Raw genomic sequence first — 57,671 nt, 5'->3', positions numbered from 1 at the left:
CTAGCGACAGCTTTTCGCCCGAGAGCGGATAGTCGCGGCCGATGCCGGTTTCCTCGACGAGAAGGAATTTTGACTTCGATGCCTCAGCCGGAAGACCGAACGCTTCCGCCAGGATCGGCATGTCACGCGCAATCAGGTGACGGTTCAGCTTGCCGTTCTTCCACAGCTCGCTGACAACCTTGTCCTTGGAGGATGGATCGACGAGGAAAGCGCCTGCCTTCTTCAACGCGGCAATCGCCTTGTCGTAGCAAGCGTCGACGATCACCACCGCGTTCTCCGACGAACACGAGGTCGCATTGTCGAATGTCTTGGAGGCGCAGATCTTCTGCGCGGCGGAATCGAAATCGGCGGTCTCGTCGATGATGACCGGCACGTTGCCCGCGCCGACACCGATCGCCGGCGTTCCGCTCGAATAGCCGCGGCGCACGTTGTCCTGCGAACCGGTGATGACGACGAGGTCCACCGCCTCCATCAGCGCCTGAGTCGTGTCCTTGGTAACCGGCGACGGCAGGATCTGCACCAGATCCTTCGGCAGGCCGATCTGCTCCAGCGCATCGCGCATGAAGTTCACGACCATCTCGGTGGTACGGAAGCCGAGCGGCGACGGCGCGATGATAATCGCGTTGCGGCCCTTGATCGCCATCAGCGCCTTGTTGACCGGCGTGGCGCCGGGATTGGTCGACGGCGTGATCGCACCGACGACACCGATCGGCTTGGCGAACTTCACGATGCCGCGCTTCACGTCACGCTCGATTTCGCCGACCGTCTTGGCGCGCAGCATATCGCGCAGCGTGCCGAACGTCTTGCGCTGCTTCTTGATGATCTTGTCCGGGACGTTTCCGAGGCCGGTGTCCTCCACCGCCAACTCGGCCAGGGCCTTGGCGTGCTCCAGCTTGTAAAGCGACCATGCTACCGCGCGCACCGCTTCATCGGTCCGCGCCTGATCGGCCTGCGCAAAGATTTCCTGCGCCGCGCGGGCTCTCTTCATCAGATCGGCCGCAATCTGCTGCGCATCCGAATTCCGGTTTTGCATTTCGACGACAACACTCATGACTTTCTCCATTCATCAAAATTCGCGGGTCGTATCCTTCATCGGAAAGCCACGACCATTCGGGTTGTTTAGGCCGGCGTGGGGCGCGGCACCGTAGGCTCGCTGCGTACATCGACGAAGCGTTCACCCGGCTTGCATGTGAACGCCAGCATCGCACCAATCAGAAGGAACGCGAGCGATCCAATGAACGGCACGTCCCAGCGTCCCGTCAGATCGATCGCATATCCGAACACCACCGGAGATATAATCCCGGCCATGCCGAAACCAAAGTTCATAAAGCCGGACGCGGAGCCGGAAAATTCAGGCGCGATATCCATGGGAATTGCCCAGATCGGGGCAACGATCAATTCCACGAAGAAGAACGCGAGACTGAGGCAGGTCGCCACGATGTTGAGATCGTGGAAGAACACGATCGGCAGCATGAAGCAGAACGATCCGAGGAAGCCGACAACAATGACGCTGACGCGCGCCTTGTTCACATCGCCGGTCTTCTTCAGGATGCGATCGCTGAGGAAACCGCCAACCGTGTCGCCGACCACACCGGCCAGGAACACGCCCGCCGCGAACAGCGCTGACTTCTTGATGTTCAGATTGAACTCGTGAAGGAAGAAGGATGGCAGCCAGTTCAGGTACAGCCACAGGATCCAGCCGTAGCAGAAGTCGGTCAGCGTCACCGGCATGATGCGCTTGAGGAGCGGTCCCCACGGCACCGATTTCCGCGTGGCCACCACGGTGGCGGGAGGCAGGCCCGTCAATTCCTCAGGCGTGATCTGCGAATGCGTGCGCGGATCGTCGCGGAAGTAGGTGAACCACACGGCGGCCCAGATCAGCGCCGCTACGCCGAGGAAGATAAACGAATCGCGCCATGAGAACGACACGACGATCAGCGCAATCAGCGGCGGCGTCAGCGCGTTTCCTGCGCGCGAGAAAGCATGGGTGATGCCCTGCGCGAAGGCGCGCTGATCGGGCCGCAGCCAGTTCGCAAGCGCTCGCGTGGCGGTCGGGAACGCAGGCCCCTCGCCGATGCCGAGCGCAAGACGCGACAGAAACAGTGCAGCCAGCCCGCCGACAAAACCGGTCCAGATCGTCGCGAGGCCGACCAGAGCCGCACACAGCGCGAGCGTCACGCGCGGTCCGAGCCGGTCGCCCAGCCAGCCGCCTGCGATTTGAAAGAAAGCGTAGGGATATGCGAAGGCGGAAAATGCGAGCCCGAGCTGGGTCGCGGTTAATCCAAGATCCTTCTGCATGAAGGGCGCCGCGGTCGAGATATTCACGCGGTCGACGTAGAAGATGAGATACATCAGGCAAGTGATGAGCAGAACGAAGCGGCTCGCCTTGTTGCGCATAGCCATTAAGACCTCCCGGTATTTTTCTTTTCCGCGGTCTGCCGGGTTCGGTGCCCAGCTTCAAAGTGACGCGGCTTTATCGGGACATGCTACAGGAGACCAAATCCCATAAGGAAATTGATAATTTGCATCGCAGCCATTCGCGGGATTTATCAGCAAAAAGGCCGGCGCAACCTCATCGCGCCGGCCTCATTTTTCTCGGTAGCTGATTTTAGGCGCTCGGCGCCTGCCCTTCCGTTGCTGGAACTGCTTTCCGGCTCGACAAAGCGCGCTGGAGGAACGGCAGCGCCAGGATAAGCGCTGTACACACCATAACGAAGCCAGAGATTGGGCGCGTAAAAAATACGGTCCAGTCATTGCCGAAACTGATCATGGAGTTCATGAAGGCAGCCTCCGTCAAAGGCCCAAGGATCACGCCAAGAACCAGTGGAGCGACCGGGAATTTGAACCGTTCGAACAGATAGCCGATGACGCCGAACGCAATCATGAGCCACAGGTCCGTGACGCTGTTGCGGATCGACAGCGCGCCGACGAAACAGAGTGTCATCACATAGGCAGAGACCACGGCTTCCGGCAGATCGAGAATCTTTACCAGCGGGCGGATTGCGAAGTAGCCGACGACGCACATCAGCGCGAGGCCGAGGAAAACCGATGCAAACACGGTGTAGATGATCGGCGCCGAGGTCACCATGACCTGCGGTCCCGGCTGGATGCCATGCAGCATGAACGCGCCAAGAATGATGGCGGTCGCGCCCGAGCCTGGAATGCCGAGTGCAAGAAGCGGCACCAGCGCGCCACCCACGGAAGCTGTGGCCGCCGCCTGGGGCGCGACGATGCCTTCGGCGATGCCGGTGCCCATCTCTGCCCGGCGCTTGCCGAACTGGGATTCCATGCCATAGCTCACGAACGATGCGATGGTCGCGCCTGCTCCGGGAATCAGGCCGATGACGTTGCCGAGCACACTCGCGCGCGCGAACATCCATTTCAGCGCACTGATTTCGCGCCAGCTCGGCAGCTCCGTCCGGGCGTTGCTGATTTTCTCGATTGGCCTCGTCGAAAATCCGGTCTCGAGCCGCGACAGCACTTCGCCGATGCCATAGGCGCCGACCATCACCACGAGAAACTCGATGCCGTCGGCGAGGATTGGCGAGCCGAAGGTGAAACGATAGGCGCCGTAGGTTTCATCGGTGCCGACGGATGCGATCAGGATGCCGACGCAGAGACTGATAAGGGCATTGGCGAGCGATCCGCTGCCGAGCGCGACGACGCTGGACAGACCGAACACCAGAACCGCGAAATATTCGGGCGTCGAGAAACGCAGCGCGAAATGTGCAAGCGGCTGCGTCAGGAACACCATAATGACTGCCGACAGCAGGCCACCGCCCAGCGCCGCCACCAGCGTCCAGCCAAGCGCCTTCGCCGGCTTGCCCTTGCGACCCATCGTATAGCCGTCCCACAGCATCGGAACGTCGATCGGCTCTCCCGGTATCTTGAACAGAATCGCGGTAAATGCGCCACCATAGGTGCCCGAGACATACATCGCCGTCAGCAGCACGATCGAGGCGGTGACATCCATGTGATACGTGAAAGGCAGCGTCAACGCGACGCCCATCACCAGAGTAAGGCCCGGCAACACGCCCACCAGAAGTCCGACCACGATGCCCAGCAGAAGCATCAGCATGTGGCTCACGGTGAAGCAATTCAGGAAGCCGTGACCTAACAGAATCAAAACATCGCTCATGACTGTGTCCCTGCCTCAGGCGCCAATGATGAGGCGAATGAAATCGGTGAAAGCGTCGAACGGCGGCTCGCCGCGCGGAAGTGAGACGTAGGCAAAGCGCATGAAAAGCAGCGCGGCTCCCAGCGTAATGCCTGTCGCGGTCAGCCAGATCGCAAGATGGTTGCGATAACGGCCGAGATACATGAACGACACGAGGAACATGAAAGTCGAAAGCAGGAAGCCCAGCGTCGTCACGACGACTGCATAGACCAGAACCAGAGCGATGCCGCCGACCAGCATCCAGGGATGCTTCGCAGCCACCTCCTCCTCTTCTTCTTCCTTCTCGAAAGTCTCGGCGATGCCGTGGGTTTCCTGTCCCACGCCCATCAGCCGGCGGGCGATCTCGATCAGGCAGACCAACGCCATCATACCGATCGTGACTTTCGGCCAGAAATCCGGACCGAGGTCACCTGGACGCGGCGAGTAATCGATCTGCTGCGCGTAATGATAGAGAATGCCGGATATGATCAGGCCGGCGACATACGGAAGAGTCTGACGGAGTGCGGTTTTTCCCATAACGTCGCCGGCCTGTCCTGTTAGGTGATGATCTTCAGCGATTGACGGTTATTTTCCCGCCGTCGCCTTCTTCATGTCTTCGAGCTGGTCCGCGACGAATGTGCCAGCCTTCGTCGAAGGCTCGAAGCTCGTCGGTTCGGCGAACTGATCGGCCAGAAACTTCTTGTATTCCGGCGATTCAGCCACCTTGGCGAGCGCGTCCGACAGCTTCTTGACGATCTCCGGCGGCGTACCGGAACGGACGACGATCGAACGGAACTGCGGCAGCGCAATCTTGTAGCCAAGCTCATAGGATGCCGGCACATCCTTGAAAGCATCGAGACGCTTTTCGCCGAACAACAGAATCGGCCGCATCTGTTTGCTGGTCAGGAATTGTGCAACGTCGCCAGCCTGCTCGTAGAGAGCATCCGCGTGGCCGCCGAGGATCGAGACGTAGCGCTCGCTCGGTTTGGAAAACGGCACCTGCACGACCTTGATGCCGGCCCGATCGAGGACACTCAGAGAGAAGTCATCGACGCTGCCGAAACCAAGCGTCGCCACTTTAAGCTTGCCCGGATTGGCCTTGGCATCCTTCTCGAAATCAGCCCAGTTCTTGTACTTGCTGTCTTCCTTCACGAAGATGAAAGACGGACCCTTCATCATCACCGCGACGGGCGTGATGTCCTTCATGGTCCAGCGCGGCGTCTTGCCTGCCAGAAGCGCGTGGCTGTCGGCGATGTAAATCGCCATCGAATAGCCGTCGGCCGGTGTCGACATCAGCTTGGCCATGCCGGTCGCACCCGTGCCGCCCGGCACGTTCACCACCGGAATGCTCTGCCCGATGATCGGTTCCATGAGCTTGCTGATGAGACGTGCAAGCTGGTCGGCACCACCACCCGGTCCCCACGGAACAACCAATTCAATTGGACGTTCAGGATAGCCCGCAGCCGCAGCGCTGCCACTCAATGGCATGCTGCAGAGAAAAGCCGCGGATAGAACAGCAAAAGCCTTCGCAGCCCAGCGGGCTGGATATCGTATCGCCTCCATAGTCACCTCCCAGCGACGGTTTTATCGACCTTATTGGCGGGCTTGTTTGCCCACTTCACATGAAGTCACTTTTTCGTATGGTGCACGAGGCAGCACTCGTGACAAAATTGATTAGCTGCATGAGCATCATTCGCGGAATTTATCAGTGAATCAAGACCTCGACATCTCGCTACTGCGAACGTTCGTTGCCATTGTCGACACCGGCGGCCTGACATCCGCAGGAAAGAAGGTTGGCCGCACGCAACCTGCGATCACGCATCAGATCAAACGCCTCGAAGGCGTCGTCGGCCGGACGCTGTTCGGAGAAAACCGGCGGCAACTTGTGCTGACACCCGACGGGGAAGTGCTGCTCGAATTTGCACGCTCGATGTTGCGTCTCAATGACGAAGCGCGCGGGCGATTCTCGATGCCGGGCATCGCAGGCCACGTCACGCTCGGTACGCCGGACCTGTATGCGGCCTACCTGCTGCCCGAAGTTCTCGACAACTTTTCGCGCTCGCATCCGAATGTGGAAATCCATCTGCGCTGCACCCGCAGCGTCTATCTCAGCGCGGCGCTGGAGCGCGAGGAAATCGATATCGCACTGATGACCAATCAGCCGGGCTTCCGGCGCGGCGAATTGATTCGCCACGAGCCCGTGGTGTGGGCGGCAAGCCCGAACGGAACACAGGAATTGCGGCGCCCCTTGCCCCTCGCGCTGCTGCCGCAGGGCAGCGTCTATCGGCAGATTGCCATCGACGCGCTCAACACCGCCGAACTGCCTTGGACGCTGCGTTCCATCTGCGACAGCTTCGCCGGGCTGCAGGCCGCCGTACTCTCAGGGATCGCGGTGTCGGTGTTTCCACGCTGCACAATCACGCCGAACATTCGCATTCTGAGTAAAGGTGACGGATTGCCGGAATTGCCGTCCATCGAGATGGTCCTGCACCGCAAGGAGCAAGGCATCTCGGAAGCCGCCGAACAATTGGCCCGCTATATTGCACGCGAGCTTGGCAACCTGCCGGCCTCCGGCGAGGGATAGACTCGAATACGTCTAACAAAAAACCCGGCCGCGAGGCCGGGTTTTCATTTCAAGTCGAATTGCCTTGAAGGTTAGGCAACCTGCTGCGGACGCATGTCTTCACGGTTGATACCCGCAACCTTGACAGGCTTCTTCATCGCGTCGCGGCGGAACGGCTCGCCCAGTTCCTGATTGAGCAGCACCTCGATGAAGGTGGTGATGCCCTTCTTCTGGTCCTCGCAGGACTGACGCAGCGCGTTGGTCAGTTCTTCCTGGGTCTTGACCTGAACCCCCTTCAGCCCGCACGCGACCGCAACCTTGGCGTAGCTCAGGTGCCGGTCGAGTTCGGTGCCGACGAAGTTGTTGTCGTACCACAGCGTCGTGTTGCGCTTCTCCGCGCCCCACTGGTAGTTGCGGAAGATCACCATGGTGATGCCCGGCCATTCCTCGCGGCCGACCGAGCTCATTTCGTTCATGGAGATGCCGAACGCGCCGTCACCGGCGAAGCCGACGCACGGCGTATCGGGGTTGCCGATCTTGGCGCCGATGATCGCCGGGAAGCCGTAGCCGCACGGACCGAACAGGCCCGGCGCCAGATACTTCCGGCCTTCGTCGAACATCGGATAGGCGTTGCCGATCGCACAGTTGTTGCCGATGTCGCTGGAGATGATGGCATCGCGCGGCAGGCCGGCCTGAATGGCGCGCCATGCCTGACGCGGCGACATCAAATCCTTGTCGCGCACGCGGGCGTCCTTGTTCCAGCTGGTGCCCGGATCGTCGTCTTCGTGGTCCATGCTCGACAGCGTCTGCAGCCACTTCGACTTGGTGGTGTGGATCAGCGCCTTGCGCTCCTCACGTCCGGCATTGCCGGCGCTCGGCGAAAGCTGCGCGAGGATGCCGCGCGCCACCTGCTTGGCATCACCGCAGATGCCGACGGCGACAGGCTTGGTCAGGCCGATGCGGTCGGGGTTGATGTCGACCTGGATGATCTTCGCATCCTTCGGCCAGTAGTCGATGCCATAACCCGGCAACGTCGAGAACGGATTGAGACGAGTGCCGAGCGCCAGCACGACGTCGGCCTTTGCAACCAGTTCCATCGCGGCCTTCGAGCCGTTGTAACCGAGCGGGCCGACCGCCAGACGATGACTGCCGGGGAAGGAATCGTTGTGCTGATAGTTGTTGCACACCGGAGCGTCGAGCTTTTCAGCCAGCGCGACGCAATCGGGGATCGCACCGCCGATCACCACACCCGCGCCGGAGAGGATAACGGGGAACTTGGCGTTCGACAGAAGTTTTGCTGCTTCGGCAATCGCATGTTCGCCGCCCGCCGGGCGCTCGAAATCGACGATCGCAGGCAGGTTGACATCGATCACCTGCGTCCAGAAGTCGCGCGGAATGTTGAGTTGGGCCGGCGCGGAGAGGCGCTTCGCCTTCATGATCACGCGGTTCAGCGTCTCGGCGACGCGCGACGGATCGCGCACTTCTTCCTGATAGCAGACCATGTCGCGGAACATCGCCATCTGCTCGACTTCCTGGAAGCCGCCCTGCCCGATGGTCTTGTTCGCCGCCTGCGGCGTCACCAGCAGCATCGGCGTGTGGTTCCAGTACGCGGTCTTGATCGGCGTCACGAAGCCGGTGATGCCCGGACCGTTCTGCGCGATCGCCATCGCCATCTTGCCGGTCGAACGGGTGTAACCGTCGCAGATCAGGCCGCCATTGGTTTCATGGGCGACGTCCCAGAAGGTGATGCCCGCCTTCGGAAACAGGTCCGAAATCGGCATGAAAGCCGAGCCGATAATGCCGAAGGCATGCTCGATGCCGTGCATCTGGAGCACTTTCACAAAGGCTTCTTCCGTTGTCATTTTCATAGGCGAACCCTCTCTTTTTCACAGTGTCTGGTGGAAAAGTCGCTGTCCTGAGTTTCAGGATTTCCAGCCGTATGTGCCATGCGGCTTGACGAGACGCAACGAATATCTCAATTTCAATTTTAAGACGTTTCATTTACCGGAATTATGGTGTATAGCATGGGTATGAACGAGCTTTTTGGTGCCCTCAAACCGTTGGCCCTGCTGGAGGCCATCGCCGGGCTGCAACATCCAGCAAGCCTTGCCGAACTCGCCGTGAACGTCGGCGTGCCGAAACCAACGATGCACCGCTGGCTCGGTTCACTTGAGCAGGCGGGTCTCATCCAGCGCACGCCGGACGGGCGGCGCTATGAACTCGCCATGCGCGCGACCCAGCTTGCGTTCTCAATTCTGTCGAACCGCCCCGGCGGCGCGCTCCGCCACGAAATCTTGCGGCGCGTGGTGCAGGAGGTCGGTGAATCCTGCAATCTCACGGTACTCGACGGCACGCAGGTCACCTATCTCGACCGCGTCGAATCCAAATGGCCGCTGCGCATCACCTTCCAGCAGGGCTCGAAGGTCCCCGCCTATTGCTCCGCCAGCGGCAAACTGTTTCTCGCCCTGATGCAACCGGCGAAACGCGACCTCGTTATTTCCGAGATGAATTTCGAGCGCATGACGGAGCATACCGTCGTTGAAAAATCCGCCCTGCTGAATGAACTGTCAGACATTCGTCGTGACGGCTACGCACTCGACCGCGAAGAATTCCTCGCGGGCCTCGTCTGTCTCGCCGTCCCGATCATTCACCAGAAGGGCCGCAATCGCGTCTGCGCCGCGGCGCTGGCGATCCAGGCCCCGGTGACACGCATGTCGCAGGCCGAAATGCTCAAGAAAATCCCAATTCTGCAAAATGCCGCCAAGGCCATGAGCGCAACGATCAGCGCCGACGTCGGAGCCGCCTGATGCCATCCACTTCCTCGCACCCGAAACTCGACGCTCTCGAACAGGCCGCGCGCGGCAAGGGCCGCCTGAGCGTCGCCGTTGCCTACCCCTGCTCGACCGACGCACTCGCCGCCGCGCTGGCCGCCTACGAGGAAGGCATCATCGATCCTATTCTCGTCGGCCCGCGCCGCCGCATCGAAGCCTGCGCGGCAGAATTGAAAGCCAGCCTCGACGGCCTGCGCCTTGTCGATGCCGAAGACGATCCGGTTCTCTCCTCCAGGGCTGCGGTGGCGCTGGTCAGCGCGGGCGAAGCCAAGTCGCTGATGAAAGGCTCTCAGCACACCGACGAACTTCTCGGCGCGGTGGTCTCGCGCGAAGCCAACCTGCGCACCTCGCGCCGCATGAGCCATGTGTTCTGGTTCGATTGCCCCGCCTATCACAAGCCGCTCATGATCACTGATGCGGTAGTCAATATCCAGCCGGGCCTGAAGGAAAAAGTTGACATCCTCGCCAACGCGGTCGATTTTGCGCACCGCATCGGCTTTGAGACACCGAAGGTCGCGATCCTGTCGTCGGTCGAAACCGTCAATCCGGATCTGCCGTCCAGCCTGGATGCCGCCGCGCTGACCAAGATGGCCGATCGCGGCCAGATCGCGGGCGCGATTGTTGACGGCCCCCTCGCCTTCGACAACGCCATCTCCGCGCAGTCCGCCAAGACCAAGAAGATCAACTCCGCGGTCGCGGGCGACCCCGACCTTCTGATGGTGCCGAACCTCGATGTCGGCAACATTCTCTACAAGTCGTTCATCTACATGGGCGGCGGCGAATGCGCGGGCGTAGTGCTCGGCGCCAAGGTGCCGGTGATCCTGACGAGCCGCGCAGATTCCCGCCGTGCGCGCATCGCATCCTGCGCACTGGCGCGGCTGAGCATGGCCTAGCAGAACTGCCTTCCACGCTCGTTCGAGCTATCCCGAAAACAAAAACGGCCCGGTGTGAACCGGGCCGTTTTCATTTTCATGCGGCTCTTGTTAGGCAACGAGCGCCGCAGGAGCCGTGCCGCCCGCCTCAATGCGCTGGCGCGCCAGACGGTTGATCCATACGGCGCCCAATGCGCTGACGATACCAGCGAAGACGCAATACCCCGCGACTGCCCAACCGCCGTTCGGTGCGAATTCCCTCACGAGGATTGTCGCAATGATCGGCGTCAGGCCGCTCGAGAAGATGCCGGAAAACTGGTAGACGAACGAAATTCCGGTGTAGCGCACTTCCGGCTTAAAGAGATCACAGAACAACGCGGCTTCCGGCCCGTAGATCGACGCATAGAAGATGCCGAACGGGACGACAAGCGCGGCCCAGACCAGAATCGTCTGCTCGGGAAAATGCAGCCAGATCCAAAATGCCGGTATCGCCGAAAAGCCGGTGACGAGCGAGCCCCAGAAATACGTCCTGGTCCGGCCAACCCGATCGGACACACCGCCGAAATACGGGATGAACAGGCACATCACCAGCGCCGCTGCGCACACACCGAGCAAGGCCTCGGTCCGCGGGATTTTCAGTTGCTGCGTCAGGAAGGAGATCGAATAAACGGCGAACACGTTGAAGAACACGCCGTCGATGAAACGGGCGCACATGCCCGCCGTCACCTCTTTCGGATACTCCTTGATCATCGACATGAAGGGGATCTTCACCTCGGCGCCCTTCTGCTTGACCTTGGCGAATTCCGGCGTCTCCATGATGTTCAGGCGGATATAGAGTCCGACCAGAACGAGGATGAAGCTCAACCCGAACGCAATGCGCCAGCCCCAGGCGAGGAACTGAGCATCCGTGAGCGAAAAGGAAAGTAATGCGACGATGCCGGAGGCAAGACACAGACCGATGGACAAACCGATCTGCGGCAGGCTCGCATAAAGGCCGCGTTTGTGCGGCTCGGCATACTCATAGGTCATGAGAACCGCACCGCCCCATTCGCCGCCAAGACCGAGGCCCTGCAGAACGCGCAGGATCAGCAATGCAATCGGCGCCCAGACGCCAATCTGGTCATAGGTCGGCACCAACCCGATCAGGAGGGTCGCAATACCCATGATCATCAGGGTCATGATGAGCATACTCTTGCGGCCGATGCGGTCACCGAAGTGGCCGAAGATCACGCCGCCCAGCGGACGCGCGATGAACCCGACAGCGAATGTCGTGTAGGCGAGCATCGTCGAAATGAACACGTCGCCCGTCGGAAAATAAAGTTTGCTGAACACGATGCCAGCCACCGTGCCGTAGAGAAAGAAGTCGTACCACTCCACGGTCGCTCCGATCAGAGATGCGAAGACGACACGTTTTAAAAGCGCCTTGTCTTGTATCTTATCTGCCATATTGGCCTCCCCAGTTAACAGAACCATTCCTTAAGCTGCGATCGAACTTTCTTTTGAGTCCGCTAAAATCATATCGGATGCCTTTTCCGCGATCATCACGGCCGGCGCATGCGTATTGCCGGAAACGAGGGTCGGCATGATCGAACAATCGACCACGCGCAGACCGCCGATGCCGTGCACGCGAAGCCGCGCGTCCGTCACCGCCATCGGATCGGAGCCCATCTTGCAGGTGCCGGTCGGATGGAAAATCGTCGCGCCATATTCGCGCGCGAAATCGAGAATCTCGTCGTCGGTGCTCACGTCCGCGCCGGGCTTGTATTCCTCGACGAGATAAGGCTTCAGCGCACTCGTGGACGCGAGACGGCGCGCGTACTTGATCGACTCCACCGCGCAGATGCGATCCGTTTCGGCATCGAGATAATTCGGCCGCATCGACGGCGGTTCCATGGGATCGGTCGACTTGATCTCGACGCTGCCGCGCGACTCCGGCCGCAGCTGACAGACCGAGAACGTGCAGCCCGACCATGGATGCGGCTTGCCGCCCGCCATATCGGCCGACAGCGTGCCGAAATGGAATTGAATGTCCGGGGTCTCCGACCCAGGCAGGATTTTCGTGAACAGGCCGCCCTGGTTGATGCCGATGCCGAGCGGCCCGGTGCGCGTCAGCAGCCACTGCAATCCGATCTTGGCTTGGCTGAACAGCGTGCGCAGATCGTCATTGGTGGTGATCGGCTTCGAGACCTTATACATCAGCCGCAGTTGCAGATGATCCTGCAGGTTCTGGCCGACGCCGGGTAGATCGTGCACCACCTTGACGCCGCGCCGCTGCAAGAGCGATGCGGGCCCGATGCCCGACAGTTGCAAAATCTGCGGCGATTGCAGCGAACCTGCGGAGAGGATGACCTCGCGCGCCGCGCGCGCTTCCCGCACAACGCCGTTCTGAATGTAACGCACGCCGACCGCGCGGCGGCCTTCGAGAATGACGCCAGTCGTATGCGCATCCGTTTCGATGCGCAGGTTGGCACGATCACGCGCGGGCTTTAGATAGGCGACCGCGGATGAAATCCGCCAGCCATTATGCGTGAACAATTGATAGTAGCCGACGCCTTCCTGGTCGCCGCTGTTGAAGTCGTCGTTGCGCGGCACGCCTATTTCATTGGCGCCGCGAATGATGGCTTCCATCAGCTCGTGCTTGCCGCCGATGTCGGATGACCACAGCGGGCCCTTGTCGCTGTGCGTCGCGCTCGCGCCGCGGCTGTTGTGCTCGGACTTCATGAAATAAGGAAGAACGCTCTTCCAGTCCCAGCCCGTATTCCCGAGCTGCGCCCAGTGGTCGTAATCCTGCCGCTGGCCGCGAACGAAGATCAGTCCGTTGATCGAACTCGAACCGCCGAGACCGCGACCGCGCGGCCAGTAGATACGGCGGTCTTTCATGTTGGGTTCGGGATCGGTGTAGAAGCCCCAATTGTAGGCTTTGTGGAACATCGTCTTCCCGTAACCGATGGGAATATGGATCCACAGGTAGTTGTCCTTCGGGCCTGCCTCGAGCAGCAAAACCTTATGACGCCCATCGGCGCTCAACCGGTTTGCCAGCACGCATCCGGCGGAGCCTGCCCCCACCACAATGTAGTCGAATTGATCGGACGCTTCCGTCATCGCTCTTATTCCATTTATTGAGACGATTTATCTTGAAGATTGAACTTTGCGTGAAATGTTGTCAACGTAGTTGAATGCCTTGTGGCTCACTGAATGGAATAAGGTTGAAAAATGTCCACGCAGACGACGACCTCGGTTTCGGAACGCGCGCTGCTCCTTCTCGAAACCATCGCCAAAGCGGAAGAGCCGCCGACGCTCAACGAGCTGATGGCTGCGATCGGATTGCCGAAAGCGACGACACATCGCTTCGTTGCGCTGCTCGAGCGGTTGGGATTCGTTCAACGCGCCACGGACGGACGGCACTATGAAGTCGGCCATCGCCTTCTTGCACTGTCGCTCGAAGGCATGCGGCGCTCGTTTGATCTCGCGCCGCGCCGTGTCATTCTCTCCGCGCTGGTGAAAGAGACCGGCGAGACCTGCAACATCACCATGCTCGACGGCGAGCGCCTGATTTATCTCGACCGCGTCGAATCCGATTGGCCGCTGCAATTCCGCCTGACCGTGGGCTCGCGCGTGCCTCTGCATTGCACGGCAAGCGGCAAACTGTTTCTCAGCCTTGCACCATCGTCATTGCGCAAAGCGTTGTTCCGCACGCAGCCTTTCCAGCGCTACACCGCGCGAACTCTGACCAGCACGGAACAGCTTGAGGCGGAGCTCACGCGGATCCGCCAGACCGGCGTGGGCACCGACAATGAGGAATTCATGGAAGGCATGGCCGCGACCGCCGTTCCGATCCGCGATTCACGCGGGCGAATCTGCGCGACCGTTGCGGTGCATGGACCCATCACGCGATTGCCGCTGACGCGGGCGCTTGCATTGGTGCCTGCCTTGAAGAAAGCTGCAAAGGCACTCGAACAGACGCTCCTGTTCGACACGTCCTCTCCTGCTCCCGCCGTTGCAGGCGGCGCGGGCACAGAGACCGCGCCTTCCGCCGCGCACAACCCCTTGCGCCCCGCGGAATAACGGCACGCAGAATCGGGATTGCATCGGCGAAATCCGTGGGTGCGAAAGACTATGCTTTTCGCACCGCCGAAGAAGGAGGTTTGTTCCTTTCCGGCCTTGAAAAATGCCGGTTTGTTTTCTTGAAAGCAGCAACGTCGCGGGAGAAGATCGCCCTCACACAGGGGCTCTCTCAATGGCGCATCATCCGTCTGCCGATCCGGCCAAACAATATGCGTGGGGCGAGCATGGCGCGGTCGCGACTCGCCGCTATTCCCCGGTGGTGCGCCTTGGCACCCTCGCCTTCTGGACATTGATCGCCGGACTGCTGGTGGCGCGGCTTCTCATCCCCGATCCCAACAAGACCGAAGCAACCGCTTCCGCGCCACAAGCCCAGACCTCCGCTTCGCTTCGCTGACATCGAAACGGAAAGCTACCGCCATCGATCAGATGGCGACGGTCTTCCTTTCGCATCAGGCCTGCGCGCGCAGTTCACGCGCGGCCGCAACCATGTTGACGAGCGCAGGCCGCACCTCATCCCACTTGCGGGTTTTCAATCCACAATCCGGATTGATCCAGAGTTGCGCATCGCTCAGGCGCTGGCGGGCCAGCACCAGCAGATGCTTCATCTCGCCGACCTCCGGCACGCGCGGCGAGTGAATGTCATAGACACCCGGCCCGATCTCGTTCGGATAACGATAGGTCTTGAACGCATCGAGCAACTCCATCTTCGAGCGCGAGGTCTCGATGGAAATCACGTCGGCATCCATCGCGCCAATCGCATCGATAATGTCGTTGAACTCCGAATAACACATATGGGTGTGGATCTGCGTCTCGTCGGCAACGCCTGAAGCACACAGCCGGAAGCCTTCCACCGCCCAGTCGAGATAGTGCTGCCATTGCGAACGCCGCAGCGGCAAGCCTTCGCGCAACGCCGCTTCGTCGATCTGGATCATCCGCGCCCCCTCCTTCTCCAGGTCCACGACCTCATCGCGGATCGCCAGCGCGATCTGCCGGCAAGCTTCGCTGCGCGGGATATCGTCGCGCACGAACGACCAGTTCAGGATCGTCACCGGGCCGGTCAGCATCGCCTTCATCGGCCGCTTGGTGAGCGACTGCGCATAGCGCCACCAGTCGACCGTCATCGGCTTGGGCCGAGAGACATCGCCGAACAGGATCGGTGGGCGCACATAGCGCGAGCCGTAGCTCTGCACCCAGCCATGCTTGGTGAAAGCAAAGCCGGACAATTGTTCGCCGAAATATTGCACCATGTCGTTGCGCTCGAATTCGCCGTGCACCAGCACGTCGAGTCCGATTTCCTCCTGCCAGCGCACGGCGCGCGCGGTTTCCTCTTTCAGGAACTGATCGTAATCCGCGTCCTTCAGCGTGCCCTTGGCATGCGCTGCACGTGCCTTGCGCACGTCCGCCGTCTGCGGGAACGAACCGATCGTCGTGGTCGGGAACAATGGCAGACCGAACTGCTTATGCTGGACTCCCCCACGCACATCGAACGGGCTGTGACGGCGGCGCATCTGATCGGTGATGCCGCTCATCCGCTCTGTCACGGCGCGATTGTGAATTTTTGACGATTCCTTGCGCTTGGCCGCCGCTGTTTTTGAGGCTGCGATCCTGTCCGCGACCTCATCGCGTTGACCGGCAAGCGCGCGGCCGAGAATCGAAAGCTCATCCATCTTCTGCAGGGAAAATGCGAGCCACTCCTTCACATCGACATCGAGGCCCGTTTCCGTATCGAGATCGATCGGCACATGCAGCATCGAGCAGGACGGCGCGATCTGCACTCTCTCGTGCCCAAGCGCGGCAACGACGGGATCGAGCTTGTTCAGCAAAGTGGACAAATTGGCCCGCCAAATGTTGCGGCCGTCGATGACGCCGAGTGACAGCGTGAGGTTTTTCGGAGCCTTCGCGAGGACAACGGCAAACTGATCCGCGCCGCGCACCAGATCGATATGCAATCCCGCCACCGGCAACGACACAGCGGTGTCGCGGTTGTCGCCGAGATCGCCGAAGTAGGTCGCCAGCATGATCTTGATCTGCGGCACAGCCTTTGCGAACACATCATAGGTGTGGCGCAGAGCCTGGCGCGCGGCATCGTCGAGATCGAGCACGAGGCACGGCTCATCGATCTGCACCCATTCCGCGCCTTCGGCAGCGAGGCGCTTCAGCACCTCGATGTAAACCGGCAGCAGACCATCCAGCAGAGACAGCGCGTCAAGTGAGGCATCCTTGCTCTTGCCGAGCTTGAGGAACGTCACCGGACCAAGCAGCACCGGGCGCGTCTGATAACCGAGCGCCTTGGCTTCCTTGTACTCGTCAATCGGCTTGGTCGAGGACAGCGCGAAAGTTTGCCCCTTTTTGAATTCCGGCACCATGTAGTGATAGTTGGTGTCGAACCACTTCGTCATCTCCTGCGCGGACACGCCGTGGTGATGATGCACATGGCCATGCGCGCAGGCCTCGCCCTCGCCTTCCGAGCCGCGCGCCATCGCAAAGTATGTCGCGAGCGGCACGCTGCCGCCTGTCCAGCCGTAGATTTCAGGAATTGCACCAACCATCACGCTGGTGTCGAGCACATGGTCGTAGAGTGAGAAATCGTTGGATGGGATGACGCTGATGCCGCGCGCTTTCTGCCGCGCCCAGTTCGCGGCGCGCAGTTCAGCGGCGGTTGCGAGCAACGCGGTTTCATCGATCTTGCCCGCCCAGAAACTTTCCAGTGCGGTTTTCAGTTCGCGGCGCGGGCCGATCCGCGGCGTACCGAGCGTTGCGACGGCGAGAGGGACGGACGTTGATACATTCGACATGGCTTTGACCCCGAAATACGAGAAACGGCGGGGATGAAAGTGCGCGCACGCCAACCGAGGCGCGCAGGCACCTCAAGGACTACGCCCACCGGACACCCCGCCCGTGGAAACATCTCGTCGCGGCAGGTCTCCTGGCTTACGGGTCGCGGCCCACATCCGTCTTCCCAAAGCGAGACGCCTCAGTGACACGAATGGATGCAGGCTCGCCGCTCACAGTTGCGGGGGCAGCGCCGGATTAAGCGCATCAATGCTTCACCGGCTTCCCTCTTAGCTTCGCATCAACGCGATGACGAAGACCTCGACGGGTTGAAATATGGCGTGGAGAAAAAATCAGTCAACGCACGGAGGGTGGGATTATCGCTCGCCCTCGGTGGAATTCTGCCCATAGAACTTGACGCCAAGCTCGATCGGCTCCCGCCCGCAGGCCCGGCGGTGGGCATTGGTATCGCGCAGCGAATACACGCAGCCGCAATATTCCTGCTGGTAGAATTCCTCGCGTTTGCTGATCTCGATCATGCGCGCTGAACCGCCGCCCTTGCGCCAGTTGAAATCCCAGTATTGCAGGCCGTCATATTTCGACGCGGCGCGTTTTCCGCAATCGTTGATCTGCGCCATGTTCTTCCAGCGCGAGATGCCGAGCGAACTGGTGATGACTGGAAAGCCATGTTCATGCGCATACAACGCGGTGCGCTCGAATCGCATGTCGAAACACATGGTGCAGCGGGCACCGCGCTCCGGCTCCCACTCCATGCCCTTGGCGCGCGCGAACCAGTTGTCCTTGTCGTAGTCGGCATCGATGAAGCCGACGCCGTGCTTCTCGGCAAAACGCACGTTCTCATCCTTGCGCAACAGATATTCGCGCTCGGGATGAATGTTCGGGTTGTAGAAGAAGATGGTGTAATCGACGCCGGAAGCGAGCATCGCCTCCATCACCTCGCCCGAGCACGGCGCGCAGCACGAATGCAGCAGAACCTTCTTCTGCCCACCCGGTGGATTGAGGATCGGTCGAACGAAATCATTCATCGCGTGGCTCGCCTGTCGAAGGCTCTATCTAATGAGAGTGTCCGCATCCGTAAAGCGCAGGCCGATTCGGCCATCTGGATGGAACAGCTATCGTTGCCGAATGGCCTTGGCCGCAGAACCAGAATCGCAGCAGTCTGCCAACCGCTGAAAGGCTTGAGGTTTTCACCGCGCCACGGCGGCTTCCGGGGATAGCGGGGAGCATTTTAAAGTTTTCTTGACTCTTACGGTCAAAGATCACCACATGTAGATGTCACGGTCCTGCTAGACATCAAAATCTAGTGGGCTAAGAGGGAAGCCGGTGAACCGCACGTTTCGCGGAAATCCGGCGCTGCCCCCGCAACTGTCAGCAGCGAGCTGCTTCGCCATTACGTCACTGGCCTCGGCCGGGAAGACAAGAAGCCGCTACGACCTGCAAGCCAGGAGACCTGCCGCGACACCGAAAAAACGTCCACGGACGGGGAGTCCGGCGGTCGCCAGCAATCGGCTGTCCGCCGAGCGCTCAAGCGCCTTCGACCCCCGCCTTCTGAAATCCGCATCACGGGGCTTGTCGATGTCGTTGAACCTGCAGACCGCCAAAACTGAAAAAGCACCGCTCATCCAGTTGAGCCTCGATTCCCTCGCGCCCTCGCCAAGCGAGCCGGCGATGCAGATCATCCGCCGCAACGGCACGGTGTCGCGCTTCGATCCCTCCAAGATTTCGATTGCGATGACGAAGGCGTTTCTCGCGGTCGAAGGACACACCGCAGCCGCCTCCCGCCGCGTGCATGAGGTGGTGGAGCAACTCACACAGGAGGTCGTCGGCACCCTCACCCGCCGTCTCGGCGAAGGCCGCACCTTCCATATCGAGGACGTGCAGGATCAGGTCGAGCTCGCATTGATGCGCAGCGAGCACCACAAGGTCGCGCGAGCCTATGTGCTTTATCGCGAGGAGCGCGCCCGCGAGCGTGCGGCGGACAGGGCCAGCACAACCGTTTCATCGAACGAGCCGACGCTGCAGATGACGCTTGCGAACGGCGCTCGCGTGCCGCTCGACCTCAAGCGGTTCGAGCTCATCATCCGCGAAGCTTGCGAAGGGCTCGATGCCGTCGATCCTGCGCCGGTGCTCGCCGAGGCCCGCAGGAATCTTTACGATGGCATCAGCCAGGATGAACTCGCGCTCGCCTCCATCATGGCGGCGCGCACGCTGGTCGAACAGGAGCCGAACTACGCCTATGTCAGCGCGCGCCTGCTGCTCGACAAGTTGCGCAGCGAGGTTCTGAGCTTCGTCCACGGCACACCGACCAGCGCATCTCAATCCGACATGGCGACGCGCTATGCCGAATATTTCCCGGCCTACATCAAGACCGGCATCGAATCCGAACTGCTCGATCCCGAATTGGGCCGCTACGATCTTGCCCGCCTCGCAACGGCAATGAAGCCCGAACGCGACATGCTGTTCCAGTTCCTTGGCCTGCAAACTCTTTATGATCGCTATTTCCTGCACGTTCATGGCGCGCGCATCGAGCTGCCGCAAGCGTTCTTCATGCGCGTGGCGATGGGGCTTGCTATGCGCGAAATCGACCGCGAGGGACGCGCCATCGAATTCTACAATCTGTTGTCGTCGTTCGATTTTATGGCCTCGACACCAACGCTGTTCAATTCCGGCACGCTGCGGCCGCAACTCTCAAGCTGCTTCCTTACCACCGTCGCCGACGATCTCGACGACATCTTCAAGGCGGTGAAGGACAACGCGCTGCTGGCGAAATATTCCGGCGGACTCGGCAACGACTGGACACCGGTGCGGGGTCTTGGTGCCCACATCAAGGGCACCAATGGCGAAAGCCAGGGCGTGGTGCCGTTCCTGAAAGTCGCCAACGACACCGCGATCGCCGTCAACCAGGGCGGCAAGCGCAAGGGCGCGGTCTGCGCCTATCTGGAAACATGGCACATCGACATCGAGGAATTCCTCGACCTGCGCAAAAACACCGGCGACGACCGCCGCCGCACTCACGACATGAACACCGCGAACTGGGTACCCGACCTGTTCATGCAACGCGTCGAGCAGGATGGTGAGTGGACACTGTTCTCGCCGGATGAAACGCCGGATCTGCACGACCTTTACGGCCCTCGCTTCAAGGCGGCTTATGAAGCCTACGAGGCGAAGGCCGCGCGCGGCGAAATGCGCGTGTTCAAGCAAGTGCGCGCCACCGATTTGTGGCGGCGCATGCTGACCATGCTGTTCGAAACCGGGCATCCGTGGATCACGTTCAAGGATCCATGCAACCTGCGTTCGCCGCAGCAGCATGTCGGCGTCGTACACTCCTCGAACCTGTGCACCGAGATCACGCTCAACACCTCGGCCGATGAAGTCGCCGTGTGCAACCTTGGCTCGATCAACCTCCTCAACCACACCACGCGCGAAGGACTCGATCAGGACAAGCTGAAGCGCACGATCACGACCGCCGTGCGGATGCTCGACAACGTCATCGACATCAACTTCTACACCATCCCCGAGGCACGGCGCTCCAATTTGAAGCATCGCCCGGTCGGGCTCGGCCTGATGGGCTTCCAGGATGCGCTGCATGTCCAGCGAATTCCGATTGCTTCCGACGCCGCCGTCACTTTCGCCGACGAGAGCATGGAAATCATCAGCTATCATGCGATCTCGGCGTCCGCGGATCTCGCCGCTGAGCGCGGCCGGTATCCTTCGTTCGACGGCTCGCTGTGGTCGCAGGGTATCCTGCCGATCGATTCCATAGCCCTTCTCTCGAAGGCACGCGACGGCTCGGCGCTCAATGCGTCTATGACGCTCGACTGGGCGGGCCTGCGCGAGCGCGTGCGCAAGGACGGCATGCGCAATTCCAACGTGATGGCGATTGCGCCGACGGCGACGATCTCCAACATCTGCGGCGTGGCGCAGTCGATCGAGCCGTCCTACCAGAACCTGTTCGTCAAATCGAACATGTCGGGCGACTTCACCGTGGTGAACGAGCACCTCGTGCGTGACCTCAAGTCGCGCGGCCTGTGGGATGAGGTGATGGTGTCGGACCTGAAATATTTCGATGGTAGCGTTGGTCAGATCGACCGGGTGCCGGACGATCTCAAGGCGCTGTACGCCACCGCGTTCGAGATCGACACCTCATGGCTGATCGAATCCGCCGCGCGGCGGCAGAAATGGATCGACCAGGCACAGTCGCTCAATCTCTACATCGCCAATCCGTCGGGCAAGAAGCTCGACCAGCTTTATCGCCTCGCGTGGCAGCTCGGCCTGAAGACCACCTATTACCTGCGTTCGCGCAGCGCCACACATGTCGAAAAATCGACGTTGAAGGGCACCGACGGCAAGCTCAACGCGGTCTCCGCGTCGGGGATGCTCGCCCATGCGCCGATTGTCGTTCCGAATGCCACGGTGCCCGACCTTGATGGCGTCAAAGCCTGCTCGATCGATAATCCCGACTGCGAAGCCTGCCAATAAGAACAAGAAAGGACACCACCATGCTCGACTGGTCAGATTCCACAACCGCACCTTCGCCCGCCGTCATGTTCAGCGCCGAACAGCCTTTAGAACAAACCGGCCTCGGCGCGATCGACCGCTCAGGCGGCCGCGTCTCGGTTGACGAAAAGCGGATGATCAACTGCCGTGCCGACGTCAATCAGCTGTTGCCGCTGAAATACAAATGGGCGTGGGAGAAATATCTCGCGGGCTGCAACAACCACTGGATGCCGACCGAAGTCTCGATGCAGGCCGACATCGCGCTCTGGAAGTCCCGCGACGGCCTCACCGACGACGAGCGCCGCGCCATCAAGCGCAACCTCGGGTTCTTCGCAGCGTCCGAGAGCCTCGTCGCCAACAACATCGTGCTGGCGATCTATCGGCACCTCACAAACCCCGAATGCCGGCAATATCTGTTACGTCAGGCGTTCGAGGAAGCCGTGCACACCCACACCTTCCAGTACATCGTCGAAAGTCTCGGCCTCGACGAGGGCGAGCTGTTCAACATGTACCGCGAGGTACCGTCGATCACCGACAAGGCAGCATGGGCGCTCAAGCACACCCAAAATCTCGACAATCCGGATTTCTCCACCGGCACGCAGGAGGCCGATCAATCATTCCTGCGCGATCTCGTCGCCTTTTATGTCGTGTTCGAGGGCATGTGGTTCTACACCGGCTTCGCGCAAATCCTGTCGCTCGGACGTCGCAACAAGATGGTCGGCATCGCCGAGCAGTACCAGTACATCCTGCGCGACGAGAGCATTCACCTGAACTTCGGCATCGACGTCATCAACCAGATCAAGCTCGAAAACCCGCATCTGTGGACCAAGGCGTTCCAGGAAGAAGTGCGCAGCATGATCCGCGATGCCGCCGAACTGGAAGCTGCCTATGGCCGGGACACCATGCCGCGCGGCTTCCTCGGGCTGAACGCTGCGTTGTGCGAGCAATACATGCACTTCATCGCCAACCGGCGTTGCGCGCAGATCGGCCTCACGCCGGTATTCCCTGAAACGGAGAATCCTTTTCCGTGGATGTCGGAAGCGATGGACCTCAAGAAGGAAAAGAACTTCTTTGAGACGCGCGTGATCGAGTATCAGAACGGCGGCGCGCTGAGCTGGGAATGAAGTACCTGCAAGTGGGTTCACTTGCGCAAACAAAAAGGATTGCGTGGCTCGGCCATTGCATCGCCGCGCTGGCCCGCCACTCTCCTGCTACCGCGCTTGTATCCAGCGCAACCGCTTCGCCAAAGCCGTTGCGCTGGATGGCGACTTTCTGTCCTGGCCTATCATTTGCGCGCCGACCTCCGATTCTTATCTGGGCTTAGGCCGACAGATGGCGGCTCAAATGGGTTTAGCTTTTTGAGCAGCGGGATCATGATTTGACTCGCACGGCGTCGATGTTCGGCAGCATTCTCGGACGCGGCACGCGCGTGGCCAGTGCGGATCGCTTCAATGATGGCGCGGTGCTCGGTCGCCGCATTTAATGGCTTCGGCCTGAGGCGCAACGTGAGTAGTCTTGTCCGATGGGTCTGGTCACGAATTGTGCCCGCCATCCGCGCCAGGCGGCTATTGCCGCATTCTCCTGTCAAGATTCTATGGAATTGATCATCGGCGGCAGCCCACCGGTCAAGGTCGTCCGTCTTGAGCGCCGTTTCCATGGAGCTCGTTTCCGCGCTCAGCCGGCCAAGGATTTTGTTCTTGGTTGCAGAAGGGGTTTGCAATGCCAGAACCTCGGCCGCCATCCCCTCCAGCGCGATGGTGAGTTCATAGATTTCTCGAATATCGGAAGCGGAGATTGCGCAAACAAGAATTCCCTTTCGCGGTTGAACCGCCACAAGCCCCTCGGCCTGCAAACGGATTGCGGCTTCGTGCACAGGAGTGCGACTCATCCCGAGTTGAGACGCGACGTCGCTCTCCGCGGCCTGATAGCCCGGCGGGAATGTATTACTCAAGATCGCGGCCTTAAGCGCGACATAGGCGCTTTCCACCAAGGAAGCCTTGGGGGCCGTGCCGGGTGCCGGGTGGCTTTTCAAAATCAAGGCGGTCAACGGCACTACCTTTCCTCTAACTTGGGAGATGTCCCCTGCATTATGCCGCCAGTTGACAATCGAACAACTCGCCGTCAGGCTTGTATGCAAGCTTGCATACAATAAAAGCAAGAGCAAAGAAGACGGGCACTGCTCCACAGGGAACCAGGAGGGAATGATCATGATGAAATTCAAGGTCTTATTGGCAGGCTGCCTTCTCGCACTGTCACTCATGCCTGCCGCGGCTGAAACCAACCAGATCCGCGCCTCTAAGCAATATGGTTTGAGCTACTTGCCGCTGATGATCATGGAAGATCAAAAGCTCGTCGAAAAACACGCAGCCGCTCTCGGTCTTAATGATATCCAGGTCTCATGGGTCACGCTCGGCGGATCGAACGCCATGAATGATGCGCTTTTGTCCGGCGGTTTGGACTTTGGCGCAGGCGGTGTCCCGAACCTCGTAACGCTCTGGGCAAAAACGCGCAACACGCCAACAGCCATTCACGGCGTGGCCGCGCTTAACGACATGCCGGTCGATCTTGTTTCCTCAAATCCGAATGTAAAAAAGCTGTCCGATTTTTCAGAGAAGGACAAGATCGCAGTCACGTCGGTGAAAATATCGACCCAAGCACTGCTGTTGCAGATGGCGTGCGCCAAACAATTCGGTGAAGCTAATTTTGCCAAGTACGACTCGCTGACCGTCTCGATGCCGCATCCCGAGGCGATGACCGCCCTCATGTCTGGCGGCATCGGCATTAACGCCCACTTCTCCTCGCCGCCGTTCCAGTACACAGAACTTGCCGACCCCAAAATTCACAAGGTTCTGAACAATTACGAGATCCTGGGCGGTCCGGCGACATTCAATGTCATATGGGCCACCAGCAAATTCAGGAATGAGAACCCGAAGGCGTATCAGGCCTTCTTTGAAGCATTGAAAGAGTCGATCGACATTATCAACAAAGACAAGAAGAAGGCCGCCGAGACATACAAGCGAATGGCTCATACACAGGAAACGGTCGAGTTTCTTCTGGGCATTTTGAACGACCCGCTGGTGACGAACACGATCGAGCCGCACAAGACTCTGCCGATTGCGCAATTCCTCGCCAAAGTGAAGCGCATTCCAGTTGCGCCGACGAAGTGGCAGGACATCTGGTTTCCCGAAATTCACAGCCTCAAGGGCAGCTGATGTTGCCCTGATCATGATCGCCGGCGCGAAAGCCTCGCGTCAGTTTGGTCAGAGCTAAATGCACGAAAAATACCAATCGAATGAAAGAACAATAATATGAAGACGTACACTATTGCCGCCATCCCCGGTGACGGCATTGGCACCGAAGTCATCTCCGCAGGTGTCGAAGTTCTGAACGCCGTCGCAAAGTGGGATGGTAAGTTCAAGTTCGCGTTCGACCATTTCGATTGGGGTGGAGAATATTACAAGAAGCATGGCCGGATGATGCCGGAGAATGGCCGGGATCTCATTCGAAATCACGATGCCATATTGTTCGGCTCGGCCGGGCATCCGGAAATTCCAGATCACATCACGTTGTGGGGACTTCGCATCGCGATCTGCCAGCCGTTCGATCAGTACGCCAATGTGAGACCGACCCGAATTTTGCCGGGCATTACATCTCCGCTGCGTAAGGTCACCGGAAAAGAACTTAATTGGGTTATCATTCGTGAGAATTCGGAAGGCGAGTATGCCGGCGTCGGCGGGCGTGTCCATCAGGGACTGCCAATCGAAGCCGCCACTGACGTTTCGATGTTCACGCGCATCGGCGTCGAGCGCATCATACGTTTCGCATTTCGTCTCGCGCAATCTCGTCCGCGCAAGCTTCTGACAGTCGTAACCAAGTCGAATGCGCAACGCCATGCCATGGTGATGTGGGATGAAATCGCTCTACAGGTTTCGAAAGAATTTCCTGATGTAACCTGGGATCGCATGCTGGTTGATGCCATGACAGTTCGCATGGTGATGCAACCAGAATCGCTGGACACGATCGTCGCAACAAATCTTCACGCCGATATTCTGTCCGATCTCGCTGCAGCGTTGGCTGGATCACTTGGCATCGCGCCCACAGCAAATCTTAACCCTGAACGCACTTTCCCATCCATGTTCGAACCCATCCACGGCTCCGCGTTCGACATCACCGGCAAAGGCGTTGCCAATCCTCTCGGGACTATATGGTGCTCCGCGATGATGCTTGAACATCTCGGTCAAATACCCGCTGCGGACGCTATCATGAAGGCGATCGAGCGCGTCACAGCCAACCCACATCTGCACACGCCCGACCTGGGCGGCAAAGCGACCACGGCAGATGTTACATCCGGCGTCATAGAGGCTGTCCGTGGCTTGAACGGTTAAGTCATTCACTGCGACATCAAGGCGAAGCAGTAATCAGTTGACGCTGGTTTCAACTAAAGCGCCCTACTCGCAATGCTCCACAACGCTTTTCAAATCTTCAAGTTCGGTCTCATTGAGTTGCTGCTGGGGAGCAATTGCCGTTCCCACCTCATAACCCTTGAATTCCAGCGCAGCCTTCATACACGCGGCAAGATTATATTTTTCAAAAGCCTCATTGAGCGACCACAATCGCCTCTGCAGGGCCACAGCTTCAGACCACCGCCCGGAGATGCACGCGTCGTACAATTCGATCGATTGTTTTGGAGCCACGCAGGCCGGGCCTGCCATCCACCCCTTCCCGCCCATCATCATCACCGCCGCTGGGATGTGAGAAGACGCAGAGAAAATATCGAGCCGCCCTTCGATCCGATTTAGGAGCGACAGCAACCTACCGGTATTGCTTGATGCATCCTTGAGCGCGACGATATTTTCCAAATCCGACAGCTCATTCAGAACCTCTATCGACAAGGTCGCCTTTTGGTAATTCGGATTCGTATAGATAACGATGGGAAGCTCGACGGCTTTGGCGACTGACGTGAAATAGTCGACAACCCCGCGATGATTTATCGGGAAATAGGCGTCGATAGCCACAACCAGCCCATCGACGCCAGCTTTCTCGCAGGCCTTCGCCTGACGGACCGCATCTGCAATGGTCGTGGCGGAGACACCTGCCAGGACAGGGACCCGCCGCTTCGCCGCAGCAACAACGGATTCAACCATCGCAATTTTTTGAGATGCCGTCAGGTAAGCGAATTCTCCCGTCGATCCCAAGGCGGCCAACCCGTGTACGCCAGCGGCAATCAGATCGTCACAGAGCTTAAAAACAATAGCACTGTTGACGTTCTGCTTGTTATCCAATGGCGTCACCAGGTATGGGAACACGCCCCGGAATCTCTCGGTCTTCATGATCGCTCTTTCTTTTTTGACGTTAGAGTTGCCGGTCTTCAGCGAGTGCACGCTCATAGGCTTGCCTGTCGAAACCGCCTTCCCAAACTGAAATCGCGACCGTCGCCAGCGCATTCCCGATCGTATTGGTGACGGCACGCGCCTCATTCATGAACCGGTCAACACCGAGCAACAGGGCCAATCCTGCAACCGGTATCGCATTGGTCGTGGAAAGCGTTGCCGCCAAGGCGATGAAGGCGGCGCCAGCAACGCCAGCGGATCCTTTGCTCGTCAGAAGCAGCACGGCGAGCAAGCCTAACTGCTGGATTAAATCGAGCGGGGTATTCGTCGCTTGAGCGATGAATATCACAGCCAGGCTGAGATAGATCGCACTACCATCAGGATTGAAGGTAATACCGGCCGGCATCACCAGACCGACAATCGGCTTCGGGCATCCACACCGCTCGAGCTTTTCGATCAATTGTGGAAGCACACTCTCTGACGAACAAGTACCCAGTACGACCGCAATCTCGGCACGGATAAATCTCAAGAATGGCAGAATCTGAATCTTGCAAAGCTTCGCAATTCCACCGAGCACAACAAGAACGAACAGGACGGATGTGCCATAGACGCAGGCAACGAGCTTGGCCAACGACAGAAGCGAGCCGAGGCCATACTTTCCAACTGTGAACGCCATCGCGCCAAACGCGCCGATCGGCGCAAGCCACATCACCATGGCCATGACGCCGAACAGTGCGCTCAGAACGCCGTCAAGCGCATCCACGGCGTGCTGTGTTGCCTTTCGGTGAAGCGAAAGGCCAATTCCGAAAAGAACAGCGAAAACAAGAACCGGAAGAATATCGCCATTCGAGAACGCCCTCACGATGTTGTCGGGCACTAGGTGGAAGATGGAATCGAATATCGATGTCGCCGGCTTGCTAAACCCCGCGATTGCTTTCGTGTCGATCGTGGCCGGATCAACATTCAGACCCGCACCGGGCGCAAAAACATTGCCAACGATCATCCCAATGATCAGCGCAGCCGTCGACGCAAGTTCAAAGTAGAGAATCGTCTTAATACCGACTCTTCCCAATTCCTTGATGTCCGTCATACGGGCGATGCCGACAGCGATTGTCGCAAAGACGATCGGCACAAGCAGCATCTTGACGCAGCGAATGAAAAAGTCGCCTAAGCTCTTTAAAGGAACGGCGACCGATGGAAATAGCCATCCGACCAAGATTCCAGCCGTTACGCCGATCAAGACCTGGAAATATAAAGACCCAAACAAACTTCCTTTGCGAGCCTGTTTTATTTCGCCCGCACTCTCAGAAATCACCGTCATTGTTTCCCCCTCCCTGTTTAATTAGGCACTTAGTGGTTGAGCGCCTATCTCCTGCCGTGAAGACACCTTCCCAAACAAAGTTCGCAAATCGAAATCGGCTGATCCGACCATCTCCGGATCGGGGCTGATGCCCTGCTCCAGAATCTTGCGCGCGAGTGCGTGGTCGCCAGGACGATTGATCGACTCGACGCTGACCAGCTGCCCCTCGCGGTACCCGAAGATTGAGAATTTTCCCGCTATGTCGGACCTTCGGGTGACGAACGAATTCGCATCACCTGACAGACCGGCGATCTGCAATTTATTCGGGCCCTGATCGCTCCAGAACCACGGAATTTTCCTGTAAGGATTGCCTTCCCGGCCTAGCAGGCGATGGGCGAGATATCGCCCTTGGTCCGAGGCATTTTGAACCGATGTGATCCGACTGTGCGATTTTCCATCAACGGCCGGAAAGGCTGCGCAATCCCCGATTGCGAAAATGTTCGGATCGCTCGTGGCAAGGAATTCATTCACGACAACCCCATTTGAGCAAAACAGCCCCGCCTGTAGCGCCAACTCAACATTCGGTTTCGTGCCGACGCCCGAAAGAACGAGATCCGCAGGCATCTCGCCCCCGTCCTGCAACCCGACAGATTCGATTTTGCCGTTACGCTTGCAGAGCGAGATCGCAGAATTTCGAAAATGAAATGCCACGCCCGCCTTCGCCAACTCATCCCGAAAGTACATGGACGTACTTTGCGATACACTCCGTTCCATCGGCCTTGACGCGTTGTCGACGACAGAAACGGAAATCGATTTTGAGATCGCGCCTGCCGCGAACTCCATGCCGATAAATCCCGCACCGATAACTGCAACGCGTCGCGCTTCGCTCAAGCGACGCCTCAAACTGATGGCGGCGTCCAGATTATCGAGATACGCAACGTCCCCGTCGTCATCCGGAAGCGAGATGCGGATCGCCGACGTGCCCGTGGCTAGAACGAGCGCGTCATAAGGAATTCGCTCCCCCGATTTTGTAAGGACGACTTGCGAATTCCGGTCGATCGCACCGACCGAATCCGGAACAAGCACAACATTTCCGTTCTCGAAAAATTCTTTTGGTTGGAAAAACAAGTCTTCATGTCTTCCATCACTCATATATTTCTTCGAAAGCGGCGGCCTTTGATAAGGCAGATGATCTTCACGGTTGACCAAGACAATCCGGCCATCGAAGCCGGCATCGGCCAATGCATTCGCCAGACTGAAGCCTGCGTGACCTGCCCCCACAATCACAACATCTCGTATGGCGTTCATGATGACGGCCTCTAGAATTGAGATTCGGGAATACGGACCACAATTCCCTCCAGAGAATCCGTAATTGCGATCTGGCACGCCAGGCGGCTTTCCGGCTTGCGCTCGGCTACCACCGCTTCAAGCATCTCATCTTCGGAGCTGGAGGCAGCCGGAATCATGCCATCGGCATTGTCGACGTAAACGTGACACGTCGCGCAAGACAGCGTACCGCCGCATTCCGCTTCGATACCCTTGATCCCGGCTCGCTTTGCGGCCGTCATCAGGGTCGCGCCGACCTCGCAATCGACCCGCGACTCAACTCCGAACTTATCGATGAAATTAACCGTCGGCATTCACTGCTCCATATCGGCCGGGACTGAACGAAGCATCCTCGAGGATCTTCCCCTGTAGCGGCTTCTTCGCGGCCTGCTCCTTGGTCAGGATCGCGAACGCTTCGGACGCGTCCAATCCATGCTCCGCAATAAGGTCGGAGCAGTATTCGAGGAGTTCATCTGCGCTGTTGTGGACTTTCAGCAGCTTGTAAATGTCATCGGCGTGAAGCCCCATGCTTTCACCGATAATCTCCATGACGTTTATGATCTCGAAGGAATACACACCGTCGAATTCGCAAATCTCCCGATGACAGGCATGGAAGACTGTTGCCAGTGTCGTCACCTTGGCCTCAGCGGCGGCATGAAATTCCGTATCTCGCAGATAAGTCTTGAAATTCGGCGTCACGCTCAGGTAGTTCGACATCAACCCGACCCTGGGAACGTCGAGTTCGACGACCTCTACGCCTGGAATGCTGGAAAGTATTTTCTTCACGGCCGTCATGACCCGCGGATAACCGGGGCGTTCGTTCAAGGCGACGCGTTTTTCCACCCGATACTTGAAGAGCGGGATCAACTGATCCAGCCGCCGCTCCAGCCAAACGAAAAACATCTCAAGCTGAAAATTATTCTCCGGCTCGATCTTATTGAGGTTCGGAATGATCACGTCCTCAAATTGCGACTGGCAACTCGGGCACCACGATATTTTTTCGCGCGAATCCTGTTTTTCGATTTTCTTCAAGGTCGAAAGCCCGGCCCGACCCGAGCTTTCGCCATCGCCGGCACGAAACTGATTTATGCCGCAACAGGCGGAAGGCCCGCCCACCAAACGGCAGGTCACATCCATATGCCGCAAGACTTCCAGCACCAGCACCAGAATGTGCGGTGACTTGTAGAGGTTGCATCCGGTGTAGAGTGTTATATCGGCTGGCTCGTTTGAGGCGAGCGGACCGGGGTCCTCCAATGCCGCAAGTTGCGCCGAGGTCAATTGCAACCGGCTGACCGTTCGAAGCGATTGTGCCATTCCCCGAAACGCGGCAATGGCATTTTTTCGGACCTGATCGCCCCCCTCTCTCACGACCCTGGCGTAGTTCGCCAGTTTTAACATCGAGCGGGGATTTACAGCATAATCGCAGGCGCTGATGCAGTAGCCGCTGCCGGAACAAGCAGCCGCCCATTTTTCGGATGCAGCCGAGCCTTCCCCGCCCCGCAATTGCTCGACAATTCCCGCCAGGACAAGCCTAGGGTCCTCATTGGCGAGTCCGATGGGATCAACCATCGGGCATGCCTCAAAGCATTTGCCGCACTGCGTGCATGCCGCCGCCATTTCGTCCATGCGTAATTGCAGCGCTTCGGTAAAGTCCATCAGATCCAACTTTGTCTTCAAGCGGTTTCCGCTCATGCACCTCCCATCTTCTACTGCTACAATTGATGGGCTTGGAATCTTCGAACTCCTAAGAGGGGCATAAGAAAAGATAATGTCTAAGGACCTCGAGACCATCAGCCGCCGGGCGATAGCCCGGCTTAAATTTCGCGACATGCAAGTGTTCTTATTGGTCGTTCGCTTCGGCAGCATGGCTAAAGCGGCCCAGTTTTTATCTTTGACTCAGTCCGCGATTTCTCAGTCAATTGCAGAAATCGAGCATGTACTCGGCTATCGGCTTCTGGAGCGCGGCCCTAAAGGCGTGACGCCGACAATCTATGGCAGCAAGCTGTTGGAACGAGTGTCCGAAATCTTCGACAGCTTGGATTCCGGCGTCCGCGACTTGGACTTCTTGTCCAAGCCGGGAACGGGACTGGTGCGCATCGGCGCCGATATGTCTTTCATAGCCAGCGGGCTGTTGTCAGAAATCATAAACGACGTGGAAAACAAATTTCCACAAATCAGACTTGATATCATCGAGACGACAACGAAAACGGCCAAGCCTGACTACAAGGAATTGCGGGATCGTTCAGTGGACTTAATTATCGGACGTATCTCAAACGAGACCCCCGACAATGAATTGAATGTCGAAACATTATTCGAAGAAAGTATGTTTGTTATTACGGGAAAAAATAGTTCATGGGCTAAATCCAGGGGGATTACTCTTCACTCACTGAAAGATGCGAAATGGATACTTGCATCGGTCGATAATATGGCCCGCTCGTTAGTTCAGAATGCATTTGAATCCCAAAAGATCCCGTTTCCAGAGCCTCAAATTACAACATATTCCATGCAGCTTCGGATGCAGTTACTCCAAGAGAGAGATTATGTCACCGTCATGAGCGAGACTGGTTTCCAGTACAGCAGAAAAAACTGGGCGCTTCACAAACTACCCGTAGATTTAAAGAAGAAACTGCCAGTTGCCGTCTTAACTTTAAGACAGAGATCGCTACCAATGGCTGCCGAGACCTTCATGAGAAGCGCTCGAGATATCGCAAAACGAAAGCGCTCGCATTCGTAACAGCCTTGTATGCTCCTTCAATCCGACCACGCCATTCTTCATGACATATCATTCCCGGATCGCGTCCATTAGCGACCTTCGGCAAAAGCGCGGGTAGCCTTCCACATCAAATTACCCTTCCCCATAGTCGGGATGCCGGGAAGTTGTGGCAGCTCCTTGCTTGCTGCAACTGCAATTCCCGTGATGCTCTTTCCAGCCCATGTCTTCATAAGCGGCACATGCCCCCTATCGCCAGAAACGGACCAGTGATCCAAAGGAACAGGATCGCATCCTCGGCAGCGACGCAATGTCGTCGATAGACACACCACCACAGTCACTGCGCTGGCGTCGAACCGTTCAAGCGCAATTTGAGATTGATGGCCTCACCGCCGGTATCGCGACTTTTCAGAAACGCCCCGCTAGCGTTAAGCGAACCGCCAGCGGTTCAACGGGATGAAGCACGCGATCCATCACACCGTTACTGCAAACTGCCGCTGGCGGCGCGCCTAACTTGCACATCGCGAACAGGTTGTCAGTCTTCAACATGGAGCCATAAGCATAGGTGATCTGGTCAGCTTTGGTATCAAACAGATTGAGGACATCTAGCTGAATGCGCCAGCCGCTCTCGAAACGATAGCCGATCCGGCCATTGAACAAACTTGTCGCTGGCGAGCGAAACACATTGTCTTCTGTCAGTGGCCGCTCACCCAGATAGCGCCAGCGCAATCCACCAAACCACCCGGTCGCTTCTCCTAATGTGATCCCTGCCGAAGCAATCAATGTCGGAGATCCCGGAACACGATCTCCCGGCATGTTGCCGATTTGCGCTTCGGGATAACCCGCAAGCGAGGCATAGAGATCTGCCTGTTCTTGGTCGAATCCAACAAAGCGGGCGTGCGATAACGCAACATCGCCGTCGAGTGTCAGCCAGTGGACCGGCTTGTACTTATTTGTCCATTCGATACCGTAGCGGCGGCTGGCGCGACTTGCTTCAGTATCGCCCCCATCGCCCACGAACACGATTTCCGATGCCTGATCTAGCATGAACACGCTGAAGGTCGAATCGAGGCCTGGAATAAGGCGCGTTCGGATTCCGACTTCCGCACCCTTGGTCCGCACCAGCAGCGGTGATGCGGAAATCGGCTCCGATGGCGCGTTCGGATCCTGAACGCGGTCAACCGGAACTTCGCGAATGGTGCTGCCACGCGCATCATTGCTGTGCATACCCATGCCTACACCGAAGAAAAACTCTGTCTTGTAGAACGGGCCGACCATCATGCTGAATTTTGGACTGCCCATGGCGGCGTTCGCCTTGCCAGAATTATTGGCGTCGAACAGAGAATTCACAGTTGCATTGTAGTAATCGCCGCGCCAGCCCAGCGTGGTACGGAACCAGTCCGTCCAATGCATCGTGTTCTGGATGTAAGCTGCGGCACTTGCTTCCTTCACCCGGTCGCTACGGATATTATCTAGAAAGCTGCGTTGATAGGTCGTCGTTAGCGCAAGGCTGATGTCGTCATAACGCGTCTGCAGACCGACCCTTGTTTCCGCCGGGATTCCGGCAAAACTTCCGACAATGGTGCGGGATACAGCGCCACCGGCAAGCATGCGATCATCGTGCTGATGGAATTGGTCGCCCAGCACCGGATTGCTGAGGTAATAGGTAAAATTATTGTAGAGATCGAGACCGCTCTTGATCACATAAGCATTGGCTTTCCACGAACCGAGGTCATCGGTCCGGGCTACGCGCGTGGAGAGCGAGAAGCGATTGGCACGACCGCCGTCACTGGGATCTTCGGAATCGAAGCGACCGAGCAAACCGCTTGTGATGGCACGCAACGGAACCTGGTCCGTTGAATTCCAGCGATTGCCGTAAGCCATCGCCGTCGTGGAAAAGCCATCTGTCGCGGTGCCTTGGGTATAGCGGATCATGGCATTGAGCTTTCGCACCTCGTCAGGACTGCTCCATGGTCCGTTGTAGGTGTTGGCCTCTCCGGCAAACAGCAGATCGCCCGCTCCAACCTTTGCCGAATTCATTCCGAACACACGCCGATAGCCGAAACTTCCGAAGGTCGCTTCCGCGAACCCCTTGCTGACCCGATCGATCAGATCCAGATGCAGAGCGCCAGCGGAACTGAAATCGCCCTCCTCCGCATAATAAGGTCCCTTACGAATACGCATGCCATTCACTGTTTCCGGCATCAGGAAGTTCAGGTCAGCGTAACCCTGGCCGTGTGCGTGACTACGCATATTGACCGGCATATCATCGACCGTGATTGCCATATCGGTTCCGTGATCGAGATTATAACCGCGCAGGAAGTACTGGTTGGCCTTGCCCTCGCCGCTGTGCTGGGTGACGATCAATCCCGGTACCACCTCCAGCACTTCACCGGGCCGCGTCACTGGGCGATCATTGATGTCCTTGCCAGAAGCGATCATTTCGCTGGCCATCGCTGGTATCGGCGGCGACCCGCCCGCAACATTCGGTGCTCCGGTCCACGCGGTATTGATCGGCGTCAGCTTTTGATTAGGCTGCACAAGCGCATTGCGCGGCGCGATAGCCTGTTTGGACCGCACATGTCTCTTTCGCTTCTGAGTTACAGAAGCGGGCATAATTTCGATTGGCGGCAAGACGGAGGTTTCTTCCTCAGCGACATCCTGAGCCGATACGGGTGATGCGTGAAAAAGCAGCAACGTGGCAAGTGAAAATTTGGCTATTGGCAGGATGCCAACGACGCAAGCCGATTTACCAGACGTCATCGGCTATACCGATCAGCGCCTTTTTGATCTTGCTACGCATGAGAAAACATCGTCGCATAAATTGTCGAGGCGCCTATACCGACCGTCACCATCCCCACAACTACCTGCAGGGTACGATTTGCCCAAGTCAACGACCGCGCAGAAATCGCCAATGGCACGGCGATAACCGCCGAAAGCACCCCCATGCCGATCATTGATCCGAGACCAAATAAAATCAGATAGAGGAGCCCATAAACCGGATTGCTCACCTGCGACATTGTGATAACGAGCAGCGCCGCTGAGCCGGCCATTCCGTGGATCAAACCAACAAGCAGTGTCCGCCAGCGGAACCCGTGTTCATGCTCATGCGCGCTCTGTTCATGAGGCATGAATTCCCCACGATGACTGTGAGCGTGAAAGTGCATAACTCCGCCATGAACGTGGCCATGGAAATGTATCCGATCACGCCAAAGCTGCCACAACACATACCCACCCATGACAACCAGCATGACGCCGACCGCAAATTCCAGCCGTTCAGCGAGATGATCCGAAATCATCTGCCCAAGCAGTAAAGCTGCCCCAGCGAATAAAGACAGCGTTATGGTATGGCCAATACCCCAGGTCAGACCGTGCTTCACGATGTCGCGGACACTGGAGCGGCGGGCGGCGATGCTCGACACGGCAGCTATATGATCGGCCTCGAGCGCATGATGCATACCAAGCAGAAAACCAAGCGTCAGGATTCCGAACATAAGTCCCCCAAAAGCCAGCGTTTCAATACTGTCAGCGCAGAAACGCGGACCCGCGACGATAGTCTCGCACACCCGCAAAGATACGTCCGTGAGCCGCACATAGCTTTGCGGCATCCTCTGCCAGAAAGTCACGTTGGGATTGTGGGAACGTCGTACCGACTTCGATGACGACGCCCGTGGCCGTGGTACGGCACCGAATATCGGCAGTAACAGGCGCGAACGAAGCAGCCCTGTCCTCCATCATTTCGATGAAAGCGAGATCATCTGGATTGATCGCTATGCCGGTTTCAACACGGCTGGCAAGGCATGGCTGCGCCGGAAGCTCGGCAAGATCGGTCAGCCCATGCCTTTCCGCCAAGCTATAGATGGCTGCTTTACCCAAACCGGCTTCAACATAAGGATGGACCACCGCGCGCTCTGATGCAGCTTTCAGTCCTGGACGAAAATCGCCGAGGTCGTCGGTGTTCGTTCCCGATGCGATTTGGAAGGATGTCGCATCGCGAATACGATCGTACAGATTGGATTTGCAGTAATAGCAACGGTTAATCGGATTAGCGCGATAATTTGGATCGTCGAATTCACCGGCATCGAGCCAGACGACATTCCAGTCCTCGCTGTCCGCGTAACGCCTGACACGAGCGGTTGCAGCCTGCGGCACGGCGGGTGAGATCGCATGCAGCATCACCGCTTTCGTGCACGAGAAGCGATGCGCGACGTAGGCCAGGACCATACTGTCAACGCCGCCGCTCACCGCAATCGCAATCTCGTTATATCTGTTCAGCACCGACACCAAGCCGGCTTCGTTTGCGGATGCCTTCATTCCTGATTTCGCTCCGCTTTGGCCTTGAGCGCCCGGCGCTTTTCAAGCCCAGAATGCAAGGCCACGTCGTCGCTCTCTATTTTTCGGCTCAAGGAGCCGTCAGGACGTTTCACCTCCTTGACACGCAAGATGCCCTCCTCCTGCGGCATAGAGTCGGATTTGCGGAACAGGCAGGCGCGCTGCTCAAGATGCCAACGCAGACCGATCGTCGAGGTTTCCGTGAAAATCTGCCGGTTGATCTCATCAAGCCTGTCAGGTTGCGCCAAAACACGGAACGATGTCGCGACCCGGCCCTTCTTTCCAGTCCGCTGCCCGGTTGTGACGTCGATCACTCCATCCACCTGACGAATCCTGTCGGCCGCGACCTGAATCTCCTCTCCTGTCATGTCGTCAATATCGAAATTGATTGTCGCGACCACCATGCTCTCTGCCTGCGTGCCAGCTTCAAAAACAAGTACGCGCAAGATGTTCGGCAGTTGCTCGAATTCGCGTGTTCCCGCGCCGATGCCGGTCGACATCAATCGCCCTTCCGGCAGCTGGGTCGCAGGCATGCTGATCAGGTGTTTCAGTATGGCCGCACCAGTCGGTGTAATGCGTTCGCCCGAAACGCCATCGTTGCGCCATTGGAAATCCTTGAGCAGCGCCGCAGTTGCAGGCGCGGGCACAGGCAACAGACCATGCTGAGTTTGAATCAGGCCGCCGCCCAAGGGAAGGCTTGAAACCGACCATCGCGCTCCATCGAGGGCCGCAATGATCGTTCCCGCGGCGACCACATCCATGATCGAATCCCAACCCGCGATTTCATGAAAATGCACGTGATCGATTTCGACCTGATGGATATGGGCCTCTGATTCAGCCAGGAGGCGCAAAATTCCCAGAGCTTGCACACGAACATTCGGAGCAAGATCGGCCGCCTCGATCAGGTTGACGATTTCCAGATAGGAGCCTCCACCATGGTGGTGATCGTGATGATCGGCCGTTGCATGATTAGGCTGAAGGGTTTTGACGTCGTGATTGTGGGAGTCCGTCGCGTGATGATGGTGATGCCCGTGATCATGGTGGTGATGAGTGTGAGTGTGAGTGGCCTTCTTATCAGAAGGCGCGAGCGCAAACCGTAGCGCCCGGATCGCGCCGCTCTTGCCCTCAGAAAAGATTGGCGTTCCACAATCCGCTGGGAGTACAGCCGATATGTTCCTGAGAACAGCGTCTCTTAGCTTCGGGAAAGCATCGATCATTCCCGCAGCGAAGATGTCGCCGGCGATACCGCCGACGACATCGAGGTGAATGTGAAGCCGTTCAGACACTCAGTTTGCACCCTTGATGTTATAGGCCGTCGGGAAGTAAAGGTCCTTCCATGATGTCGGCTTTTGCTTGACGATGCCTCGGTCGTACATGAAAGACACAAACTTCATGGTTCCTGACGGGACGTTGGAGAAAATGATCTCCGGATTCTTCAAAAGACCCAGCACCTCGTCGTAAGTCGAGCTCTTGTCGCCACTATTTTCAACATAGAATTTTGCCGCCCCTTCCTTATCATTATTGATAAAAGCAAGCGCATCGTTGAGTGCAGCCAGGACGGCTTTCACCGTTTTCGGATTCTGATCATAGAAATCCTGACGCGTTCCGATAACGACGATGGTCGCCGGGCCGCCCATAATATCGTAGGAACTAAAAACCCGGTGCACGCCCGGATGCTTCAATTCAGCCTCCTGATACGGCGAGAAGCCCAGATGACTGTTGACCGCCCCGGATTTCGACAACAACGCCGCCATCGCGTCGGGATGGTTCATCGTCACGGTCAGGGAATCAAGCTTGCTGGCGTCGCCCAGTTCCTTCTGGGCAGCCATGCCGAGCACGATTGCCTGCGGGGAAACGCGAACGGCCGGCAGGGCAATCTTATCCGCTGGTGTAAAATCCTTCAGCGACTTGATCTTCGGATTGATCGTGTTGAGGTACATCGGGAAAGCATTGACCGCCGAGAGCGCCTTCACACGCCCCTTTGAAGCTCCCCATAACGTGGCAATGCCTGTCAGGCCGCCACTGGTGAAATCGACGCTTCCCGACAACAGCGCGTCATTCATCGCTGCAGACCCAGCAAGCTGAAAATATTTGGTGGTGCTGGTGAGGCCTTCTTCCTTGAGGTGCTTCTCAACCAGCTTCTTGTCGCGCATCACCATGACCGGCAAATGCCCGAGGCCATATTGCATGGCGATCTTGACTTCACTGACCTCCGCTACTGCCGGTCTGATGGCTCCCCCCAGCATGAACGCGCTCGCGAATATCACTCCACTTAGCCCGGCGATAGTTTTCCCTCGAAGCATGTCCTGTCCTCCCTTGGTCGCTTTTGATTATTTCGACAAATTCACTCCCTGAGCTGCTTCAAACAGCATTCGATATTGCGGAGCCTTCGTATCGCGCAGCACGCGCAACGCAACACAGGCCGCTCCGAAGCCATTATCGATATTCACGACTGCTAGGCCTGCGGCGCAGCTCGCCAGGCACGCATTCATTGCCGTGCGCCCGCTGTCAGACGCGCCATAGCCAACCGAAGTCGGCACCGCGATCACGGTGCCCGGCACAAGACCACCGACAACGCTCGGCAATGCCCCGTCCATTCCAGCAGCCACGATGATGACTTTGCTCGCCCGGATGCCCTCGAGCCGCTCCATGAGCCGCCAAAGACCTGCAACACCGACATCTGAAATTTCGGACGCACCAATGCCGAAATACTGCAGCGTGCGGATCGCTTCATGTGCAACGGGAATATCCGAACTTCCCGCACTCACCACACTCACCTCAGCATGAGCGGGAATAAAGAGTTCCGCAGCAAAGAACCCGGTGCGGGAGACCGGATCATAATCGATATTCTTTCGCTGCATTTCTGGTAAGGCTGCAAGCTTGATATCTGTCAGCCGAGTCAGGAGCAGCGGATTTTTCGTCTCACTGGCCGTCTGCAGAATATAGGCGATCTGCTCTACGCTTTTCCATTCGCAAAGCACCGCCTCATCGAAGCCGATCCGCTCGCGCCGCTGAAAATCGAGTTTGACCTGATCTGACAGCATGGGATCTCTCCGTTAACGGATCACCTCGGCACATCAAACTTGATGCGGGGCTTGCTCCAGAAGGTCGGCGCAACCACCGTCCGGGGGTTTGCGCCGACGTATTTCTTCGCGATCTGCCAGGCCTCGTCGAAATTACGCGCGGGGGTGAGACCCAGCGCACGGAATGCACCTGGGTTTGGCGTGCCCGCCATAATGACCGCACCGGCTCGCTTCAGCAGATACTCGTTCTCGTAGAATAGCCAGAATGCGTGCAGCGGCGGATAGCCGTAGCCATGCGTATATTTGTGCCGGAAGTCAGGGCGATGATCGAATTCATCCTCGTGATCAACCATGTCCCGCGAAGAGAAATAGCGCGCGTAGAGATCGATGGCTGGCTGATATGACGGAAAGCGATCGGCATCGATATGGCCGTTGGCCGGCGAGCACGCGATCACGACCCCGCCCTCGCGCAGAACCGGCGCTTCCGGGCAATAGCGCGGAGGTACAGTCGCGCCGACGGTTGCGATCAGAGTATTGTTCGAACTGCCGTAGGAATAGCTCGCAGGCAGACCCACGATTAGAACATCCGCTTCCGGTGTCGGCCGGCGAACGTATTTCTCGGCCAATTCCCATGCCGGCGGCTTCACACCATCCGCATAGCCCGCAAAGACGCCCGCCATGCGCCCACCACTACCGTTGAAGGAATTAATATAGAAAACCTTCCGACCAAGAGCCTGATCGAGGTAATCCGTCATCTCTTCCTTGACGCTCGGAATGCGCTTGCGTGGCGCGGCGGCGGCCTTCTTCTCTGCGTTGACCTTGACGGCAGGCTCGGGAATCCCATGGAAACTATGATGAGACGCGATGCTGCGTGTCGATGCGAGGCCGACGGCAACGCCCGTCCCGGTATAACTGCGCCACGCACCGGCGGCGACGTTCCCCTGATAGATCATCAGATCCGCGTTGACGAAATGCTTGTTCATCTCGACGTAGCGACCGCCATCCGTGACGCCGAAATACTGTAACTGCTCCGGATCGGTACAATCGTGATTGAGAATCTGGCCTGTCCCCCAGAACGTGCCGAAAATCTCCGGGCCGAGATGATTGGCCAACTCTGCACGCGTATTCTTACGATGATTGCTGCAGGCATTAACAAACAGAATGTCGCGCTGTTTCACGCCTTTCGCGAGCAATTCCTCAACGATAATCGGCAAGATCGTTCGCGGGGGCATGTTGGGCCGGGTAATGTCGTCAAATCCGATCGCGACCCGCATGCCAGGTTTGATAAGTTCCGCCAGAGGTGGAGAACTGTATGGCTTCGCCAGCGTCTCGCGTATGGACGCTGCGGGATCCTGCAGGAACGGAGGATCCTCGAACTCGACGACCGACGCGTGATCCGGGACATCAATGTCGATCTTTTTATCACCGAAATCGACGGCTACTCTTTTTGTGTTCATGCGTTCCTCTTGCTGGCAATCGGCGCACTCTCGTCTTTGAAATATGGCAGCAAGGCCCGGCGGATAAACTTTCCGATCGGATTGCGCGGCAATTCGTCAACGAAAGCGATGCGAGCCGGCACTTTGAAAGAGGCAAGATACTCGCTGCAGTGCCGGATCAATTCGCTCTCCGTTACATCGTCGCGCTTGACGACGCAGGCCGCGACAACCTCACCATAAATGCGATCGGGAATTCCGACCGCCGCGGCTTCCCGCACCGCCGGATGTCGTGCGATGATTTGCTCGACTTCAAGCGGCGAAATGTTTTCACCACCGCGAATGATCGTTTCCTTTTTCCGACCGACGATGAAAATGTAGCCATCATCGTCAACCTTCGCCAGATCACCCGATCTCACCCAGCCGCCTCTGATCGTCGCAGCCGTCGCATCGGGGTCTTTGTAATAGCCCTTCATCACAGTCGGGCCGCGGATTTCGATCTCACCTGTTGCGCCTGCTGGCAGTTCCTTGCCCTGATCATCGACGATGCGAATCTCGCTCGGCGGCAACGGCCTTCCGATGGACCCAGGTTTGCGCGGACCGCGAAGCGGATTCATCACATTGATAGATGTGGTTTCCGTCAGACCGTAAGTTTCAATAAGTAAATCTTGTCCGAAACGGGCGTGAAATTGGTTCGCTAGATCAACCGAAGTAGGCGCGGACGCTACCTTCACAAACTCAAGCTTCGGGTAACCGGTCTTTCCGGTCGCGTCTTCCAGCAGAATGCTTAGGATGGTCGGCGAAGCACTGAAGCTGTTAACCTCGTAGTACTCGCAAAGATCCCATAGGTTCGAAGCGCTGAAGCGTTTGCACAGCGCAACCGACGCGCCGGACAACAGATATGGCAGTGTACTGAACATCAGCGCATTAGTATGCGACAGCGACATGATACATAGCGTCCGATCGGATGGCTTGAGATGAAAACCATCAGCTACAGCCGCGATACCGGACGAGACATTACCATGCGTCAGCATTACGCCTTTCGGCCGCCCCGTCGTTCCAGATGTATAGAGAAGCAGCGCGACATCGTTCGGGTTCACACCCGGGCTAATCGTCTCTGATGAAAAAGAATCCAGATCAGGAACGGCCACATTCTGCAAAACGCCCGGATTGCCAAAACAAACCACGCGAACGTTGCTGATGTTCTTCAATGCTTCCGCAAGTGTCGCCGCATAAGGTTCTCCAACCACCACGACCTTACTACCCGCATGGTTGACGATGTAGGCGATCTCATCCGCGGTCAGTCTGTCGTGAAGAGGATTGGTAACGATACCGGTTTTAAAACCGGCAATGTAGGCCGCTACCAGCAGGGGATCATTGCCCAACAAATAGGAAACAGCATCTCCAGCTTTGACGCCGACCGAGAGAAGCATTTGCGCGAAGCGATTTGAGAGAGATTCCAGCTCTCCGTAAGAGTGCGCCCGATCTTCAAACAGCACCGCCGTCGAAGCTGGATCATGTTTGCGAAGAATCTCACCAAGCTGCATCTTCACCATCCAACACACGTTCTCAAAAGCGACGCATTGTCTCCAACAATTTTAGATGAAGGATCACGCGGCAGTCCTTGAAGAGCTTTGGGTTTCAAAAGAACCTCATGCACGTTCTACATATTGAAACGTCGTATTAAATTCTGAGTACAACAAATGGGGAAGTCAATATCCGACGCAAGCTGCATGCCTCAGCGGCTTTTCTGGATGTTGAGACAGAAGATCGCAATTAAATCGGGATGAGGAGCCACGACTGATAATTCGATATTCGAACGGCTATGGGTAAAATTCAGATCAAACCCCGATGGCGCGTCGCTATGATACGAAGACGTGCTGCTCAAAATGCTGATTTGTAGTCGAGCGCATGTCTCAGCCTGGAAACGCGCGGCCCATTCGGGGCCGTGTCTCCTGCGCGATCCAAGCGATGGAAATACAGTGCATTCGCCTTCGTCACGATGCAGCACAAGGTTCAGCTCATGCGGAAGAATCTGAAGCTGCCCGAAGGAAATTTGCAGAGAAAACCCTTCTCCAAATCAGGGGATTTCTGCAACTTTTCGGGGACCATTTTGCGGGTTCAATGGAAGTCCCGGGAAGCAGGAAGAATCCGTACCTGGCGCGGGTGACGGGCTTTGGCTGAAGCCGAAGAAATCAACTTCTGCTCCCCTTCAGCAGAATTCTGCGCTTGCAGATATGGACGTAAAGCGTCGTTGGAGAGTCCGATCAGATCGGACGTACGGTCGAACAAACGATCTGCAATCAGATGAACCACCCGGTCCGGGCTACTCTGGATGAAGCCCTCAACCTCGATCAACCGCGCACCCATCACTTCCTTGCGGAATTTCTCCATCACTTTCGGCCAGACCACAATGTTGGCAATTCCGGTTTCATCCTCCAGCGTCATGAACACAACGCCTTTGGAACTGCCCGGCCGCTGACGCACCAGCACAACGCCCGCACAGCGCACGCGCCGTTTATCATTCTCATGGGCAATGGCCGCACAGGAAACAATCCCCTGCTTCGTGAATGTCGCGCGCAGGAATTCCATCGGATGCCCCTTCAAGGACAACCGTATGGTCTGATAATCGGCTACCACTTCTTCCGGCAGCGGCATCTGCGGCAACGGAGCGCTGTCTTCGTCAGGCTGTTCGCGAGCAGCCGTCGATTGAAAAAGCGGCAGCGACACATTGTCCGGCAGGCGGCGAATGGTCCACAGCGCCCTGCGGCGATCCAGTCCAAGCGAACGGAAGGCATCGGCATCAGCCAAGAGGATCAGCGCACGTTTCGGCAACTTAGTCTCCCGCGCGAAATCCTCCAGTGATGTGAATGACTGCCTCAACCGCGCCGCGACGATCGCCTCGCCCCAGTCCTCCGATTTTGTCTTGCCTTGTATCCGGCGCCACCTCTCCTCATCCGGATCGGCGCATTTGAATCCATCGATCTGCCGGAAGCCGAGGTGCAGCACGTGGTATTTGCCGCTTCGCTCTCCCAGAGTGTTCTGTGAAAAGCTGTGAGACACATCAATCTCACGGACCTCGACGCCGTTCTGGCGCGCATCCCCGACGATCTGTGCCGGCGCATAAAATCCCATCGGCTGCGAGTTCAAAAGACCGCAGGCAAAAGCATCGGGATGGAAACATTTCAGCCAAGCGGACACATAGACGAGCTGGGCGAAAGCCGCGGCGTGACTTTCAGGAAAGCCGTAGCTGCCGAAACCCTTGATCTGATCGAAGCAGCTTTGCGCAAATGCGGGATCGTAGCCGCGCTTAATCATGCGGCCGACCATGCGTTTCTCAAATTTCGGCATGGTGCCGACGTTGCGGAACGTCGCCATCGCACGCCGCAAACCATTGGCTTCCTCGGGCGTGAATTCCGCCGCCGCCATGGCGATGCGCATGGCCTGCTCTTGAAATAGCGGAACGCCGAGCGTCTTGCACAGCACGTCCTTCAGTTCATTCTTGTTGCCGCTCTTCGGATAAGGATATTCGATCTCTTCCGGCTTCATCTGCCGCCGCTTCAGATACGGATGCACCATATTGCCTTGGATCGGGCCGGGCCGGACGATCGCGACCTCGATAACAAGATCGTAGAAGGTTCGCGGCTTCAGGCGCGGCAGCATATTCATCTGCGCGCGGCTCTCGACCTGAAACACGCCGAGTGACTCGCCACGGCACAGCATTTCGAACACCGGGCCGCTATCATCCTTTTCCGCATTGATGTCCGAAAGCTGATAGCGCTTCCCTTTATGATCCGCGACCAGATCGAAGCACTTGCGGATGCAGGTCAACATGCCGAGCGCCAGCACATCGACCTTCATCATCTTCAACGTATCGATGTCGTCCTTATCCCACTCGATGAAGGTGCGGTCTTCCATCGCGGCATTACCGATCGGCACGTAGGTATTGAGACTATCCTGCGTCAGGACATAGCCGCCGACATGCTGGGACAGGTGGCGTGGAAATTCGATCAGCTCGGTGGCAAGCTCGACGGCGCGACGGATCATTCCGTTCTGCGGATCGAAGCCTGCCTGCCTGATCTGCATGTCGCTGACGCCCATGCCCCAGCTTCCCCACACCGTATCGGCCAACGCAGCGGTGACGTCTTCCGTCAGCCCGAGCGCCTTGCCGACATCCCGAATGGCGCTGCGCGGCCGGTAATGAATGACAGTCGCGACAATCGCCGCGCGATGGCGGCCATAACGCCGGTAGACATACTGCATCACCTCTTCGCGGCGGGAATGCTCGAAATCGACATCGATGTCGGGCGGCTCCAACCGCTTCTCGGAGATGAACCGCTCGAACAGCACATCGGTTTCGGCGGGATTCACCGAGGTGATGCCGAGCATGTAGCAGACGGCGGAATTCGCCGCCGACCCGCGCCCCTGGCACAGAATGTTCTGCGAGCGGGCATACTGAACGATGTCATGCACCGTCAGGAAGTAATGCGCATAACCGAGTTTCTCGATCAGGCGCAGTTCCTTCTCAATGGTTGCTTGCAATTTTTCGTCGATGCCGCTGGGAAAATAAGACTGGATTCCTGCGTTAACGAGATCCGTGAGATGTTCTTGTGCCGTCTTGCCAAGCGGCACGGGCTCATCGGGATATTGATATTTCAATTCGTCGAGAGCGAAAGTGATGCGATCCGCGAACCGCATGGTCTCCGCGACCGCCTCCGGCAGATCGCGGAAAAGCCGCACCATCTCGTAGCCGGGCTTCATATGTCGCTCGGCATTAGCCTGCAGCTTTTTGCCGATGGCGTGGATCGTGGTCTTTTCGAGGATGCAGGTCAGCACGTCCTGCAGCGGACGGCGCGCCGGGTGATGATACAGCACATCGTTGGTCGCGAGCAGCGGCACGCGTCCCGTCGCTGCGATCAGGTACAGACGGGAGAGGCGCCGCCTATCGTCGCCACGATACAGCAAGCTTGCAGCCAGCCAGACTCCATCGGCGCGGCTTTGCTTCAGCCGGCCGAGCACCTTCAACGCAACCGCCGTTTCAAACCGATGCGGCAACGTCAGAACCAGCAATTGCCCCTCGGAAAAATCCAGAAGATCATCGAGCGTGAGAAGGCACTCGCCCTTCTCCGCTTGCAGCTTCCCGTGCGACAGCAACTGGCAGAGGCGACCATAGGCGGCGCGGTCGCGCGGATAGACCAGAATGTCCGGCGTTCCGTCGGTGAAGACGAGGCGCGCACCGATCAGGAGTCTGGGCTTGTATTTGACCTCATGGTTTGCAAGCTCGCTATAGGCACGCACAACGCCAGCCAAGGTATTGCGGTCGGCGATGCCGATCACCGGCAGCCGGTGTTCGCTGGCCTGATGCACATATTCCTGTGGCTGAGACCCTCCGCGCAGAAACGAAAAATTGGTGGTGATGCCGATTTCCGCATAATCGGTGACCTTCATGCGAACACCCCATGGACGTACCATTTAGGGTCGATACGCTCGCCTTTGTCATCGACAGACTCGCTTCCGTAGAGACCATCGCGATAGATCCAGAAACGCAGGCCTTCCGTGTCCTCGACACGAAAATAATCGCGTGTGAGGACAGATGTCTCGTTCTTCCACCACTCCATCGCAATGCGTTCTGGCCCTTCCGCCCGCACGACCGCATGGGTCGCACGCCGCCATGTAAAACGAGGTGGCGGACCATCCGGAACGGACGCCGCTGTGACCTTGATTTCCTCGGGCCTTTCGAACATCCGCAATGGCCGCAACGGCGGTTCGCTCTCGCAGCGTCGCGGCCATTGCGCGGATAAGGCCTTCGGCAGATAAACCTGCGCCGGCATAGCCCGGGCAGCGCGTTCGGGAATGTGCGTATCCTGCGGCAGGTAGATCATGATCCGCTGTCCGCCGAGACGGGCCGCAAGGCGATCGATCAATGCCGCCATCTCGTCATTGTCCTGCGTCCGCGCATCGAGATCGCGCTGCTCCTGCACCACAGCCTCGACACGACTTGCGGACAGACGGATGAGATCGAATCCGAAACCTGGATCGAGCGGGTCGGCCAGCACATCAAACCGTTCCCAAAACAGGCGATCGATCAGGCCAGCACGCGTGACCGGCTGCCCTGCATCGACTGCGATGGTCCGCACCACGCCATCGACACGAAAGAAACTGGCCTCCAGCCGTCTGGCGCCCTTGCCTTGTTGCTCCATCGCAACCACGAGTTTTTGCGCCAAGCCCGATACGGTCGCGGAAATCGTATCTTCGGTCGCAACCGGCTCGGCAAAATGCCTCTCCACCATAAAATCAGGCGGAGGCCGGCGCGGACTGATCGGCGCATCGGATTGCCCGAGCACTTCCCGCAACACATCCGTGAACGCCTTGCCGAACCGCGCGGCGATCTCGCGGGGCTCACGAGAGGCAACGTCGCCAATAGTCTTCAGCCCGGCACGGCGCAATCCGCGTGTGATGGCATCCTCCGCGCCGAGCGCGAACACAGGCAAGTTCTCAACAGCTGCAGACTCTTGCCCTTCCGGCACGATCCGGCCGCGCACTGCGCGCGTCAGCGCCCGCGCGCAAGCCGACGTTCCGGCAATCGCCGCATTGACGACGAACCCTTGCCGCGTCAGTGAATCGCACACCAGCGCCAGCATCTTGGCTTCGCCGCCGAACAGATGCGCGCAACCGCTGATGTCGAGAAACAGCCCATAAGGCGGATCGAGCGCGACAAGCGGCGTGAAGCGATCGCACCAGTCCGCGATATGAGCGAGAGCCTGCGCATCCGCTCCTGCATCGGCATCGAACACCTCGATGTCGGGACAGATCGCCCGTGCATTGGCAGCCGGCATGCCGATCTCAAGCCCGATGGCCGCCGCCGCATCATTCATGGCGACGATCTGCAGCGCGTTATGCTGCCTGTCCGCAATGATCCAAGGTCTGCGGAAAAACGCGTCATCCAGTCCGTCGCAAGCGCGCGATCGATCCTCCTGCGCGAGCCGGCGTTTGATGCGGTCGGTCGGCAGGCGCGGCAACCAAAGGCTGAGAATACGTCGCCGGTTCACGGAAGATACGCTCGTCACAATTCCACTCCATGATCCATCGGCCTAGCTGCCCATGACGATTGCGGACAAGTTCTGCATCGAGCATCGGCTCGCCCCAGGCGTTCCATTCCGGTCCAGGAAGCGAGCGCGCGGCCCGCACCACCCATCGCGTCTCAGCCGTGCTGCTAACAGGCTGGCTCGATGTACAAAGCAGCACGCAGGATACGCCGGACGATTGGGCCGCCAGTGTCAGCCGCCGGCTGGCGGTGAGATCGAATGTTTTCGTTTCGCCCCACAGTTCACACACCACCGCACCGAGTGCGTCGCAGGCCAGCGCATCGGCGGTGACCTTCAGCGCGGTTTCCGCATTTAGCACCCGCACCAGCACCAAACGGCACGGATCAAGACCCAGTTCGGCAAACCCGTTCATCGACAAGGCACCGGCTTCGGCTTCCGCGAAATCCTGCTGCACCCAAAAAATCGGCCGATGGCTCGCCAGACACTGAACCAGACCTGCGGCAAAACCGGTCGCAGAAGCCGACTGCCGGGTCTCGGTCGCGAACACCTCATGCAGCGCGCCGCGCAGCAGGCCGCCCTGCAGCGTCGCATCCGCACTGGCATGGCCGAGTGCCACGCGCTCGACCTGCTGCGGCATGGTCTGCGCTTCAAGATGGCGGATCGCGTCCCGCAAGGACGCAAGCGTACGCGCGCCGGTCATGCGCCGCTCCCAGAGATCGAGGCAGCCCTTCGTTTTCCTCTAACGACGGACCAGCCGTTATGTTCACGTTATGTTCTAATATAATCCTGCCTAGCCCCAGCGAGTCAACCAGAGTCTCGGAGCCATATTTTCATCAACAGAACCAATGAGGTTCTGACTTTTGACGCGGAAACTTGCCGCGGCTCTCTTGATTGAACTTCAGAAGGCCGGAGAGAGAACCCATGCGCCACGCTGCCCGCGACCTCGACCCCGACCTTTTCGGAACAGAGAGCCTTGCGGATTTGCGCGAGGAAGCCGCCCATTGTCGGGCCTGCCCTCTTTACAAGGACGCCACGCAAACCGTGTTCGGCGAAGGCGCGGCTCATGCGCCCATCATGCTGGTCGGCGAGCAGCCGGGCGACAAGGAAGACCTGGCTGGCAAGCCGTTTGTCGGCCCCGCGGGTCAGGTTCTGGCTCGTGGTTTGGACGAAGCCAAAATTCCGCGCAACAAGGTCTACATCACCAATGCAGTGAAGCATTTCAAATTCGTCCTACGCGGAAAAGTCCGTCTGCATCAAAAACCGAACACATCCGAAATCAGAGCCTGCCGGCAATAGTACGAGCGCGAGCTTCTAGCGGTGAAGCCTGCTCTGGTGGTCGCGATGGGAGCCACAGCCGCGCAATGCGTCTTCGGCAAGGTCACACCGATCGGGAAAAACCGCGGCCACTTGCTGGACTTGACTGAAGATACCAAGGCGCTGGTGACGGTGCATCCGTCCTATCTGTTGCGGCTGCCCGATGCTGACGCCAAGGCTCGCGAATACGCGCATTTTGTCAGCGACCTTAAGCTGGCGTTTGAGTATATCCATCACAAGGAAAAAGCCACCTAAGGCTTATTTGGAATAAAGTGTCGTCAGCTCGATCACTGACACGACAATTCAAGGCGGGAATAAGCATGTCCGAACACGATCACTCCCATTCTCACGACCATGATCGCTGGAAGCACGACGGCGTGCGGGTCATTCCCGGCAATCAGCTCGACCCGAACGTTCCGTCCACTCCCGGAATGGACCGCAAGGCTGCAATTAATTTCGCGCGCGCCGGTGCACAAAAATTATGGGCTGGCACCGTCACCATCAAACCCGATGCCAAGACCGGAGCGCACCACCATGGCCATTTAGAGAGCATCATCTACGTGGTAAAAGGCAAGGCGCGGATGCGTTGGGGCGAACATCTTCAGTTTACGGCCGAAGCCAATTCGGGTGATTTTATTTTTGTGCCGCCTTACGTACCTCATCAAGAGATCAACGCCAGCACCGACGAAGTACTGGAATGCGTTTTGGTCCGAAGCGACGGTGAAGCTGTTGCGATCAATCTCGACATCGAACCCGTCGAGAAGCCAGAGACGGTATTATGGATCGACCCCATCCACCGGGATCCAAACGAATCGCGCTAGTTTCGTAACACGCATCAAACTCCAGCCGAAGCCGACACAGGTTTCAGCATCCGTTCAAGCGTCTCCAGCCTGTCAGCTTCGCCGGGCGGCTTGTCCCAGCGCAGCCGGTTGATGCGCGGGAAACGCATGGCCACGCCGGACTTGTGGCGCGGTGAGCGCGCCAGCCCTTCGAACGCCACTTCCAGCACGAGGCCTTTATCCTGCTCGTGCACCACGTGACGCACGGGGCCGAATTTTTCCGTGGTGTTACGGCGGACGAAACGGTCGATCTGGATCAGCTCCTCATCGGTGAAGCCGAAATAGGCCTTACCTACCGGCACGAGCTGCTCGCCCTCCTCACCTTCCGTCCAGACGCCGAACGTGTAATCCGAATAATAAGACGAACGCTTGCCATGGCCGCGCTGCGCATACATCAGCACGGCATCGATGATGTGCGGGTCGCGCTTCCATTTCCACCATTGGCCTTTGGGGCGGCCCGGCAGATAGAGCGCGTCGCGGCGCTTCAACATCACGCCCTCCACCGCATCTGCATCATCGCCCGCACCCGCGCTCGACGGATCGGCGCGGGCGGCCATCAGCTCGGGCCATGTCGAAAAGGAGACACACGGCGACAGATCGATTCGCGGGTCGTCCAGTCGCGCGATGAACGATTCCAGATGTTCGCGCCGCTCAGCAAATGACAATTCGCGAAGATCGTTTTCGTCGTCCGCCAACAGATCGTAGGCGCGCAGATGGATCGGATAATCCTTCATCAGCTTCGGCGTCACGCTTTTGCGGTTGAGCCTTTGCTGCAGCACGTTGAAACTCTGCACACGGCCCGCGCGCAGCACCAGCAATTCGCCGTCGATCGCGCCCGGCAGGCGCAGCGCAGGCAACAAATCCGGAAAACTCCTGGTGATGTCCTCCCCGCTGCGCGAATAAAGCCGCGTGACGATCTCGCCATCCTCATCGCGGCCACTCACCGCCTGCACCCGGATGCCGTCCCATTTCCATTCGGCGATGAAGTCGGCAGGATCAAGCGCGGCAAAATCGGCATCCTCCACCGCGTGCGCCAGCATCACCGGGCGAAACGGCGCGGGATCGCGATTGACCGGCTTGTCGGCGCGGCCCTCCAGCCAGGCGAACAGATCGAGATATGGCGGGACGAGGCCGGGCCAGATCAGTTCGATCTCATGCGGGTCCTTGTCGCCGAGCGCGGCCGCGGCGGTCTTGGCCAGACGCGCGGAGACGCCGATGCGCAAGCTCCCGGTGACGAGCTTCAAGAGCGCCCAGCGCCCGGTCTCGTCGAGTTGGTCGAGCCACCGGACGAGTTGAGCGGGGATCTCGGTCTTTCCGAGCGTATGAAAGGTCGTGACGACATCACTCAATGTCGGTGGTGGCTGGTTGTGACCGGCGCCGCCGCGTTCCGGCATCGGCCACATCAGCGCGACGGTTTCCGACAGGTCGCCAACATAATCGTAGGACAGATCGAACAGCACCGGATCGGTGCGCGCCGCAATCAGGTCGCGGATCAGTCCCGGCTTGGCATGTCGAAACGACAAGGCGCCGGTGAGCGCCGCAAGCGCATAGCCGCGATCGGGATCTTCGACCTCGCGGAAATAATTCACGATCAGTCGCAGCTTGTTATTGCGGCCGGGCTCATAGGCCAGCCGATTGAGCAGATGCGCGAAGCGGTTCATGGCCGTTCGCCTTCCCCCATCGTCGAAGATTCGTCCTCATCGCCGTAGCCGACGAGATCGAGCGGCCGCGCTTTCAAGCCTTTGGCCTTGCACCAATGCACCAGGGCATCTTCCTGCCCGTGGGTAACCCAGACTTCACCCGCGCCTGTCGCGGCAATCGTGGCGGTGAGGCCATTCCAGTCGGCATGATCGGAAATCACCAGCGGCAGTTCGATGCCCTTCTGCCGCGCACGGGCGCGCGTGCGCATCCAGCCCGAAGCGAAGGCCGCAACAGGATCCGGGAAGCGGCGCGTCCAAATGTCGGTAATGGCCGATGGCGGCGCCAGCGTAATGGTGCCGGCAAGATCGGCCTTCTTCACGCCCTTCACCGGCCGCAGGTCGCCAAGCGCGATGCCACGGCTCTCATAATAGCGCGTGATCTTTTCCATCGCACCGTGCAGATAGATCGGCGCGGTATGGCCGGCCTTGCGTAACAGCGCGATGATCCGTTGCGCCTTGCCGAGCGAATAAGCGCCGACCAGATGCGCGCGCTCCGGAAACAACGCGACTGAATCCAGCAGCTTGCGTATTTCGCCCTCTGCATCGCCATGGCGGAAGATAGGCAGGCCGAAGGTCGCCTCCGTGATGAAAATATCACAAGGCACGATCTCGAACGGCGCGCAGGTCGGGTCGGGTACGTCTTTATAATCGCCGGATGCGACAATGCGGGTTTGTCCATCCGTCACCATGATCTGGGCCGAGCCCAGGACATGCCCGGCGGGATGGAAGGCCACGGTCACGTCGTTGAGCCGGATTTCCTCGCCGTAGGAAATCGCCTGTGTCGAACCGGCGAAATCATCGCCATAGCGTAGCCGCATGATGTCGAGCGTTTCCTGCGTCGCCAGCACCGCGCGGTGTCCGGGGCGGGCATGGTCGGAATGGCCATGCGTAATCAGCGCGCGCTCCACCGCCCTGACCGGATCGATATGAAAGCCTCCGCCTTCGCAGCAGAGCCCGGCGGCAACCGGCTTCAAGAGGGAGGGTGAACGCATGCCCGGTATATAGGAGGCTATTCCTGCCAGGCGAGCCCGGCGGGGACCTCGCTCTCAACATAGATTAAGGTTCCAAGCCCGATCTGCCCCGCCAAAGCGGACTCGACCTTGGGCATGGCTGTGTTTAGCTAGAGCACGTGGCGGCACCCTTCCCCGACGATCGATCATTTCCCGGCTTGCCGGACGGTTTCGCGCGCTGGTTCGCCGCGCGCGGCTGGGCGCCACGGGTGCATCAGCTCGCGCTGTTGGAAAAAGCTTTCGAGGGCCGCTCCGCCCTACTGATCGCGCCGACCGGGGCCGGCAAGACGCTGGCGGGCTTTCTGCCGACGCTGGTGGAACTGGGCTCGCCCAAACCCTCACGCCCCAAGCTGGTTTCTACCGGACGCGACGTGCGGCAAGGTGAAGGCCTCCACACCCTCTACATCTCGCCTCTAAAGGCGCTCGCGGTGGACATCGCGCGCAACCTCGAGCGTCCGATTGTCGATATGAATCTGCCGATCCGGGTCGAGATCCGCACCGGCGACACGCCCGCCTCGCGCCGCCAGCGGCAACGCCGCTACCCGCCCGACATCATGCTGACGACGCCGGAGCAACTCGCGCTGCTGCTGTCGTCCGACGATGCGCCATATATGTTTTCCTCGCTCAAGCGCATCGTCCTCGACGAACTACATGCGCTGGTCACTTCAAAGCGCGGCGACCTGCTTGCTCTCGGTCTCACGCGGCTGTGGACGCTCGCGCCACAGGCGACGACCATCGGCCTCTCGGCCACGGTCGCTGATCCGCAATCGCTGTGCCGTTTTCTGGTCCCGCAAAAACAGAGCGAGGTTCGCGCCGCAGATCTCGTAATCGCCGATGCCGGAGCGGCGCCGATCGTCGAGATGCTCGACACACGCGAGCGCCTGCCTTGGGCCGGGCATTCGGCGCGCCATGCGCTGCACGAAATCTATGACCTCGTGAAAGCCAACAAGACGACGCTGATGTTCGTCAACACCCGCTCCCAGGCGGAGATGCTGTTTCAGGAGCTGTGGCGCATCAACGACGATAATCTCGCCATCGCCCTGCATCACGGATCGCTCGATGTCGCGCAGCGGCGCAAGGTCGAGGACGCGATGGCGGCTGGCAAACTGCGCGGTGTGGTCTGCACTTCCTCGCTCGATCTCGGCATCGACTGGGGCGACATCGACCTCGTCATCAACGTCGGCGCGCCGAAAGGCGCCTCGCGCCTGATGCAGCGGATCGGCCGTGCCAATCACAGGTTAGATGAGCCATCGCGCGCGGTGATGGTGCCGGCCAACCGCTTCGAAGTGCTGGAATGCCGCGCCGCCATCGATGCGGTGGCAGAGAATGCGCAAGACACCCCGCCGCTGCGCGCAGGCGCGCTCGACGTGCTGGCGCAGCATGTGCTTGGCCGCGCCTGCGGCGAGCCGTTTCTCGCGGACGAACTCTACGACGAGATTCGCGGCGCCGCGCCCTATGCGGACATCGCGCGTGCCGATTTCGACGATGTGATCGATTTCGTCGCCACCGGCGGCTACGCGCTGAAAAGCTACGAGCGTTTCGCGCGCATCAGGCAGGACAAGACCGGACGCTGGCGCGTCGCCAATCCGAAAGTGCGGCAGAGCTACCGGCTCAATGTCGGCACCATCGTCGAGGAGCCGATGCTGAAGGTGCGTCTCGTGCGTGCGCGGCGTGGTGGTAGCGGCGTGACCGGACCAATTGCGCGCGGTGGACGGCTGCTCGGCGAGATCGAGGAATATTTCATCGAGGGACTTGTGAGCGGCGACACCTTCGTGTTCGGTGGCGAGATCGTGCGTTACGAGGCGCTGATGGAAGATCAGGTCTATGTCTCTCGCGCCAATGACGCCGACGCCAAGGTGCCGTCCTATATGGGCGGCAAGTTTCCGCTCTCGACCTACCTTGCCGAGCGCGTGCGGCTGTTGCTGGCGGACCGCACAGCGTGGTCGCATCTGCCCGAGCAGGTGCGCGAGTGGCTGTCGCTGCAGGCGGCCTTCTCGCAAATCCCCGGACCGCGCGAGCTTGTGGTCGAGACCTTCCCGCGCGCCGACAAGCATTATCTCGTCTGCTATCCGTTCGAGGGCCGTCTGGCGCACCAGACGCTCGGCATGCTGCTGACGCGGCGGCTGGAGCGCGCGCGCATGCGGCCACTGGGATTTGTCGCCAACGAATATGCCCTGGCGGTGTGGATGCTGGGCGATGCCTCGGCCGCGATCCGCAACGGCAGGCTCGATCTCGATGAGCTGTTCGATCCCGACATGCTGGGTGACGATCTCGAAGCATGGCTCGCCGAATCCGCTCTGATGAAACGCACGTTCCGCACCTGCGCGGTGATCTCCGGCCTGATCCCGCGCCGTTTTGCCGGCGAGGAGAAGTCACGGCGGCAGGTACTGTTCTCGACCGATCTCGTTTACGACGTGTTGCGCAAGCACCAGCCCGATCATGTGCTGTTGCGCGCCGCCCGCGCCGATGCCGCTACCGGCCTTTTGGACATCCGCCGTCTCAGCGATATGCTGGCGCGCATCAAGTGGCGAATCACCCATCGGGAACTTGATCGGGTTTCGCCGCTGGCGGTGCCGGTGATGCTGGAAATCGGACGCGAGGCGGTCTATGGCGAAGCCTCCGACGTACTCTTGGCGGAAGCCGCCGAGGAACTCGTGAAAGAGGCGATGGCGCGGGATTCATGACGATTGCTTCAGCTACATCGGCTGCGCTGAATGTCGTGCGCATTGCCGGAATCGACATGATCGCCGATCTGTCTGGCGCGCTGTTCTGGGCCGAAGAGCGTCTGCTCGTCGTTTCCGATCTGCATCTGGAAAAGGGTTCGAGCTTCGCCACCCGCCGCGTGCTGCTGCCGCCTTACGATACGGCCGCGACACTGGCGAAGCTGTGTGCGGTAATCGCACGCCACGATCCGCGCAGAGTGATTTCACTCGGCGACAGCTTTCATGACCGCGACGCGCATCAACGCCTCGATATGGCTAATCGCGCAACGCTGACCAAATTGCAGACGGGACGCGACTGGATCTGGATCGCCGGTAATCACGATCCAGCCTTGCCGCGCGAGATCGGTGGTACGGTTGCCAAGGAAGTACGAATGGGGCCGCTGACCTTCCGTCATGAACCGACGGGGGCGCACGGCGAGATCGCCGGCCATCTTCATCCAAAGGCGCGGGTCAGCCAGCGCGGCCGTTCAGTTGAGCGCCGATGTTTTGCCAGCGACGGCTTGCGCGCGGTGATGCCCTCGTTTGGCGCCTATACCGGCGGGCTCAGTATCCGCGATGAAGCGTTCAAGGCGATCTTCCAGACCTCCGCTTTCATGGCCCATCTTCTCGGCGATCGCCAGGTCCATCGCATCACAGCCGCGCGGTGCTATTGAGCGGCCAACAAACTGCTCGGGCCAAGTCAAAAAAGCAATCAAACCGCACTTAATGCACGGCTCAACTGCAAGCCACCTTATACTCTCGGGACAGCAGGCTCGCGCGAACCTGCTGTCCCGAATAACTGCAGGGTCAAGCCGCAGAGGCCTTCTTGTTCACACCCTTCCGCATCGCGACGGTATTCAGCTTGGTGTTGGCGCCATGCTCTTCGTTGAGATTTGTCGTGAGAAGACGGACGATTTCATCATGGCCAGCGCTTTCGGCCCACGCAATGAGCGTGCCATATCGGCAAATCTCGTAATGCTCGACCGCCTGACAACTCGCAACGATCGCGGCATCGAGCACAGCCTTATCCTCTATCTCACCCGCGACCTCATCCGTCTCCTTGATGATCCCGTCGATTGCCGGGCAGGACGTTCCCTTGGGTTGCTGGCCGAGTTTTGCGAACACTTTGTCGAGGCGCTCGATCTGTTTGTAGGTTTCTTCCAGATGAGCCTTGAGGCCGGATACCAGATCGCGATTGGTCGCTTTTTCGATCACCTTCGGAAGTGCCTTGGTGATCTGATGCTCTGCGTAATAGATGTCCTGCAGTTGATGCAGGAGCAGGTCATCCATTGTTTTGATGTCTTTGCTGAAAATGCCCATGAGTCACTCCTTTATGATGGGCATTGAACACTTACATGTTCCGCAAGTTCCTTGTCGCCTCCACCCTACCCTTAGCCAGGCTGAATGCTTGATCCACGACCCAGAGCCAAAGGTTTTCCGGTCGCTATCCTGAATTAGCCGTGGTGTGGATCGTCATCGCTATCTTTGGGGCTTGAAGCTTGCTTCTCACCGGGAGGATCTCTACCCCGATCCTTCCTGCTCGCTTGTTGGGCACGAGCCTTATCCGTCGGTTACTCCTGAGCCTTTTCATCCAGCGCTATTCCTTGAGTGGCGAGCTTCTGCCCCGAACCATTTTGTTCATTTCCCATAACGACCTCCGACAATTTGTCGTCGGCTTAAACAATTGGGCTTCACTGAGGTTTCCGGGAGAGCAATAAAAAGCTGCAATAACCGACGATAATCCTATTCGTCGATGATGCTATGCCCCTGCGGGTCGATCAACCGGCTCATCCGCCCTGCGGCAGCCAGCCCGAAACGAATCATCATCG

The 57,671-nt window shown here is 58.6% G+C and carries 44 protein-coding genes, 2 pseudogenes and 2 riboswitches (2 of these 48 cut by a window edge); of the genes and pseudogenes, 14 read left to right on the top strand and 32 right to left on the bottom strand.

The genetic code is table 11. The annotated features are described in order from the left end of the window. From sauS to AC1RNA_RS15520, 5 genes are all read right to left on the bottom strand, one after another. A protein-coding gene (sauS, locus tag AC1RNA_RS15540; RefSeq protein WP_492951673.1) for an acylating sulfoacetaldehyde dehydrogenase crosses the window boundary here: on the bottom strand, nucleotides 1-1,051 show its 5' portion. The gene continues 377 nt to the left of window position 1, outside the view; only the first 1,051 of its 1,428 coding nucleotides appear in the window; it begins with the start codon at nucleotides 1,049-1,051; the stop codon falls past the left edge of the window. Between the two features lie 68 nt (nucleotides 1,052-1,119). Then, nucleotides 1,120-2,403: an MFS transporter gene (locus tag AC1RNA_RS15535; RefSeq protein WP_492951672.1), complete on the bottom strand. Its 1,284-nt coding sequence runs from the start codon at nucleotides 2,401-2,403 to the stop codon at nucleotides 1,120-1,122. Nucleotides 2,404-2,608: 205 nt separating this feature from the next. Then, complete coding sequence (locus AC1RNA_RS15530; RefSeq protein ID WP_009340636.1) at nucleotides 2,609-4,138, bottom strand: tripartite tricarboxylate transporter permease; 1,530 nt, start codon at nucleotides 4,136-4,138, stop codon at nucleotides 2,609-2,611. Nucleotides 4,139-4,153: 15 nt separating this feature from the next. Next, a complete protein-coding gene (locus tag AC1RNA_RS15525) occupies nucleotides 4,154-4,693 on the bottom strand; it encodes a tripartite tricarboxylate transporter TctB family protein (RefSeq protein ID WP_009340635.1) in 540 nt (179 codons plus the stop codon). A gap of 48 nt (nucleotides 4,694-4,741) precedes the next feature. Next, a complete protein-coding gene (locus AC1RNA_RS15520; protein ID WP_245258193.1) occupies nucleotides 4,742-5,644 on the bottom strand; it encodes a tripartite tricarboxylate transporter substrate binding protein in 903 nt (300 codons plus the stop codon). A gap of 220 nt (nucleotides 5,645-5,864) precedes the next feature. Between AC1RNA_RS15520 and AC1RNA_RS15515 the strand changes: the two genes are divergently transcribed. After that, on the top strand, nucleotides 5,865-6,740 hold the full coding sequence (locus tag AC1RNA_RS15515; protein WP_009340633.1) for a LysR substrate-binding domain-containing protein: 876 nt from the start codon (nucleotides 5,865-5,867) through the stop codon (nucleotides 6,738-6,740). 71 nt (nucleotides 6,741-6,811) lie between these two features. Here AC1RNA_RS15515 and xsc read toward each other — a convergent pair whose 3' ends face one another. Next, complete coding sequence (gene xsc, locus AC1RNA_RS15510; protein WP_009340632.1) at nucleotides 6,812-8,587, bottom strand: sulfoacetaldehyde acetyltransferase; 1,776 nt, start codon at nucleotides 8,585-8,587, stop codon at nucleotides 6,812-6,814. Nucleotides 8,588-8,749: 162 nt separating this feature from the next. On the opposite strand from xsc, the gene AC1RNA_RS15505 reads away from it, so the two are divergent. Together AC1RNA_RS15505 and AC1RNA_RS15500 are read left to right on the top strand one after the other, a co-directional pair. Further along, a complete protein-coding gene (locus AC1RNA_RS15505; RefSeq protein ID WP_492951688.1) occupies nucleotides 8,750-9,526 on the top strand; it encodes an IclR family transcriptional regulator in 777 nt (258 codons plus the stop codon). After that, complete coding sequence (locus tag AC1RNA_RS15500; protein ID WP_492951671.1) at nucleotides 9,526-10,443, top strand: bifunctional enoyl-CoA hydratase/phosphate acetyltransferase; 918 nt, start codon at nucleotides 9,526-9,528, stop codon at nucleotides 10,441-10,443. Before AC1RNA_RS15505 ends, AC1RNA_RS15500 begins: the two co-directional genes overlap by 1 nt. Before the next feature lie 90 nt (nucleotides 10,444-10,533). Here the strand turns inward: AC1RNA_RS15500 and AC1RNA_RS15495 are convergent, their stop codons facing one another. Next, the gene (locus AC1RNA_RS15495) at nucleotides 10,534-11,868 is read right to left on the bottom strand and encodes an MFS transporter (protein WP_009340629.1); all 1,335 of its coding nucleotides are present in this window, start codon (nucleotides 11,866-11,868) and stop codon (nucleotides 10,534-10,536) included. A 30-nt stretch (nucleotides 11,869-11,898) separates the two neighbouring features. Next, nucleotides 11,899-13,524 (bottom strand): GMC family oxidoreductase, encoded by a 1,626-nt coding sequence (locus tag AC1RNA_RS15490; protein ID WP_492951670.1) that lies wholly within the window; start codon nucleotides 13,522-13,524, stop codon nucleotides 11,899-11,901. 111 nt (nucleotides 13,525-13,635) lie between these two features. Between AC1RNA_RS15490 and AC1RNA_RS15485 the strand changes: the two genes are divergently transcribed. Continuing rightward, nucleotides 13,636-14,487 (top strand): IclR family transcriptional regulator, encoded by an 852-nt coding sequence (locus AC1RNA_RS15485; protein WP_009340622.1) that lies wholly within the window; start codon nucleotides 13,636-13,638, stop codon nucleotides 14,485-14,487. A 172-nt stretch (nucleotides 14,488-14,659) separates the two neighbouring features. Continuing rightward, the gene (locus tag AC1RNA_RS15480; RefSeq protein ID WP_492951669.1) at nucleotides 14,660-14,881 is read left to right on the top strand and encodes a hypothetical protein; all 222 of its coding nucleotides are present in this window, start codon (nucleotides 14,660-14,662) and stop codon (nucleotides 14,879-14,881) included. A 55-nt stretch (nucleotides 14,882-14,936) separates the two neighbouring features. Here the strand turns inward: AC1RNA_RS15480 and metE are convergent, their stop codons facing one another. Continuing rightward, nucleotides 14,937-17,282, bottom strand: coding sequence for a 5-methyltetrahydropteroyltriglutamate--homocysteine S-methyltransferase (gene metE / locus AC1RNA_RS15475; protein WP_492951668.1), 2,346 nt, complete (start codon nucleotides 17,280-17,282; stop codon nucleotides 14,937-14,939). 104 nt (nucleotides 17,283-17,386) lie between these two features. After that, nucleotides 17,387-17,598, bottom strand: a riboswitch (cobalamin riboswitch). Nucleotides 17,599-17,636: 38 nt separating this feature from the next. Beyond that, nucleotides 17,637-18,305 (bottom strand): epoxyqueuosine reductase QueH, encoded by a 669-nt coding sequence (locus AC1RNA_RS15470; protein WP_492951667.1) that lies wholly within the window; start codon nucleotides 18,303-18,305, stop codon nucleotides 17,637-17,639. Nucleotides 18,306-18,541: 236 nt separating this feature from the next. Beyond that, nucleotides 18,542-18,752: riboswitch (cobalamin riboswitch) on the top strand. 103 nt (nucleotides 18,753-18,855) lie between these two features. On the opposite strand from AC1RNA_RS15470, the gene AC1RNA_RS15465 reads away from it, so the two are divergent. Together AC1RNA_RS15465 and AC1RNA_RS15460 are read left to right on the top strand one after the other, a co-directional pair. Continuing rightward, on the top strand, nucleotides 18,856-21,759 hold the full coding sequence (locus AC1RNA_RS15465; protein ID WP_492951666.1) for a ribonucleoside-diphosphate reductase subunit alpha: 2,904 nt from the start codon (nucleotides 18,856-18,858) through the stop codon (nucleotides 21,757-21,759). Between the two features lie 20 nt (nucleotides 21,760-21,779). Continuing rightward, on the top strand, nucleotides 21,780-22,901 hold the full coding sequence (locus tag AC1RNA_RS15460; RefSeq protein ID WP_492951665.1) for a ribonucleotide-diphosphate reductase subunit beta: 1,122 nt from the start codon (nucleotides 21,780-21,782) through the stop codon (nucleotides 22,899-22,901). A 17-nt stretch (nucleotides 22,902-22,918) separates the two neighbouring features. Here AC1RNA_RS15460 and AC1RNA_RS15455 read toward each other — a convergent pair. After that, nucleotides 22,919-23,067, bottom strand: a pseudogene (locus AC1RNA_RS15455) (peptidase M14); the annotation flags it as partial. Next, a complete protein-coding gene (locus AC1RNA_RS15450) occupies nucleotides 23,063-23,986 on the bottom strand; it encodes a GntR family transcriptional regulator (RefSeq protein ID WP_492951664.1) in 924 nt (307 codons plus the stop codon). The gene AC1RNA_RS15450 and the pseudogene AC1RNA_RS15455, both read right to left, overlap by 5 nt. Here AC1RNA_RS15450 and AC1RNA_RS15445 point away from each other — a divergent pair. After that, nucleotides 23,985-24,989: an ABC transporter substrate-binding protein gene (locus AC1RNA_RS15445; protein WP_492951663.1), complete on the top strand. Its 1,005-nt coding sequence runs from the start codon at nucleotides 23,985-23,987 to the stop codon at nucleotides 24,987-24,989. The genes AC1RNA_RS15450 and AC1RNA_RS15445 overlap by 2 nt on opposite strands. Nucleotides 24,990-25,085: 96 nt before the next feature. Next, nucleotides 25,086-26,162, top strand: coding sequence for a tartrate dehydrogenase (locus tag AC1RNA_RS15440; RefSeq protein WP_492951662.1), 1,077 nt, complete (start codon nucleotides 25,086-25,088; stop codon nucleotides 26,160-26,162). Nucleotides 26,163-26,225: 63 nt separating this feature from the next. On the opposite strand, the gene AC1RNA_RS15435 is transcribed toward AC1RNA_RS15440, so the two are convergent. The 5 genes from AC1RNA_RS15435 to AC1RNA_RS15415 are packed head-to-tail and all read right to left on the bottom strand — an operon-like array spanning nucleotide 26,226 to nucleotide 31,425. Then, nucleotides 26,226-27,164 carry a dihydrodipicolinate synthase family protein gene (locus AC1RNA_RS15435; RefSeq protein WP_492951661.1) on the bottom strand — a complete coding sequence of 313 codons (939 nt, stop codon included), beginning with the start codon at nucleotides 27,162-27,164 and terminating at the stop codon, nucleotides 26,226-26,228. Then, on the bottom strand, nucleotides 27,130-28,428 hold the full coding sequence (gene dctA / locus AC1RNA_RS15430) for a C4-dicarboxylate transporter DctA (RefSeq protein WP_492951660.1): 1,299 nt from the start codon (nucleotides 28,426-28,428) through the stop codon (nucleotides 27,130-27,132). Before dctA ends, AC1RNA_RS15435 begins: the two co-directional genes overlap by 35 nt. Before the next feature lie 21 nt (nucleotides 28,429-28,449). Then, complete coding sequence (locus tag AC1RNA_RS15425) at nucleotides 28,450-29,715, bottom strand: NAD(P)/FAD-dependent oxidoreductase (RefSeq protein WP_492951659.1); 1,266 nt, start codon at nucleotides 29,713-29,715, stop codon at nucleotides 28,450-28,452. A gap of 11 nt (nucleotides 29,716-29,726) precedes the next feature. Beyond that, nucleotides 29,727-30,047 (bottom strand): 2Fe-2S iron-sulfur cluster-binding protein, encoded by a 321-nt coding sequence (locus AC1RNA_RS15420; protein ID WP_009340602.1) that lies wholly within the window; start codon nucleotides 30,045-30,047, stop codon nucleotides 29,727-29,729. After that, a complete protein-coding gene (locus AC1RNA_RS15415; RefSeq protein WP_009340601.1) occupies nucleotides 30,034-31,425 on the bottom strand; it encodes a 4Fe-4S dicluster domain-containing protein in 1,392 nt (463 codons plus the stop codon). The genes AC1RNA_RS15420 and AC1RNA_RS15415 overlap by 14 nt, the downstream gene beginning before the upstream one ends. A gap of 76 nt (nucleotides 31,426-31,501) precedes the next feature. Here AC1RNA_RS15415 and AC1RNA_RS15410 point away from each other — a divergent pair, with 76 nt between their 5' ends. Further along, entirely contained in the window at nucleotides 31,502-32,467 is a 966-nt protein-coding gene (locus AC1RNA_RS15410) for a LysR family transcriptional regulator (protein ID WP_492951658.1), read from the top strand. A gap of 384 nt (nucleotides 32,468-32,851) precedes the next feature. Here the strand turns inward: AC1RNA_RS15410 and AC1RNA_RS15405 are convergent, their stop codons facing one another. From AC1RNA_RS15405 to AC1RNA_RS15355, 11 genes are all read right to left on the bottom strand, one after another. After that, entirely contained in the window at nucleotides 32,852-35,206 is a 2,355-nt protein-coding gene (locus tag AC1RNA_RS15405; protein ID WP_492951657.1) for a TonB-dependent receptor, read from the bottom strand. Between the two features lie 32 nt (nucleotides 35,207-35,238). Then, on the bottom strand, nucleotides 35,239-35,937 hold the full coding sequence (locus AC1RNA_RS15400; RefSeq protein WP_492951656.1) for an urease accessory protein UreH domain-containing protein: 699 nt from the start codon (nucleotides 35,935-35,937) through the stop codon (nucleotides 35,239-35,241). Nucleotides 35,938-35,968: 31 nt separating this feature from the next. Continuing rightward, nucleotides 35,969-36,757 carry an ATP-dependent sacrificial sulfur transferase LarE gene (larE, locus tag AC1RNA_RS15395; protein ID WP_492951655.1) on the bottom strand — a complete coding sequence of 263 codons (789 nt, stop codon included), beginning with the start codon at nucleotides 36,755-36,757 and terminating at the stop codon, nucleotides 35,969-35,971. Continuing rightward, complete coding sequence (larC, locus tag AC1RNA_RS15390; protein ID WP_492951654.1) at nucleotides 36,754-38,061, bottom strand: nickel pincer cofactor biosynthesis protein LarC; 1,308 nt, start codon at nucleotides 38,059-38,061, stop codon at nucleotides 36,754-36,756. The genes larE and larC overlap by 4 nt, the downstream gene beginning before the upstream one ends. Beyond that, nucleotides 38,062-39,078 carry an ABC transporter substrate-binding protein gene (locus AC1RNA_RS15385; RefSeq protein WP_492951653.1) on the bottom strand — a complete coding sequence of 339 codons (1,017 nt, stop codon included), beginning with the start codon at nucleotides 39,076-39,078 and terminating at the stop codon, nucleotides 38,062-38,064. Between the two features lie 27 nt (nucleotides 39,079-39,105). Then, nucleotides 39,106-39,819: a nickel pincer cofactor biosynthesis protein LarB gene (gene larB / locus AC1RNA_RS15380; RefSeq protein ID WP_492951652.1), complete on the bottom strand. Its 714-nt coding sequence runs from the start codon at nucleotides 39,817-39,819 to the stop codon at nucleotides 39,106-39,108. Between the two features lie 20 nt (nucleotides 39,820-39,839). After that, complete coding sequence (locus tag AC1RNA_RS15375) at nucleotides 39,840-41,255, bottom strand: lactate racemase domain-containing protein (protein WP_492951651.1); 1,416 nt, start codon at nucleotides 41,253-41,255, stop codon at nucleotides 39,840-39,842. Next, nucleotides 41,252-42,787 (bottom strand): class I adenylate-forming enzyme family protein, encoded by a 1,536-nt coding sequence (locus AC1RNA_RS15370; RefSeq protein WP_492951650.1) that lies wholly within the window; start codon nucleotides 42,785-42,787, stop codon nucleotides 41,252-41,254. Before AC1RNA_RS15370 ends, AC1RNA_RS15375 begins: the two co-directional genes overlap by 4 nt. Before the next feature lie 565 nt (nucleotides 42,788-43,352). Beyond that, a complete protein-coding gene (locus AC1RNA_RS15365) occupies nucleotides 43,353-46,679 on the bottom strand; it encodes an error-prone DNA polymerase (protein WP_492951649.1) in 3,327 nt (1,108 codons plus the stop codon). Next, a complete protein-coding gene (locus AC1RNA_RS15360) occupies nucleotides 46,676-48,280 on the bottom strand; it encodes a Y-family DNA polymerase (protein WP_492951687.1) in 1,605 nt (534 codons plus the stop codon). Before AC1RNA_RS15360 ends, AC1RNA_RS15365 begins: the two co-directional genes overlap by 4 nt. Continuing rightward, entirely contained in the window at nucleotides 48,171-48,977 is an 807-nt protein-coding gene (locus AC1RNA_RS15355; RefSeq protein ID WP_492951648.1) for an ImuA family protein, read from the bottom strand. Before AC1RNA_RS15355 ends, AC1RNA_RS15360 begins: the two co-directional genes overlap by 110 nt. Before the next feature lie 266 nt (nucleotides 48,978-49,243). Here AC1RNA_RS15355 and AC1RNA_RS15350 point away from each other — a divergent pair. Then, nucleotides 49,244-49,846: pseudogene (locus AC1RNA_RS15350) on the top strand (UdgX family uracil-DNA binding protein); the annotation flags it as partial. A 65-nt stretch (nucleotides 49,847-49,911) separates the two neighbouring features. Then, the gene (locus tag AC1RNA_RS15345; protein WP_492951647.1) at nucleotides 49,912-50,412 is read left to right on the top strand and encodes a cupin domain-containing protein; all 501 of its coding nucleotides are present in this window, start codon (nucleotides 49,912-49,914) and stop codon (nucleotides 50,410-50,412) included. Nucleotides 50,413-50,426: 14 nt separating this feature from the next. Here the strand turns inward: AC1RNA_RS15345 and AC1RNA_RS15340 are convergent, their stop codons facing one another. Together AC1RNA_RS15340 and AC1RNA_RS15335 are read right to left on the bottom strand one after the other, a co-directional pair. Continuing rightward, the gene (locus AC1RNA_RS15340) at nucleotides 50,427-52,091 is read right to left on the bottom strand and encodes a cisplatin damage response ATP-dependent DNA ligase (protein WP_492951646.1); all 1,665 of its coding nucleotides are present in this window, start codon (nucleotides 52,089-52,091) and stop codon (nucleotides 50,427-50,429) included. Continuing rightward, nucleotides 52,088-53,122: a ligase-associated DNA damage response exonuclease gene (locus AC1RNA_RS15335; RefSeq protein ID WP_492951645.1), complete on the bottom strand. Its 1,035-nt coding sequence runs from the start codon at nucleotides 53,120-53,122 to the stop codon at nucleotides 52,088-52,090. Before AC1RNA_RS15335 ends, AC1RNA_RS15340 begins: the two co-directional genes overlap by 4 nt. 137 nt (nucleotides 53,123-53,259) lie before the next feature. Here AC1RNA_RS15335 and AC1RNA_RS15330 point away from each other — a divergent pair, with 137 nt between their 5' ends. Together AC1RNA_RS15330 and pdeM are read left to right on the top strand one after the other, a co-directional pair. Continuing rightward, a complete protein-coding gene (locus AC1RNA_RS15330) occupies nucleotides 53,260-55,824 on the top strand; it encodes a ligase-associated DNA damage response DEXH box helicase (protein ID WP_492951644.1) in 2,565 nt (854 codons plus the stop codon). Beyond that, nucleotides 55,821-56,516: a ligase-associated DNA damage response endonuclease PdeM gene (gene pdeM / locus AC1RNA_RS15325; protein WP_009340572.1), complete on the top strand. Its 696-nt coding sequence runs from the start codon at nucleotides 55,821-55,823 to the stop codon at nucleotides 56,514-56,516. Before AC1RNA_RS15330 ends, pdeM begins: the two co-directional genes overlap by 4 nt. Before the next feature lie 133 nt (nucleotides 56,517-56,649). Here pdeM and AC1RNA_RS15320 read toward each other — a convergent pair whose 3' ends face one another. Continuing rightward, complete coding sequence (locus tag AC1RNA_RS15320; protein ID WP_009340571.1) at nucleotides 56,650-57,162, bottom strand: YciE/YciF ferroxidase family protein; 513 nt, start codon at nucleotides 57,160-57,162, stop codon at nucleotides 56,650-56,652. 423 nt (nucleotides 57,163-57,585) lie between these two features. Beyond that, on the bottom strand, nucleotides 57,586-57,671 hold the final stretch of the coding sequence (locus tag AC1RNA_RS15315) for an MmcB family DNA repair protein (RefSeq protein WP_492951686.1). 403 nt of this gene lie beyond the right edge of the window; only the last 86 of its 489 coding nucleotides appear in the window; its start codon lies beyond the right edge, outside the window; the stop codon is at nucleotides 57,586-57,588.

This window comes from Afipia sp. GW821-FHT14H12, from assembly GCF_058803465.1.
Note: the sequence above shows the minus strand (reverse complement) of the source record. Positions and strands in the feature narration are given on the sequence as shown.

Bases quoted from the DNA above. Each gene is read 5' to 3' on its own strand.
- pdeM (WP_009340572.1), top strand. From the start codon at position 55,821: ATGACGATTGCTTCAGCTACATCGGCTGCGCTGAATGTCGTGCGCATT.
- AC1RNA_RS15460 (WP_492951665.1), top strand. From the start codon at position 21,780: ATGCTCGACTGGTCAGATTCCACAACCGCACCTTCGCCCGCCGTCATG.
- AC1RNA_RS15500 (WP_492951671.1), top strand. From the start codon at position 9,526: ATGCCATCCACTTCCTCGCACCCGAAACTCGACGCTCTCGAACAGGCC.
- AC1RNA_RS15320 (WP_009340571.1), bottom strand. From the start codon at position 57,162: ATGGGCATTTTCAGCAAAGACATCAAAACAATGGATGACCTGCTCCTG.
- AC1RNA_RS15340 (WP_492951646.1), bottom strand. From the start codon at position 52,091: ATGAACCGCTTCGCGCATCTGCTCAATCGGCTGGCCTATGAGCCCGGC.
- xsc (WP_009340632.1), bottom strand. From the start codon at position 8,587: ATGAAAATGACAACGGAAGAAGCCTTTGTGAAAGTGCTCCAGATGCAC.
- AC1RNA_RS15530 (WP_009340636.1), bottom strand. From the start codon at position 4,138: ATGAGCGATGTTTTGATTCTGTTAGGTCACGGCTTCCTGAATTGCTTC.
- AC1RNA_RS15535 (WP_492951672.1), bottom strand. From the start codon at position 2,403: ATGGCTATGCGCAACAAGGCGAGCCGCTTCGTTCTGCTCATCACTTGC.
- AC1RNA_RS15335 (WP_492951645.1), bottom strand. From the start codon at position 53,122: ATGCGTTCACCCTCCCTCTTGAAGCCGGTTGCCGCCGGGCTCTGCTGC.
- AC1RNA_RS15435 (WP_492951661.1), bottom strand. From the start codon at position 27,164: ATGAGCGTGCACTCGCTGAAGACCGGCAACTCTAACGTCAAAAAAGAA.
- AC1RNA_RS15345 (WP_492951647.1), top strand. From the start codon at position 49,912: ATGTCCGAACACGATCACTCCCATTCTCACGACCATGATCGCTGGAAG.
- AC1RNA_RS15445 (WP_492951663.1), top strand. From the start codon at position 23,985: ATGATGAAATTCAAGGTCTTATTGGCAGGCTGCCTTCTCGCACTGTCA.
- AC1RNA_RS15410 (WP_492951658.1), top strand. From the start codon at position 31,502: ATGTCTAAGGACCTCGAGACCATCAGCCGCCGGGCGATAGCCCGGCTT.
- AC1RNA_RS15450 (WP_492951664.1), bottom strand. From the start codon at position 23,986: ATGATCATTCCCTCCTGGTTCCCTGTGGAGCAGTGCCCGTCTTCTTTG.
- AC1RNA_RS15420 (WP_009340602.1), bottom strand. From the start codon at position 30,047: ATGCCGACGGTTAATTTCATCGATAAGTTCGGAGTTGAGTCGCGGGTC.
- larB (WP_492951652.1), bottom strand. From the start codon at position 39,819: ATGCTGTCAGATCAGGTCAAACTCGATTTTCAGCGGCGCGAGCGGATC.
- AC1RNA_RS15355 (WP_492951648.1), bottom strand. From the start codon at position 48,977: ATGACCGGCGCGCGTACGCTTGCGTCCTTGCGGGACGCGATCCGCCAT.
- AC1RNA_RS15490 (WP_492951670.1), bottom strand. From the start codon at position 13,524: ATGACGGAAGCGTCCGATCAATTCGACTACATTGTGGTGGGGGCAGGC.
- AC1RNA_RS15470 (WP_492951667.1), bottom strand. From the start codon at position 18,305: ATGAATGATTTCGTTCGACCGATCCTCAATCCACCGGGTGGGCAGAAG.
- AC1RNA_RS15425 (WP_492951659.1), bottom strand. From the start codon at position 29,715: ATGAACGCCATACGAGATGTTGTGATTGTGGGGGCAGGTCACGCAGGC.
- AC1RNA_RS15415 (WP_009340601.1), bottom strand. From the start codon at position 31,425: ATGAGCGGAAACCGCTTGAAGACAAAGTTGGATCTGATGGACTTTACC.
- AC1RNA_RS15525 (WP_009340635.1), bottom strand. From the start codon at position 4,693: ATGGGAAAAACCGCACTCCGTCAGACTCTTCCGTATGTCGCCGGCCTG.
- dctA (WP_492951660.1), bottom strand. From the start codon at position 28,428: ATGACGGTGATTTCTGAGAGTGCGGGCGAAATAAAACAGGCTCGCAAA.
- AC1RNA_RS15375 (WP_492951651.1), bottom strand. From the start codon at position 41,255: ATGAACACAAAAAGAGTAGCCGTCGATTTCGGTGATAAAAAGATCGAC.
- metE (WP_492951668.1), bottom strand. From the start codon at position 17,282: ATGTCGAATGTATCAACGTCCGTCCCTCTCGCCGTCGCAACGCTCGGT.
- AC1RNA_RS15365 (WP_492951649.1), bottom strand. From the start codon at position 46,679: ATGAAGGTCACCGATTATGCGGAAATCGGCATCACCACCAATTTTTCG.
- AC1RNA_RS15485 (WP_009340622.1), top strand. From the start codon at position 13,636: ATGTCCACGCAGACGACGACCTCGGTTTCGGAACGCGCGCTGCTCCTT.
- larE (WP_492951655.1), bottom strand. From the start codon at position 36,757: ATGAAGGCATCCGCAAACGAAGCCGGCTTGGTGTCGGTGCTGAACAGA.
- AC1RNA_RS15480 (WP_492951669.1), top strand. From the start codon at position 14,660: ATGGCGCATCATCCGTCTGCCGATCCGGCCAAACAATATGCGTGGGGC.
- AC1RNA_RS15465 (WP_492951666.1), top strand. From the start codon at position 18,856: ATGTCGTTGAACCTGCAGACCGCCAAAACTGAAAAAGCACCGCTCATC.
- AC1RNA_RS15400 (WP_492951656.1), bottom strand. From the start codon at position 35,937: ATGTTCGGAATCCTGACGCTTGGTTTTCTGCTTGGTATGCATCATGCG.
- AC1RNA_RS15505 (WP_492951688.1), top strand. From the start codon at position 8,750: ATGAACGAGCTTTTTGGTGCCCTCAAACCGTTGGCCCTGCTGGAGGCC.
- AC1RNA_RS15440 (WP_492951662.1), top strand. From the start codon at position 25,086: ATGAAGACGTACACTATTGCCGCCATCCCCGGTGACGGCATTGGCACC.
- AC1RNA_RS15520 (WP_245258193.1), bottom strand. From the start codon at position 5,644: ATGCCATTGAGTGGCAGCGCTGCGGCTGCGGGCTATCCTGAACGTCCA.
- AC1RNA_RS15370 (WP_492951650.1), bottom strand. From the start codon at position 42,787: ATGGTGAAGATGCAGCTTGGTGAGATTCTTCGCAAACATGATCCAGCT.
- AC1RNA_RS15385 (WP_492951653.1), bottom strand. From the start codon at position 39,078: ATGCTTCGAGGGAAAACTATCGCCGGGCTAAGTGGAGTGATATTCGCG.
- AC1RNA_RS15405 (WP_492951657.1), bottom strand. From the start codon at position 35,206: ATGACGTCTGGTAAATCGGCTTGCGTCGTTGGCATCCTGCCAATAGCC.
- AC1RNA_RS15495 (WP_009340629.1), bottom strand. From the start codon at position 11,868: ATGGCAGATAAGATACAAGACAAGGCGCTTTTAAAACGTGTCGTCTTC.